At 63.3% G+C, this 56701-nt stretch carries 49 protein-coding genes and 3 pseudogenes (2 of these 52 only partly in view); 23 read left to right on the forward strand and 29 right to left on the reverse strand.

Annotated features, from left to right (window positions below):
* Window positions 1-484: the final stretch of an MFS transporter gene (locus tag AB4Y34_RS00510; protein WP_368714899.1), read on the forward strand. The gene continues 1007 nt to the left of window position 1, outside the view; the window shows 484 of its 1491 coding nt (coding positions 1008-1491); its start codon lies beyond the left edge, outside the window; the stop codon is at window positions 482-484.
* A gap of 345 nt (window positions 485-829) precedes the next feature.
* Here AB4Y34_RS00510 and AB4Y34_RS00515 read toward each other — a convergent pair whose 3' ends face one another.
* The 5 genes and pseudogenes from AB4Y34_RS00515 to AB4Y34_RS00535 all read right to left on the reverse strand — a co-directional run bounded on the left by AB4Y34_RS00515 (window position 830) and on the right by AB4Y34_RS00535 (window position 6234).
* Complete coding sequence (locus AB4Y34_RS00515; RefSeq protein WP_176106485.1) at window positions 830-1201, reverse strand: BON domain-containing protein; 372 nt, start codon at window positions 1199-1201, stop codon at window positions 830-832.
* A gap of 407 nt (window positions 1202-1608) precedes the next feature.
* Complete coding sequence (locus AB4Y34_RS00520; protein ID WP_368714900.1) at window positions 1609-3978, reverse strand: DNA polymerase II; 2370 nt, start codon at window positions 3976-3978, stop codon at window positions 1609-1611.
* Between the two features lie 154 nt (window positions 3979-4132).
* The gene (locus AB4Y34_RS00525) at window positions 4133-5143 is read right to left on the reverse strand and encodes a DUF2891 domain-containing protein (RefSeq protein WP_368714901.1); all 1011 of its coding nucleotides are present in this window, start codon (window positions 5141-5143) and stop codon (window positions 4133-4135) included.
* A gap of 10 nt (window positions 5144-5153) precedes the next feature.
* A pseudogene (locus tag AB4Y34_RS00530) lies at window positions 5154-5300 on the reverse strand (DUF979 domain-containing protein); the annotation flags it as partial.
* Between the two features lie 16 nt (window positions 5301-5316).
* Entirely contained in the window at window positions 5317-6234 is a 918-nt protein-coding gene (locus AB4Y34_RS00535; protein WP_368714902.1) for a LysR family transcriptional regulator, read from the reverse strand.
* 104 nt (window positions 6235-6338) lie between these two features.
* On the opposite strand from AB4Y34_RS00535, the gene mdlC reads away from it, so the two are divergent.
* The 4 genes and pseudogenes from mdlC to AB4Y34_RS00555 all read left to right on the forward strand — a co-directional run bounded on the left by mdlC (window position 6339) and on the right by AB4Y34_RS00555 (window position 9783).
* Window positions 6339-7982: a benzoylformate decarboxylase gene (gene mdlC / locus AB4Y34_RS00540; RefSeq protein WP_368714903.1), complete on the forward strand. Its 1644-nt coding sequence runs from the start codon at window positions 6339-6341 to the stop codon at window positions 7980-7982.
* A 37-nt stretch (window positions 7983-8019) separates the two neighbouring features.
* Window positions 8020-8202, forward strand: coding sequence for a hypothetical protein (locus tag AB4Y34_RS00545; RefSeq protein WP_368714904.1), 183 nt, complete (start codon window positions 8020-8022; stop codon window positions 8200-8202).
* Window positions 8145-8306: pseudogene (locus AB4Y34_RS00550) on the forward strand (aldehyde dehydrogenase family protein); the annotation flags it as partial. The gene AB4Y34_RS00545 and the pseudogene AB4Y34_RS00550, both read left to right, overlap by 58 nt.
* 58 nt (window positions 8307-8364) lie before the next feature.
* Window positions 8365-9783, forward strand: a complete 1419-nt coding sequence (locus AB4Y34_RS00555; RefSeq protein ID WP_368714905.1) for an MFS transporter — start codon at window positions 8365-8367, stop codon at window positions 9781-9783.
* A 47-nt stretch (window positions 9784-9830) separates the two neighbouring features.
* Here the strand turns inward: AB4Y34_RS00555 and AB4Y34_RS00560 are convergent, their stop codons facing one another.
* The 8 genes from AB4Y34_RS00560 to AB4Y34_RS00595 all read right to left on the reverse strand — a co-directional run bounded on the left by AB4Y34_RS00560 (window position 9831) and on the right by AB4Y34_RS00595 (window position 17578).
* Entirely contained in the window at window positions 9831-10562 is a 732-nt protein-coding gene (locus tag AB4Y34_RS00560) for a DUF2278 family protein (protein WP_368714906.1), read from the reverse strand.
* A 111-nt stretch (window positions 10563-10673) separates the two neighbouring features.
* Window positions 10674-11408, reverse strand: a complete 735-nt coding sequence (locus tag AB4Y34_RS00565) for an alpha/beta fold hydrolase (protein WP_368714907.1) — start codon at window positions 11406-11408, stop codon at window positions 10674-10676.
* A gap of 81 nt (window positions 11409-11489) precedes the next feature.
* Window positions 11490-12947: an aspartate aminotransferase family protein gene (locus AB4Y34_RS00570; RefSeq protein WP_368714908.1), complete on the reverse strand. Its 1458-nt coding sequence runs from the start codon at window positions 12945-12947 to the stop codon at window positions 11490-11492.
* 49 nt (window positions 12948-12996) lie between these two features.
* Entirely contained in the window at window positions 12997-14331 is a 1335-nt protein-coding gene (locus AB4Y34_RS00575; RefSeq protein ID WP_184225066.1) for a glutamine synthetase family protein, read from the reverse strand.
* Window positions 14324-15133, reverse strand: coding sequence for a gamma-glutamyl-gamma-aminobutyrate hydrolase family protein (locus tag AB4Y34_RS00580; RefSeq protein WP_368714909.1), 810 nt, complete (start codon window positions 15131-15133; stop codon window positions 14324-14326). Before AB4Y34_RS00580 ends, AB4Y34_RS00575 begins: the two co-directional genes overlap by 8 nt.
* Window positions 15134-15401: 268 nt before the next feature.
* A complete protein-coding gene (locus tag AB4Y34_RS00585; RefSeq protein WP_233853204.1) occupies window positions 15402-15623 on the reverse strand; it encodes a hypothetical protein in 222 nt (73 codons plus the stop codon).
* Window positions 15624-15870: 247 nt separating this feature from the next.
* Window positions 15871-16890 carry a rhodanese-like domain-containing protein gene (locus AB4Y34_RS00590; protein WP_368714910.1) on the reverse strand — a complete coding sequence of 340 codons (1020 nt, stop codon included), beginning with the start codon at window positions 16888-16890 and terminating at the stop codon, window positions 15871-15873.
* 271 nt (window positions 16891-17161) lie between these two features.
* Complete coding sequence (locus tag AB4Y34_RS00595) at window positions 17162-17578, reverse strand: cupin domain-containing protein (protein WP_368714911.1); 417 nt, start codon at window positions 17576-17578, stop codon at window positions 17162-17164.
* A gap of 164 nt (window positions 17579-17742) precedes the next feature.
* Here AB4Y34_RS00595 and AB4Y34_RS00600 point away from each other — a divergent pair, with 164 nt between their 5' ends.
* Window positions 17743-18348 (forward strand): peroxidase-related enzyme, encoded by a 606-nt coding sequence (locus AB4Y34_RS00600; RefSeq protein WP_176379411.1) that lies wholly within the window; start codon window positions 17743-17745, stop codon window positions 18346-18348.
* A gap of 42 nt (window positions 18349-18390) precedes the next feature.
* On the opposite strand, the gene AB4Y34_RS00605 is transcribed toward AB4Y34_RS00600, so the two are convergent.
* Window positions 18391-19566 (reverse strand): MFS transporter, encoded by a 1176-nt coding sequence (locus AB4Y34_RS00605; protein WP_368715158.1) that lies wholly within the window; start codon window positions 19564-19566, stop codon window positions 18391-18393.
* A gap of 186 nt (window positions 19567-19752) precedes the next feature.
* The gene (locus AB4Y34_RS00610; RefSeq protein ID WP_368714912.1) at window positions 19753-20700 is read right to left on the reverse strand and encodes a LysR substrate-binding domain-containing protein; all 948 of its coding nucleotides are present in this window, start codon (window positions 20698-20700) and stop codon (window positions 19753-19755) included.
* A 290-nt stretch (window positions 20701-20990) separates the two neighbouring features.
* Here AB4Y34_RS00610 and AB4Y34_RS00615 point away from each other — a divergent pair, with 290 nt between their 5' ends.
* Window positions 20991-21704: a DUF899 domain-containing protein gene (locus AB4Y34_RS00615; protein ID WP_368714913.1), complete on the forward strand. Its 714-nt coding sequence runs from the start codon at window positions 20991-20993 to the stop codon at window positions 21702-21704.
* A 27-nt stretch (window positions 21705-21731) separates the two neighbouring features.
* Here AB4Y34_RS00615 and AB4Y34_RS00620 read toward each other — a convergent pair whose 3' ends face one another.
* Window positions 21732-23705: a putative bifunctional diguanylate cyclase/phosphodiesterase gene (locus tag AB4Y34_RS00620; protein ID WP_368714914.1), complete on the reverse strand. Its 1974-nt coding sequence runs from the start codon at window positions 23703-23705 to the stop codon at window positions 21732-21734.
* Window positions 23706-23920: 215 nt separating this feature from the next.
* Complete coding sequence (locus tag AB4Y34_RS00625; protein ID WP_176379416.1) at window positions 23921-24316, reverse strand: hypothetical protein; 396 nt, start codon at window positions 24314-24316, stop codon at window positions 23921-23923.
* Window positions 24317-24666: 350 nt separating this feature from the next.
* On the opposite strand from AB4Y34_RS00625, the gene AB4Y34_RS00630 reads away from it, so the two are divergent.
* The gene (locus AB4Y34_RS00630) at window positions 24667-24945 is read left to right on the forward strand and encodes an HU family DNA-binding protein (RefSeq protein ID WP_167039836.1); all 279 of its coding nucleotides are present in this window, start codon (window positions 24667-24669) and stop codon (window positions 24943-24945) included.
* Between the two features lie 245 nt (window positions 24946-25190).
* Here AB4Y34_RS00630 and AB4Y34_RS00635 read toward each other — a convergent pair whose 3' ends face one another.
* From AB4Y34_RS00635 to AB4Y34_RS00645, 3 genes are all read right to left on the reverse strand, one after another.
* Complete coding sequence (locus AB4Y34_RS00635; RefSeq protein ID WP_368714915.1) at window positions 25191-26309, reverse strand: 3-deoxy-7-phosphoheptulonate synthase; 1119 nt, start codon at window positions 26307-26309, stop codon at window positions 25191-25193.
* Between the two features lie 236 nt (window positions 26310-26545).
* The gene (locus AB4Y34_RS00640; RefSeq protein WP_176379417.1) at window positions 26546-27340 is read right to left on the reverse strand and encodes a DUF72 domain-containing protein; all 795 of its coding nucleotides are present in this window, start codon (window positions 27338-27340) and stop codon (window positions 26546-26548) included.
* Between the two features lie 168 nt (window positions 27341-27508).
* Window positions 27509-28246, reverse strand: coding sequence for a TetR/AcrR family transcriptional regulator (locus tag AB4Y34_RS00645; RefSeq protein WP_176365916.1), 738 nt, complete (start codon window positions 28244-28246; stop codon window positions 27509-27511).
* A gap of 247 nt (window positions 28247-28493) precedes the next feature.
* Between AB4Y34_RS00645 and AB4Y34_RS00650 the strand changes: the two genes are divergently transcribed.
* The 4 genes from AB4Y34_RS00650 to AB4Y34_RS00665 are packed head-to-tail and all read left to right on the forward strand — an operon-like array spanning window position 28494 to window position 34291.
* Window positions 28494-29675 (forward strand): isovaleryl-CoA dehydrogenase, encoded by a 1182-nt coding sequence (locus tag AB4Y34_RS00650; protein ID WP_176365915.1) that lies wholly within the window; start codon window positions 28494-28496, stop codon window positions 29673-29675.
* 34 nt (window positions 29676-29709) lie between these two features.
* Window positions 29710-31317, forward strand: coding sequence for a carboxyl transferase domain-containing protein (locus AB4Y34_RS00655; protein ID WP_176379420.1), 1608 nt, complete (start codon window positions 29710-29712; stop codon window positions 31315-31317).
* 49 nt (window positions 31318-31366) lie between these two features.
* Window positions 31367-32155, forward strand: coding sequence for an enoyl-CoA hydratase/isomerase family protein (locus AB4Y34_RS00660; protein ID WP_368714916.1), 789 nt, complete (start codon window positions 31367-31369; stop codon window positions 32153-32155).
* Between the two features lie 51 nt (window positions 32156-32206).
* Complete coding sequence (locus tag AB4Y34_RS00665) at window positions 32207-34291, forward strand: biotin carboxylase N-terminal domain-containing protein (RefSeq protein WP_368714917.1); 2085 nt, start codon at window positions 32207-32209, stop codon at window positions 34289-34291.
* A 32-nt stretch (window positions 34292-34323) separates the two neighbouring features.
* Here the strand turns inward: AB4Y34_RS00665 and AB4Y34_RS00670 are convergent, their stop codons facing one another.
* From AB4Y34_RS00670 to AB4Y34_RS00680, 3 genes are all read right to left on the reverse strand, one after another.
* Window positions 34324-35115, reverse strand: coding sequence for a phosphate/phosphite/phosphonate ABC transporter substrate-binding protein (locus AB4Y34_RS00670; RefSeq protein ID WP_368714918.1), 792 nt, complete (start codon window positions 35113-35115; stop codon window positions 34324-34326).
* 20 nt (window positions 35116-35135) lie between these two features.
* Window positions 35136-35414: a DUF1488 family protein gene (locus AB4Y34_RS00675; protein ID WP_018434317.1), complete on the reverse strand. Its 279-nt coding sequence runs from the start codon at window positions 35412-35414 to the stop codon at window positions 35136-35138.
* A gap of 413 nt (window positions 35415-35827) precedes the next feature.
* Window positions 35828-37120 carry a cation:proton antiporter gene (locus AB4Y34_RS00680; RefSeq protein WP_368714919.1) on the reverse strand — a complete coding sequence of 431 codons (1293 nt, stop codon included), beginning with the start codon at window positions 37118-37120 and terminating at the stop codon, window positions 35828-35830.
* 689 nt (window positions 37121-37809) lie between these two features.
* Between AB4Y34_RS00680 and AB4Y34_RS00685 the strand changes: the two genes are divergently transcribed.
* On the forward strand, window positions 37810-38106 hold the full coding sequence (locus AB4Y34_RS00685) for a hypothetical protein (RefSeq protein ID WP_176379425.1): 297 nt from the start codon (window positions 37810-37812) through the stop codon (window positions 38104-38106).
* Between the two features lie 351 nt (window positions 38107-38457).
* Here the strand turns inward: AB4Y34_RS00685 and tssE are convergent, their stop codons facing one another.
* The 3 genes and pseudogenes from tssE to tssD all read right to left on the reverse strand — a co-directional run.
* Window positions 38458-38883, reverse strand: coding sequence for a type VI secretion system baseplate subunit TssE (gene tssE / locus AB4Y34_RS00690; protein WP_368714920.1), 426 nt, complete (start codon window positions 38881-38883; stop codon window positions 38458-38460).
* 14 nt (window positions 38884-38897) lie between these two features.
* Window positions 38898-41609: a type VI secretion system ATPase TssH gene (gene tssH, locus AB4Y34_RS00695; protein WP_368714921.1), complete on the reverse strand. Its 2712-nt coding sequence runs from the start codon at window positions 41607-41609 to the stop codon at window positions 38898-38900.
* A gap of 125 nt (window positions 41610-41734) precedes the next feature.
* Window positions 41735-41971, reverse strand: a pseudogene (gene tssD, locus AB4Y34_RS00700) (type VI secretion system tube protein TssD); the annotation flags it as partial.
* Window positions 41972-42394: 423 nt separating this feature from the next.
* Between tssD and AB4Y34_RS00705 the strand changes: the two are divergent.
* Complete coding sequence (locus tag AB4Y34_RS00705; protein WP_368714922.1) at window positions 42395-43138, forward strand: hypothetical protein; 744 nt, start codon at window positions 42395-42397, stop codon at window positions 43136-43138.
* Window positions 43139-43271: 133 nt separating this feature from the next.
* Here AB4Y34_RS00705 and AB4Y34_RS00710 read toward each other — a convergent pair whose 3' ends face one another.
* Together AB4Y34_RS00710 and AB4Y34_RS00715 are read right to left on the reverse strand one after the other, a co-directional pair.
* Complete coding sequence (locus tag AB4Y34_RS00710; protein WP_368714923.1) at window positions 43272-44855, reverse strand: tyrosine-type recombinase/integrase; 1584 nt, start codon at window positions 44853-44855, stop codon at window positions 43272-43274.
* Window positions 44852-45793 (reverse strand): DNA-binding protein, encoded by a 942-nt coding sequence (locus AB4Y34_RS00715; RefSeq protein WP_368714924.1) that lies wholly within the window; start codon window positions 45791-45793, stop codon window positions 44852-44854. Before AB4Y34_RS00715 ends, AB4Y34_RS00710 begins: the two co-directional genes overlap by 4 nt.
* A 533-nt stretch (window positions 45794-46326) precedes the next feature.
* On the opposite strand from AB4Y34_RS00715, the gene AB4Y34_RS00720 reads away from it, so the two are divergent.
* The 7 genes from AB4Y34_RS00720 (at window position 46327) to AB4Y34_RS00750 (ending at window position 49986) form a co-directional block, all read left to right on the forward strand.
* Window positions 46327-47184, forward strand: coding sequence for a hypothetical protein (locus tag AB4Y34_RS00720; RefSeq protein WP_368714925.1), 858 nt, complete (start codon window positions 46327-46329; stop codon window positions 47182-47184).
* 32 nt (window positions 47185-47216) lie between these two features.
* Window positions 47217-47669: a VOC family protein gene (locus AB4Y34_RS00725; protein WP_368714926.1), complete on the forward strand. Its 453-nt coding sequence runs from the start codon at window positions 47217-47219 to the stop codon at window positions 47667-47669.
* A gap of 147 nt (window positions 47670-47816) precedes the next feature.
* Window positions 47817-48044: a hypothetical protein gene (locus AB4Y34_RS00730; protein WP_368714927.1), complete on the forward strand. Its 228-nt coding sequence runs from the start codon at window positions 47817-47819 to the stop codon at window positions 48042-48044.
* A 15-nt stretch (window positions 48045-48059) separates the two neighbouring features.
* Window positions 48060-48200 carry a tyrosine-type recombinase/integrase gene (locus AB4Y34_RS00735; protein ID WP_368715159.1) on the forward strand — a complete coding sequence of 47 codons (141 nt, stop codon included), beginning with the start codon at window positions 48060-48062 and terminating at the stop codon, window positions 48198-48200.
* Between the two features lie 145 nt (window positions 48201-48345).
* Entirely contained in the window at window positions 48346-48705 is a 360-nt protein-coding gene (locus tag AB4Y34_RS00740) for a response regulator (protein ID WP_368714928.1), read from the forward strand.
* A gap of 174 nt (window positions 48706-48879) precedes the next feature.
* Window positions 48880-49125, forward strand: coding sequence for a hypothetical protein (locus tag AB4Y34_RS00745; protein ID WP_368714929.1), 246 nt, complete (start codon window positions 48880-48882; stop codon window positions 49123-49125).
* 192 nt (window positions 49126-49317) lie between these two features.
* Window positions 49318-49986 carry a response regulator transcription factor gene (locus AB4Y34_RS00750; RefSeq protein ID WP_368714930.1) on the forward strand — a complete coding sequence of 223 codons (669 nt, stop codon included), beginning with the start codon at window positions 49318-49320 and terminating at the stop codon, window positions 49984-49986.
* 178 nt (window positions 49987-50164) lie between these two features.
* Here the strand turns inward: AB4Y34_RS00750 and AB4Y34_RS00755 are convergent, their stop codons facing one another.
* Complete coding sequence (locus tag AB4Y34_RS00755; protein WP_368714931.1) at window positions 50165-50692, reverse strand: winged helix-turn-helix transcriptional regulator; 528 nt, start codon at window positions 50690-50692, stop codon at window positions 50165-50167.
* Window positions 50693-51027: 335 nt separating this feature from the next.
* Here AB4Y34_RS00755 and AB4Y34_RS00760 point away from each other — a divergent pair, with 335 nt between their 5' ends.
* Entirely contained in the window at window positions 51028-51207 is a 180-nt protein-coding gene (locus tag AB4Y34_RS00760) for a hypothetical protein (protein ID WP_368714932.1), read from the forward strand.
* Between the two features lie 340 nt (window positions 51208-51547).
* Window positions 51548-56701, forward strand: the 5' portion of a protein-coding gene (locus tag AB4Y34_RS00765; protein ID WP_368714933.1) for an AAA family ATPase. The gene runs 333 nt beyond the window's last position; the window shows 5154 of its 5487 coding nt (coding positions 1-5154); its start codon is at window positions 51548-51550; its stop codon lies off the right edge, out of view.

Consider the following 56701-nt stretch of genomic DNA (forward strand, 5'->3'; position numbering starts at 1 on the left):
CAAGCAGGGCATCACGATCACCACGAGCCTGATGTATTCGAGCGTGATCGCGTTGGCTGCGCCGATCGGTCCGATCATCGGGATCTTTATCGGCGATCGCTTCGAGCGCAAGACGGTGATCGTCGTGATGGCCGGCGTCAATATCGTGTGCGGGTTGTGGTTCAGTCAGGCATCGGGTGCGGTGCTGCTGGTGAGCTTGGGGGTGTGCCTGACACTGGCCGGCAACATCATTTCGTACAGTTATCACGCGTATCAGACGGAACTGTTTCCGACCAGCATCCGGGCGCGCGCGGTCGGCTTCGTCTACTCGTGGAGCCGTTTTTCCGCGATTTTCACGGCCTTTCTGATCGCGGCCGTGTTGCGCTACTTCGGGACGACCGGCGTGTTCGTGTTCATCGCGGGTGCGATGTTGATCGTGATGCTGGCGATCGGTTTGATGGGACCGCGTACAAAAGGGCTCGAGCTGGAAAAAATCTCGAGATAGAGGGGCAAGAACATCTCTCAGCACAGGGTCGCTCAGCGGCATAGCCGAGCGACCGCACCGGATACTTCCGTTTTCAGACGACGCTCTTTCCGCCGGTAACTGCGACGCAATGAAGGCTTCGCCTGCCAAAGACAAGGCTTGTTGCGTCGCAACACAGTAAAGTCCGGGCGCGATGCTGCCGATTGGGTTGACGGGGGCTGAAAGGGCTCGAAATCGAGCAGATATCGACATGGCGACGGCCGGCTTTTGAGCCGGCCCACCGCCATGTGCCGCGTGGGCTTATACGGTCGATGGAATGCGCAGTCAGAAAGTCGATCTTCCTGCAAGGTGCGGTCCAGGGCCGCTTCAGGTCCCGACTGGACGGATCGACAGCGCGTTCCTGACCGAAGTTACGCCGGGCACCCCTTTCGCCACCTCGGTTGCCCGGTCGCTCTGGGCCTGGAGCGGTACGCTGCCCTGCAGCGTGACAGCACCATCGCGGGCGCGAACCGTAATATTGGCCGTCGAGATGCTCCTGTCTTTCACCAGCGCATTTCGAACCTGACGTTGTAGCGCCCGGTTCGCTGCTTTCATCGACTTGTAATGCGATCGGGCTTCAGGCGTCGTGGTCGGTGCAGACTCAGGGGCGTTAGCGTTGCTCGCCTGCGCATAGGCGTGAATCGAACCCGAAATCAGAAGGGCGGTACTGACCAGTCTGACGGCTTGGATTGCTTTCATGCATCTTCTCCTGTCGTTGCAGATCGTTGGGCTACAGACTCAGGTATATCGCACAGCGTCCCCGCAATGTTTCCGGGGCGGATCAAATGGCACTATAGGACAATAAAGGGTTAGGTCAAGAGACAATGCAAATCCAGTCAATTGCACGGACAAGCGACGATTTGGAATACTTCGAATTATGATGGCGCAATTCCGCTGATAGGATTACAGATCAAAACCAAGGATTAGTTTTTTTCCGCCTTTAATCATGGATCACCTATGCCTGATTGAAATATTTAGCCATCCCGGATGTGTCGGCACGGTTACAACTCCGGCATAAAAGCGCCCTTCGATGAAGAGGCTCAGCCTCCGTCCGTGGTGAAGTAGGCAATTCGTCCATGGTCGCGGCCGCACGCTCGCCGCCACGATCAGAACAACTGTTTCTGGCCCGACATCAGCGTCGTGAAATCGTCGCGCAGCAACGGCAGAATCGCGTCGGCGACCGGCTGTAATTGCCGCGTCACATAGTGCTCGTAGTCGATCGCCGAGCGCAGCGTTTCGAGCGGCTCGGGGCCGGCCACCGTAATCACGTAGCTGATCCAGCCGCCGTTCTGATATTGCAGCGGACGTCCCTGCTGGCGATTGAACTCATCGGCGACGCGTGCCGCGCGCACATGAGGCGGCACGTTGCGCTCGTAGGCGTCGATCGGTCTGCGCAGCTGCTTGCGATAAACCAGCTGATCGTCGAGCCGGCCCGCGAGCGTATCGCGCACGTAGTCGCGCACGTAATCCTGATACGGCTGCTGCTTGAAGATGCGCCGATACAGTTCCTGCTGAAACTGTTGCGCAAGCGGCGTCCAATCGGTGCGCACGGTTTCGAGACCTTTGTAGACCACGTCCTCGCGCCCGTCAGGCAATACCGTAAGGCCTGCGTAGCGTTTCTTGCTGCCTTCCTCGGCACCTCGCACCGTCGGCATGAAAAAGCGCCGGTAGTGCCGCTCGAATTGCAGTTCCAACGCACTGTCGATACCGAAGCGCGCCTGCAGCTTCTGCCGCCACGCCGCGTTGATATGTTCGACGAGCGCGCGGCCGATGTGCGCGGCGTCTTCCTCGTCGTGCGCGTGCCTGAGCCAGACGAAGGTCGAGTCGGTGTCGCCATAAATCACTTCGTAGCCTTGCGCCTCGATCAGCTCGCGCGTCGTATGCATGATCTCGTGGCCGCGCATCGTGATCGACGACGCCAGCCGCGGATCGAAGAAGCGGCAGCCGGTCGAGCCGAGCACGCCGTAGAACGCGTTCATGATGATCTTCAGCGCCTGCGAGAGCGGCTTGTTGTGCTCGCGCTTGGCCGCTTCGCGTGCCTGCCAGACCTGCGCGACGATCGACGGCAGGCAGTGACGCGTGCGTGAGAAGCGCGCGCCGAGAAAGCCCGGCACCGAGTGCGCGTCGTCGGGATGCAGCATGCCTTCGACGAGGCCGAGCGGGTCGATCAGAAACGTGCGAATGATCGACGGGTACAGGCTCTTGTAGTCGAGCACGAGCACCGAGTCGTAGAGGCCGGGCCGCGAGTCCATCACGAAGCCGCCGGGGCTTGCCGCGCCGGCCACGTCGCCGAGATTCGGCGCGACATAGCCCTGCCGATGCATGCGCGGCATGTACAGATGCGTGAATGCCGCGACCGAGCCGCCGCTGCGATCGGCGGGCAGGCCGGTCACGGTTGCGCGTTCGAGCAGGAATGGCAGCAGCTCGGTCTTCGCGAAGATGCGCGTGACGAGCTCGCAGTCCTTCAGGTTGTAGCGCGCGAGCGCGGGCTTGTCTTCGTCGAAGCGGCGCTGGATTTCGTCCATGCGCTGATAAGGATTGTCGATCGCCTTGCCTTCGCCCAGCACCGAACGCGACACATATTCGAGGCTGAACGATGGAAAGCTCCACGTCGCCGACCGCAATGCCTCGATACCGTCGATGACCCAACGGCCCGCCACGCCCGCGAAAAAGTGATTCCGCGTGACACCGTGTTGGCGCCATTCCATCACCGCGCCACCGCGGCCGATGCGCAGCGGCACGCGATACTGCTCGGCATGCTGTTGCAGCACCTTCAGATCGAACTGCACCAGGTTCCAGCCGATGATCGCATCGGGATCGTGCCGCTCCATCCACTCGATCAGTCTTTCGAGCAGTTGCGCGCGGGTTTCGCAGTACTCGAGCTTGAAGTCGAGGGCGTCGGCGGCGTTGCCATTCGGCGGCCCAAGCATATACACCTGCCGCTCGCCGCAGCCTTCGAGCGCGATCGAATAGAGCTCGGCATGCGCGCTCGTTTCGATGTCGAGCGATACGAGCTTCAACGGCGGACGATATCCGTTGGCCGGTTTGAGCTCGCCATCGAGCCAGGGGCCCTGGTTCTGCGGCACGCCGCTGTACCACACCGGCGCGGTGATGAAGCGCTCCATCATGTAGCGCTCGGGCGGCTGGACATCGGCCTCGTAGACATCGACGCCGCCTTCTCGGAGGCGCTTTTCGAAGCCCTTCAATTGCCGGTATTGCGCACAGTAAAGCCCGCTGACCGGCCGATGCTGGAAGTCGTGCAATTCGAGCGGACGCAGATCGAGCGGCGCGTCGCGGCGCAGGATCGTTTCGGCGCGTTCGCGATGTTCGGCCGGAATGAAGGCAACGGACGGCTGAGGGCGCAGACGGATGTGGCACGGCCCGCTGTCCGTCGCCAGCCAGAACTCGATTTCCGTGCCGGCGGGCGTGTCCCGCCAATGCCGGGTCAAAATGAAACCCTGCTCGAACTCAGTCAAACTTCCACCTTTTAAGCGGCGCAATCGCCTTGCGAGATTTTACCGCCGCGGGCAACGACTTTGAGCGGGCAAAGAAAAGGGCGCTTCGCATTGAAGCGCCCCAAGCAGTACGGCTTTATTTTTTTAAAAGCCGGTTCAGTTCGGTTCCGGTCGCTCAGGCTTCGAGCGCGAGTGTCGCGAACGTCGCGAGCCAGTGCTCGCCCATATAGTCGCCCGCCACATGCGGCAGCGCGCAGCGCAGATGACGCTCGGCCGCATCGAACAACAGGGTGCGCCGCACGTCGCCGGCGGGCAGCGCACGCGCGAGCGCACGCTGGCACCACGCGCGGCTCAGATTGAGGCCGTCCAGATGCGCAATCTTGCCGTCGCTGCGATCGGTGACGGTGACCGGTTCGAACAGCGTCGCCGGCTTTTTCGCGCCGAGGTCCGGCAGGAATCGTCCGAACCAGTCGGCGAACTGCGCGGACGGCAACACGCGCCGCATCAACTCCGCTTCCATCAGCGACGGCGACAGGAACTCGTCGCCGGCCGGCTCCCACGCTTGACAAGCGACGTCATCCAGATACCAGCGCTCCGCGGTGCTGACGATCAGCGCCTCGAGCGATTCGCGCGAGGTATGCCGCGCGAAATCGAGTGTCAGTGCGAGTGCGAACGCCATGTTGAAGTGCGTGCCGACGCGCAGCGGATAGGTCGCTTTCGGCAGGAACTCCTCGAAACGTTCGACGAACGTCGCGGTGAGCGGCGCGAACGTCTTCGACCAGCGCGCGGCTTCGGAGATTTTCATCGACTGCAACTGCGTGCTGAGCGCGAGCAGCCATGCCCAGCCATACGGCCGCTCGAAGCCGCGGTTGTGCGGCAGGTCCAGATACGCGAGTTCGCCGGCGACGTTCGCCTCGGTGAAATGCTCGTCGACCACCGCGGCGATGCGCGCGGCCTCAGGCAGATCGGGGAAGCGTTCGAGCAGATGCAGGATCAACCAGTAGCCGTGCACACAGGAATGCCAGTCGTAGCTGCCGTAGAAGATCGGATGCAGGGCGCGCGGACCCTGCACGTCGTGCGGCCCTGCGAGCGAGTGCGTGAGCTTGTTCGGGTATTCGCGCGTGAGGTGAGCGAGCGCGACATTGGCGAATTTCGACGCGAATTCGCGGGTGAGCTGGATGGTCATCGGCGGCTCCTCAGAAGCGCAATACGAACAGGTACAACAGTATGGTGTTGACGATCGGCAATAGTAAAGCGGTCGGCCATTGCGGCTTGATCACGCCGATCGCGCCGATCGCGCCGAGAATCGCCGGGTTGCCGTTGAACTGATGCACGATCGGCGGCGCGTGCCGGAAGCGCTCAGCCCGTGTTGATTCCCTCCGACGTCAACTGCCGCAACTGCTCCAGCAGCTTGACCGCCGGACTCGGCAGGATGCCCTGGCGCCGCCGGAACGCGGTCAACGTGCGCCGCCCGACCACGCCCGGTACGCCTAGCGTATCGAACACGCCGGCCTTGCTTTCGGTCACGTACATCGTCGATGCCATCCAGCTCAGAAAGCCCGAACGCGCGACCAGACTCTTCAGCGCCGTGACCGAGCGCGTTTCGACGACGACGTTCGGCAGACCCAGCCCGCGCACGGCAAACACGCTCTGCATGTGCTCGAACGGCCCGGTGCCGCGCGGCGGAATCGCCCAGCGCTCGCCCAGCGTGTCGGCGAGCTTGAGGTCGGGCTTACCCCGCAGCGGATGATCGAGCGCGGCGACCACGTAGCTCGCGTCTTCCCAGCGGCAATCGGCGATCGCGGTGATCTCGTCGGTGTCGGGCACGGCCATGCTGAGCGCGAGATCGATCTGACGTTTGACCAGCGCATCCGCGAGCCGGTCCCACACTCCTTCGATGATCTCCACGCGCAGGTTCGGCCACTTCGTCAACACGCCGCTGACCGCGAGCGGCAACAACAGGCTCGCGATGCTGCCCACCGCGCCGACCCGGATCGTGCCGCGTGCGAGGCCGCGCATCGCGTCGATTTCCTCGCGCGCCTGTTCGGCTTCGCGTTGCAACAGGATCGCGTGCGGCAGCAGTGCTTCGCCGACCGCGGTCAGATGCATGCCGCGCGAGTGCCGCTCGAACAGCGGCGCGCCGACCTGTTCCTCGAGACGGCGGATGGTCCGACTAAGCGCCGGCTGAGTGATATGCAGCGCTTCGGCCGCGCGTCCAAGGCTGCCGCTCTCGACGATCACCGCGAACGCCTGCAGTTGTTGAAGGTTGTAGGTCATGCCAAAAGGTAATGCCTTTTAGCGAATTAGGCAATTTTCGGTTACCCCGGCGGCCGTGATAATGGCCTGTCGATCTTTCGCGCTCATCACACAGGAGGCCTCGCATGACAGGCAGCGCGCCGCAGCACAAGCCAGCACACACGAAAGAGCAGGGCACCCAATGGACCGTACGCGACGCGGTCATCGACTTTGCGCGCCGCGTCGGCATGACGTCGATCTTCGCGAACCCCGGCTCGACCGAGTTGCCGATGTTCCGCGATTTCCCCGCGGATTTCCGCTACGTGCTCGGTCTTCAGGAAGCGGTCGTGGTCGGCATGGCCGACGGCTACGCGCAGGCAACCGGCAACGCGGCGCTCGTGAACCTGCATTCGGCGGCGGGCGTCGGCAACGCGATGGGCAATATCTTCACCGCGTTTCGCAACCGCACGCCGCTCGTCGTCACCGCGGGTCAGCAGGCCCGCTCGATCCTGCCGTTCGACCCGTTCCTTGCCGCGACCCAGGCGACTGAATTGCCAAAGCCCTACGTGAAATGGAGCATCGAGCCGGCCCGCGCGCAGGACGTGCCGCTCGCGATCGCGCGTGCGTACGCGATCGCGATGCAGGAGCCGCGCGGCCCGGTGTTCGTATCGATCCCCGCCGACGACTGGGATCAGCCGGCCGAACGGGTGGCCGATCGCGAGGTCGCGCACATCATGCGTCCCGATCCGGCGATGCTGGAGCGTATCGGCGCGGTGCTAGACGCGTGCGCACGGCCCGCATTCGTGGTGGGCGGCGCGGTCGATCGCGCGAATGCGGCGACAGACGTGGTACGGCTCGCGGAGCGGCACGCCGCGCGCGTCTACGTCGCGCCGATGACCGGGCGTTGCAGCTTCCCCGAAACGCATCGGCTGTTCGCGGGCTTTTTGCCGGCGATGCGCGAGCGCATCGTCGAACTGCTCGGCGCGCACGACGCGATCTTCGTGATCGGCGCGCCCGCGTTCACGTATCACGTCGAAGGCAGTGGTCCGCATGTGCCGCCGGGCGCGCGGCTGTGTCAGTTGATCGACGATCCAGGCGTCGCGGCATGGACGCCGCAAGGCATCGTAGCGGTCGGCAATATGCGGCTCGGTGTGCAGGACCTGCTCGCGCGCGCCGCGCCCAAAGCGCGCGAATTGCCTGCGCCGCGCGCCGCGGCGCCGCGTGCGCTGCCGCCGGCGCAAGGCGAGCGGATGTCGGTCGCATTCGCGCTGCAGACACTCGCCGAAGTGCGCGATCCCGATGGCATCGTCGTCGAGGAAGCGCCGAGTTCGCGGCCCGTCATGCAGACCTATCTGCCGATCCCGCGCCCCGGCACTTTCATGACGATGGACAGCGGCGGCCTCGGCTACGGCATGCCGGCTGCCGTCGGCGTCGCGCTGGCGCGGCCTGGGCAGTGCGTGATCGCGCTGATCGGCGACGGTTCGAGCATGTACTCGATCCAGGCGATCTGGAGCGCGGTGCAGATGCAGTTGCCGATCACGTACGTGATCCTGAACAACACCCGCTACGCGGCGCTGCAGGATTTCGCGCCGGTGTTCGGCTTCGCGCCGAACGAGACCGTGCAGGGCACGGATCTGCCGGGACTCGACTTCGTGACGATCGCGGCGGGCATGGGTTGCCCGGGCGTGCGCGTCAGCGAGGCGGCTGAACTTGCCGGCGTGTTGCGCCGCGCGTTGACCGAAGCTGACGGGAAAAGCGGTCCCACGCTCGTCGAGGCGATCGTCGCGTAACGGCATTTCCGATTTACGAAAAGAAGGGAGTCCTACGATGAAAAACGTATCGATGCTGATCTGCGGCGAACAGGTACAGGCGCGCAACGGCGCGAGCTTCGAGCGCGGTAATCCGCTCGACGGCGAAGTCGCGTCGCGCGCGCCGGCCGCGACCGTTGAAGATGCCATCGCCGCGGTCCGACCGTGCACGACGAAGCGCAGATGCCGTTCGGCGGCGTGAAGGCGAGTGGCTTCGGCCGCTTCGGCGGCAAGGCGGGGATCGCGGAATTCACCGATCTGCGCTGGGTCACGCTGCAAACCACGCCGCGTCACTATCCGTTCTAATTGCCGACACCAAAAAATCGAACAACGCGCGCGCAGCGCAAACAACGGAGACATGTCGATGAACTACGTTCCTCCCGCTTCGGCCGCGCCCTCGACCTCGTCCGCGCGCGACGACGCGGCGCTCGCCGGCATTGCGCGCGGCGGCAACACGGTCGACATCGGTCATGCGCTCGACGACGGCCCCTATACGTTGCTGCAGAAAATCGCGGTGGTGCTCGCGGCGCTGTCGATCGTCGTCGATGGTTTCGACAGCCAGCTAATCGGCTTTGCGATTCCGATGCTGATCAAGGAGTGGGGCATCACACGCAATGCGTTTGCGCCGGTGGTCGCGTCGGGGCTGATCGGCATGGGCATCGGCAGTGCGTTCGCGGGGCTGTTCGCCGATCGCTTCGGCCGCCGCTGGGCCGTGATCGGCAGCGTGTTCGTGTTCGGTCTCGCGACCTGCGCGATCAGTCTGGCGCCGAACGTCGCGGCCATCGCGGCGCTGCGTTTTATCGCGGGGCTCGGCATCGGCGGCGCGCTACCGACGTCGACCACGCTGACCGCCGAGTTCACGCCCGCGCGTTTTCGTACCTTCGCGGTCACGGCGACCATTCTGTGCGTGCCGCTCGGTGGCATGGTCGCGGGACTGTTCGCTGGGCAGGTGCTGCCGGTTTATGGCTGGCGCGGTCTGTTCGTCGCGGGCGGGGTGCTGCCGCTCGTGCTCGGCATCGTGCTCGTCGCCGCGCTGCCGGAATCGCCGCGCTTTCTGGCGCGCCGTCCGCATCGCTGGCCAGAACTCGCGAAGCTGCTGCGGCGCATGGCCCGCGACGTGTCGGCCGATGCGAGCTTTACCGACGTGCGCGAACAAAGCGCCGAGAAACACGTCGGCTTCACCGCGCTGTTTCGCGATGGCCGTTCGCGTGACACCGTCGCGATCTGGGGCGCGTTCTTCATGTGCCTGCTCGCGGTGTACGCGGCATTCAGCTGGCTGCCGTCGATGCTGACGAGCGAGGGTTTGAGCGTGTCGCTCGCGGGCTATGGCCTGAGCGCGTACAACCTTGGCGGCGTAATCGGCGCGGTGCTGTGCGCGCTGGCGATCGGGCGCTACGGCTCGCGCTGGCCGCTGCTGCTGTGCTGTGCGGGCGGCGTCGCGAGCGCATGGATGCTGCTCGGTGTCAGCGCGACGCGGCATACGGCGTTGATGATCGTCGGTCTCGGCTTGCACGGGCTGTTCGTCAATGCGGTGCAATCGACGATGTACGCGTTGTGCGCCTACGTCTATCCGACCGGCGTGCGGGCAACGGGCACCGCATCGGCACTCGCGGTCGGCCGCGTCGGCGCGATTCTGAGCGCGTTCGCGGGCGCCGCGGTGATCACGGCCGGCGGCGCATCGGGCTATCTGCTGATGCTCGGTATCGCGATGGTCGTCGTGCTGATCGCGCTCGCGGTGGTGCGGCGGCATATTCCGCGGCGAGGCGCCGCGACCGTGCGCTGATCGATGCGAAAGGCCGTCGCGATGCCCCGGCTTACGTAGCGAGGCTATCAACCTCGTTGAATATAAACAGGCAATGCCACCGCATTCGCGGCCGGATCGCCGGCTGCATCGGTCGGCAAATATTGCGTCTGGAACGCGGTAAACATCGCGGCAAATCCATCGGCGCGCTGCACGATCACCGCGCCGTCCTGGAACGCGCCGTTTTCGTTGTAATGCGGACCGCGCGGATTGCCCTGATTCATGTGGGTTTCGTGAAGACCGTCCTTCTTCGGCAGAAACAGAAAGCCGAACCCGTAGACGACGATGCCTGCGGTCGTCGGGGTCCAGAAATCGCGGTTTTGCAACTGACCGCTGCCGTTGTCGTAGGGCAGGCTTTGCGACGGCTTGCTTTCGTCGATGGTCAGGATTTCGTCGATGATGTCGTTGACGTCGGCGCGATTGCCGTTTTGGTCCTCGTAGGGGACCGGCCGCATGCGGTGAATGTCGAGCAGGCTGCTGTCCTGGAAGTAGTCGAGCCGGGGAAACCCGCTGGTGTAGAGGCCGAGGTTCAGGGCCTGCAGTTTCGTGGTGAGCGGATCGGCGAAGTTCAGATCGGCATAGAAGTACACGTCGTCGTTACCGCTTGCGCCCGGTTGCGTCGATGCCGAATTGACGACGATATTGAATGGCGTGTTGTCGTTGCCAGTAACCGTAATCACATAGTGCGGACTGCCCACATACGAATCTTTGAAAGGCGCCGCGCGCAGCAGATTTCCCTTGAACATGCAGTATTCGTTCATGAATGAATGACCTTGTCGAAGTTGACGAACGGAAAGCGACTCGCACCCAGGCATACGTGTTAGTCGTCGATAAACAGAACGGTGCGGACGGCGCGGCGAACGCCAAACAGATCAACGAGCCGTTTCGAACCCGGCTGCCCAGCGAGCCCATTCGACCAGCACGTCGGTCACATCGTCGGGCCGCTCCATCGTGCACATATGACCGCTTCGTTCGATCACGCGAAGCTTCGAGCCGCGAATCTGCGCGTGCATTTCCTCGTGACGCGCCAACGGACTCCATTTGTCATCGCGTCCGCACACGATCATCGTCGGGCAGGCGATGTCGCGAAGCAGCGCCGTCGCATCGGGACGATCCAGTAATGCGCGGATCTGCGCAGCGAATTTATCTGGCGTGCTTCGCTCGATCATGTCGAGCACCGCCTCGTAGACGGCGGAATCGTGGCGATCAGCGTTGACCATGCCGGGCGCCCACTCGTTGCCCATCGCGCGCATGCCTTTCGCGCGCGCGAGTTCGAGTAGTCGCAGCCGCTGCGAGCGCTCGCTTTCGCCGGCCTCTCCGCCGGCACGCGGCGTGCAACCGGTGTCGAGCAACGCGAGCCCGGCGACGCGTTGCGGTGCGCGCCGGAACACTTCGAGCGCGACCCGTCCCCCCATCGAATGACCCGCGACCAGCAGGCGGTCTCCCGAAACCGACTCGAGCACGAGTTCGGCCATCGCGCCGAGCGAGTCGCGCATGCCGTAGTCGGGCACGAAGCAGTCGCCGATCGCGCCAAGCGCGCCGCGCTGATCGGCCCACACTGCGCCGTCGCAGAGCAGTCCAGGGAGCAAAACGATTTGGTGGGTCATGGGTGGGTCCTGTGATGCGTTGAAAGGATAAAAGAAATGACGCTCTGTACGACGTCATCGTCGAATGGTCATTTATCCGCCTTACCATAGCATGCCCATCTGCCGCGCGGTCGCATCGATCGCCGCTTTTGCCTTCGAGACGATTTCGTCGATTTCCGGCCGGCTGATCACGAGCGGCGGCGACAGCAACATCCGGTCGCCGCTCGCGCGCATGATCAGATTGCCGTTGAAGCAGAAGTCGCGGCACAGCGCGCCGACATCGCCGCCGTTCGCAAAGCGCTTGCGCGCGAGCGGCTCCTCGGCGAGTTGCACACCCGCCACGAGGCCCGCGCCGCTGATCTCGCCAACGACAGGATGAGCGGCGAACGTCTCACGCAGTCTCTTCTGAAAGTACGGACCGGTATCCGCTTTGACGCGCTCGACGATCTTCTCGTCGCGCAGCAGTTTCAGATTGGCAAGCGCGACGGCCGCCGCGACCGGATGCCCAGAGTAGGTGAGGCCATGATTGAAGTCGCCATTGTCGATCAGTGCGCGGGCGACGCGATCATGCAGGCCGACCGCTCCCATCGGCACGTAACCGCTGGTGAGTCCCTTCGCGAGCGTGATCAGGTCCGGCTCGAAGCCGAAGTGCTGATGCGCGAACCATTCGCCGGTTCGGCCGAAGCCGCCGATCACTTCGTCCGCGACGAGCAGCACGTCGTACTTGCGGCAAATACGCTCGATTTCCGGCCAGTAAGTGTCGGCCGGAAAGATCACGCCGCCGGCTCCCTGGAAAGGCTCACCGATAAACGCGGCGACATTGTCCGCACCGAGTTCGAGAATTTTCGCTTCGAGCTGCCGCGCGCGAGCCAGCGCGAATTCTTCCGGCGTCTGACCGCTCGCCGCTTCGCCGAAGAAGTAGGGTTGATCGATATGCACGATGTTCTCGACTTTCGACGGCATCTGTTCATGCATATAAGCCATGCCGCCGAGCGTGCCGCCCGCGATCGTCGACCCGTGATAAGCGTTCTTGCGCGCGATGACGAACTTCTTCGCGCTCTGGCGTTGCGTCGCCCAGTATTGATGAACGATGCGCAGCACGGTGTCGTTGCCCTCTGAGCCGCTGTTGCAGTAGAAGAAGTGATTGAACGGCGCGGGCGTCAGCTCGGCGAGCAGGGCCGACAGTTCGATCACCGGCGGATGCGTCGTCTTGAAGAAGGTGTTGTAGTACGGCAGTTCTTGCATCTGCCGGAAGGCGGCGTCGGCGAGTTCATGGCGTCCGTAGCCGACGTTCACGCACCACAGTCCAGCCATGCCGTCGATGATCTTGTTGCCGTCCGAGTCCCACAGGTACACGCCTTGCGCCTTCACGATCACGCGCGAACCCGCGCGATTGAGCGAGCCCATATCCGAGAACGGGTGGATGTGATGCGCGGCATCGAGCGCGCGGTATTCGGCGGTGCTGCGCGACGGGGCTTGCGAGGTCGGCGCGTCTATCGTTGCGCCAAGCTCGGGCGTCTCCTTCTCCGCATACATCAGATCGTCAGTCTTATAGCTCATACTGCCTCCGTCTTTTCAAAGTTCTCATTGACCGATTGATCCCCGGCACTCACACGTGCAGCAGCAAATGCCGGCGCTCCCACGAACTGATCACGCGGAAAAACGCTTCGTATTCGGTCTCTTTCAGCGCGAGATACGCGCGGACGAACTGTTCGCCGAGTACGTCGGCAATTGGCTCGCACGCACTCATCAACGTCAGGCCTTCTTCGAGATTGCGCGGTAATTGGTAGGGCAATGCATAGCCGTCGCTCGCCAGCGGTTCGGTTGGGGCGAGCCGCTGCGTGATGCCGAGATAGCCGGCGGCCAAGGTCGCGGCAATCGCCAGATATGGATTGCAATCGACACCCGGAATGCGGTTCTCGATGCGGCGCGCGACCGGCGTCGAATGTGGAATGCGAAAGCCCACCGTGCGATTGTCGTAACCCCACGCGACGTTGATCGGCGCGGCCATGAAACGCGACAGGCGCCGATACGAGTTGATGTATGGCGCGAAGATCGGCATTAGCGCCGGCGTGTATTTCTGCAAGCCGGCGATATAGCCGGTGAAAAGCGATGTCGGTTCGCCATCCGCGGCGGTAAACAGGTTGCGGCCGGTTTCCATATCGACGAGGCTCTGATGCATGTGCATCGCCGAGCCCGGCTCGCCTTCCATCGGCTTCGCCATGAAGGTCGCGTACATCTTGTGGCGCAAAGCCGCTTCGCGCACGGTGCGCTTGAATAGAAACACGCTGTCCGCGAGTTTGAGCGGATCGCCATGCATGAAGTTGATTTCCATCTGCGCGGCGCCCACTTCGTGTATCAGCGTGTCGACTTCGAGTTCCTGCACGTCGCAGTACTCGTAGATGTCTTCGAACAGCGGATCGAATTCATTGACCGCTTCGATCGAATACGCCTGGCGTCCGGTTTCCGCGCGACCCGTACGTCCAACCGGCGGTTGCAGCGGCAGGTCGGGATCACGGTTCATATCGACTAAATAGAACTCGAGTTCCGGTGCGATCACCGGTTTCCAGCCGCGCGCCTTGTATAGATCGAGCACGCGGCGCAACACGCAGCGCGGCGAGATTTCGACCGGCGTGCCATCGAAATGAACGCAGTCGTGAATCACTTGGGCGGTCGGGTCGACTGCCCACGGAATCATCCGGATCGTGCTCGCGTCGGGTACGCACACCATGTCGGGATCGGTGACGCCGGTCAGCGAATCGCTTTGCGGATAATCGCCGGTCACGGTCTGAATCATCACCGCCTGCGGCAGACGCATCGATTCGCCCGATTCGAACTTGCTGCGCGGAATGATCTTGCCGCGCGCGATGCCGGCCATGTCCGGAATAATCGCTTCGATTTCGGTGACGTGATGCTTTTTCAGAAAATCGTCGATGTCATGCATGATTGTTCTCTATGTTTTGATCCGCGACCTGGGACATGCGTGCAGGGTTGCGTGTATTCATGCGCTGGCGGCACGCGTCGCCGAAGGCGCGAAATATCGCGGTCGATAACGCGTTGTCCGCGTGTCTCCATTCCGGGTGCCATTGCACGCCGAGCGCGAATGCGCGGGCGTCGCTGACGCTGATTGCTTCGATCAGGCCGTCCGCCGCGAGTGCTTCGACATCGAGGCCTGCGCCGAGTCGCGCAATACCCTGACCGTGCAATGAATTCACCCGCGCTTCGTGGGCGCCGCCCGCAACGCGCTGCAGCATGCCACCGCGCGTCAGCACGATCGAATGCGACGTGGCGTATTGCACGTCGAGCGAGTCGCCCTTGTTCTCGCGATGGTCGTTCAGTCCGCCGACCGCATGAACGCTTTGATGCAAGGTCCCGCCGAATGCCACGTTCATTTCCTGCAAGCCGCGGCAGATGGCGAGAACCGGTACGCCGGCCGCAACCGCAGCGCGGATAAGCGGCAACGTGGTTGCATCGCGCGCCGGGTCGTGCAATGTATCGGGCTCGCTCGAAGCGCCGCCGTCCCGGTGCGGCTCGACGTTCGAATAGCTGCCGGTGAATAGCAAGCCATCGACAGCAGCGAGCAAATTGTCGCTGCACTGACGTTCACCGAAAGCCGGCACCAGCATCGCAAGCGCGTGTGAGCCCTCGACGATCGCGGCGATGTACTTTTCACCGGCCACGTGCGATGGATGAGCGCCGAGCATCGTTCTATCGGCGGTGATGCCTACTATTGGTTGGTTTCGCATAATGAATAGGCGTGTCGATCCCACGCCGCACACCACGTGAACGGCGTTAAATAGCGCGCGCGACGAAATGGGAAAACGCGAAGGCGAGGCGAAGCCAAAGCGAATCCGCGCAATCACGCGCAGCGCTAATCAGATTAGAAGCGGTTCGATTGAATCCGTCGTAATGCGCGGCAATCAGTCAGCGCCGCGCGGACGCAAGCAGACAGCTCGCGAAAACGCGTGCAAACGGATGAATCGAGCAGCGAAAAGAGACTAGAGAAGAGAGGCGCTACGGCAGCAGCGAGGCGACTTCGTCTGTGCGCACCGCGATGAACGCGCGTGCGGAGAGGACGTTGCGGCGTCGAACGGAGCGACGCGACAGGACTGTGATGACGGACAGAAAGCGGCGAAACGCAAGGCTGCCGTTGCTGCCGTCGGCGCTGGCGCCGTCAGCGCAAATACAACGCGCCTGACTGCGATTCCAATTCACCAAAGGGCCTCGGACTCTCACGATGACACTCGACTGGCGTAGTTGAGGGTATTGAACGCTCTGTTTCGAATCCACAGCGGATATTGAAGAAACAGGACGCGGGTCGATCGAGAAGAAACGGTACTAAACGGTAAAGGCTTAGTTCGCAGCGCCGCTCACGCAATCTCCCAATAGCTAGGATATACGAGCTAAAAATGCCGTCAATTTATTTTTGTTTTTTGGCAAGACGGCATCAAGCGTGAGGCCGTGTGCCTAGTCTGCAATTCGTTCACTCCGCGAGACGGGCGCGCACTGTGTATTCGCCTTCGTTGCCCCTGTCTTCGAGCATGTGCGCCATCGCCGTATTGAAGTCGGGTGGCAGTGGCTCGACTGGATAGCCGCGCTTTTCCCATGCGTCGAGTCCGCCCTTAAGGGCGCGCACATGATGAATGTTCTTGCGATGCAATTGCCTGACGATGCGCTTCGCGGTCGCTTCGTTCGGACACACGCAATAGACGACGATCGGCCGCTTCAGATACTCCGGATGAATCGGATCGGGCGATTCCAGATCGAGTGGCCGTGCGCCGGCAATGCGATGCGATTCCTTTTCGCGCACGGTGTGCGGGCGCGCGTCGAGAATCAGCGGCGGTTCGTTCGACTTCATCATCGCGTCGAGCTGATCGGGCGAAATGCGTGCATGCGCGAGCCAGCGGCGAAACTGCAAACGGCGCAGCCAGCGATACAGCAGAACCGCCGCGAAGATCACCGCGAACGTATCGAAGATCGTGCCGCCGTTGCGGCGCACGAACAGCATCAATTGGACGATCTCATCGTGCAAGGCGGCGCCGCCGATGATCCAGACGCTCGCCCACAGCGTCGCACCGACCATGTCCCACAACAAGAACACGCCGATGCCGATCGCGGTCGTGCCGAGCAGCGGCGCGGAAATCAGGCCGAGACCGGGCAGGAACTTCGCGACCGTCAGAATCGGCGCGCCATAGCGCTCATAGGTATTGCGCGCGACGCGCACCGTGGTGTCCAGCGACAGCGAGAAGCGCACGAGGTAATTGAGCAGACGGCGCCCATACGCGCGTCCGGTGAAAAACCACAGCGAGTCGGCGATCAGCGTCGCACCGACCGCCGCGCAGATCATGTTGATGTACGAGGCTTCGCCCACCGCGGCCATCGTTCCCGCGAGAATCAGCATCGGCGCGGCTGGAATCGGCATGCCGAGCTGCGTGACGAGCACGCTCATGAAGACGGCCCACACGCCCGCAGACGGTGGAATAGCGACCGGGAAATGCCACACAACCGCGCTCCTGATTAAGGCAAAGAAAGGGAAAAGAATCGTCTGCGCCGAGGCCGATACGAGCCTCTGGCGATGCGAAAGACGGATTTAAGCACAGGTGGCGAGTCGGCGTTATGAAAGTGCGCCGACAAAGTGGCGCGCGAGCGACGAATGCGCATGGCGCACCACGCCATGCCGCGTGCATGCGCCGCGCGGCAAGTGGATCAACGCGGACTGAGCAGCGGGATTTGCCTCGCTTCAGGCGAGGCGGTCCAAAAAGCGGCCTGTCGCCTTACGCATCCTCGGAGGGATCATAGGGCACCACGCGCTCATGCTCGTCCGCGTGATTGCGCGCGACGATCGCGCGCGCCGCGGCGTTCGCATCGAGATTGAACGGCTGATGCGGCACGCCGGGCGGAATGAACAGGAAGTCGCCCGGCTCGGTGATGACCGACTCGCGCAGGCCCGGGCCATAGCACGTCTCGATCTTGCCTTCGAGCATATAGATCGCGGTTTCGTAGTCGGCGTGATAGTGCGGCTGCGCATGGCCGCCGGGCGGGACCACGACCATATACATCGACAGTCCGGTGGCACCCGCGGTGCCCGCCGAAATGCCGACGAAATAGGGCAACCGCTGCATCGTCGCCATTTCCCGTTCCGGGCGCACCTTGATCACAGGGGCCCGCGCGTCGTGCCTGACGTTTGACATGGTCGCTCCTTTCGTCGCCGCCGTGCCGGGCGGCTTCATACATGCCGAACTGAAAGTCTAGACGATACGGGCGGCAATATCGGACCTGGTGAAGCGCGCGCGACCGCCAAAACGCGTTGCTACAATGATCGGCATACCCCCGACCAAGATCACGGAGACAGCGCATGGCCACGCTTGAGCCCATCAGCCGCTACCCGGTCCCCGAGCCGAGCGAGTGGCCCGAAGACATCAGCGCCCGCATTCTCGAAGTGCAGGACAAAGCCGGTTTCGTGCCGAACGTGTTTCTGACGCTCGCGCATCGGCCCGATGAATTTCGCGCGTTCTTCGCTTATCACGATGCGTTGATGCTGAAAGAGGGCGGTCTCACCAAGGGCGAGCGCGAGATGATCGTGGTCGCGACGAGCGCGGTCAACGATTGTCTTTACTGCGTGATCGCGCACGGCGCGATTCTGCGCATCTACGAGAAAGCGCCGCTGCTCGCCGATCAGCTTGCGGTCAATCATCGCAAGGCCGACATCACCGAGCGCCAGAAGGCGATGCTCGATTTCGCGCTGAAGGTGTGCCGCGCGTCCGGCATGGTCGACGAAGAAGACTTCCAGACGCTGCGCGGCCACGGCTTCACCGATGAAGACATCTGGGACATCGCGGCAATCACCGCGTTTTTCGGCCTATCGAACCGGATGGCGAACGTGATCTCGATGCGTCCGAACGACGAGTTCTATCTGATGGGGCGCGTGCCGAAAGCCGCCGCGGATGCGCCGAAGAAATAGCCGCGACTGGCATTGCTTCAGCGTCTCTACCGGCATTGCACATCACGCCGGCGCGGGACGCGGCGCATGCCGCGCGGGCGTCGTCACCGCCGTGTCGTCGATCGGGAAATGCAGCAGCGCCGCGAGCAGTCCCGCCGCGACCGTCGCTACCCAGATCAGCGAGTACGAACCCGTCAGATCGAACACGAGGCCACCGAGCCACGCGCCGAGAAACGAGCCGATCTGATGGCTCAGAAAGCACACGCCGAACAGGCTGCCGAGGTGACGCGTGCCGAACACCTTGGCGACGAGCCCGCTCGTCAGCGGTACGGTACCGAGCCACGTCAGGCCCATCACGGCCGCGAAAATCACCACGGACACCGCGCTTTTCGGCAGCGCGAAGAACGTGGCGATCGTCGCGCTGCGAATCAGATAAAGCCAGCCGAGCACATGATGCTGGCGGAACCGGCCGCCGAGCCAGCCGCATGCCCAACTGCCCGCCATATTGAACAGGCCGATCAGCGCAAGCGCGGTGGCGCCCAGCCCGATCGGCATATGACACAGCGTCAGATACGCGGGCAGATGCGTCGCGATGAACGCGAGCTGGAAGCCGCAGGTGAAGAAGCCGAGCGTCAGCAGGCGGTAGCCGCGATGGCGCGTCGCTTGTGACAGAACTTCGCGCAGCGGAGTCGCGGGCGCATCGTCGAACCGGGCCTGGCTCGCCGCATGCATCCGCGCGCGACGGTCGAGCACGATGCCGAGCGGCGCGATCAGCAGCATCACGAACGCGAGCACGAACAGCGAGGTCGCGATGCCCGCGTGCAGCCGGATGCCTTGCACGAGCGGCACCATCAGCACCTGTCCGGCGGAGCCGCCGGCGCTGACGAGGCCCATCGCGACGCTGCGCTTCTCCGGCGACGCCATGCGGCCGACCGCCGGCAACACCACGCCGAAGGTCGTGCAGCTGACGCCGATGCCGACCAGCAGCCCCATGCCGATCACCAGCAGCGCGCCGCTCGGCGCGACCGCCGACAGCGCGAGGCCGGCCGCGAACGTCGAAGCGCCGAACGCGACGACCGGCGCCGAGCCATAGCGATCCGCAGCCGCGCCCGCGAACGGCTGCGCGAAGCCCCACACGAGGTTGTGCAGCGCGATCGCGAAGGCGATCAACGTGACCGGCAGACCGCGGTCGAACGAGAACGGGCCGATGAACAGGCCGAAAGTCTGGCGGATGCCCATCGCGGCGCTCAGGATCAGTGCCGCGGCGACGATCACGATCGCGTAGTGACGGTCGTCGCCGGAGCGACGGCGGGGGTGAGTTGCGTGGTGCGGGTGGTCGACATGGCGGCTTCTCCTTGGCCACCATCGTCGCAGCCCGCCGCGTGGCCGGCAAAGGAAAAGATTTCGACGACAGGTGAGCGCCGCTCACCTATGCGCTGCCAGATCGCCGTCCGCGGCCGCGTCGGCATGCGCGTCGAAGGCCGCCGCCTCGTCGACGAGCCAGCGCCTGAAATCGGCGAGCTCGGGCCGCCGGATCGCGCTGTCCGCATTCTCCGCGCTGACCAGCCAGTAGGCGGTGGCGGATGCGATGGTGGGCGCGCAAGCCTCGACCAGCGCGCCGCTCGCCAGATCGCCATCGACCAGCGGCTTGCGGCCGAGCGCGACGCCGAGGCCCATGCTGGCCGCTTCGAAGGCGAGCTGGATCGTGTCGACGTGCAAGCCGGCGTCCATATCGATGCCGCCGGTGCCGGTTGCATCGAGCCACGCCTGCCAGTCTTCACTCGCGGCGTTCACGTGAATCAGCGTCGCGCGTCGCAGGCTCGGGACGCCGTGCTCGTCGCGCAGCGTCGCCACATAGGCGGGGCTGCACACCGGCACGAAACGCTCGCCGAACAGGCGCGTCCATGCGGTGCCGGCGACCGGCGCGCGGCTCATGCGGATCGCGAAATCGAAGCCGTCGACCGGGAAACCGACCTGGCGACGCGATGTATCCACGCTCACGTTGACATTCGGCCAGCGCGCGCGAAAACCCGCGAGGCGCGGCAGCAGCCAACGCGACGCGAAGGTCGGCGCGCAGCTGAGCGTGATCGACCGATCCGCGCGGTGATTGGGCAGACGCTGCGTGCCGATCGCGATCAGCGAAAACGCCTCGGAGACGTACGACAGATAATCCGCGCCAACCGCCGTCAGCGAGATGCCGCGCGGCTCGCGCACGAACAGCTCGACGCCGAGCGCTTCCTCGAGCCCGACGATGCCATGACTGATCGCGCTCGGCGTGACGTTCAGCTCGGCGGCGGCGAGCTTGAAACTTTGATGCCTGCCGGCCGCTTCGAAAAAACGGAGCGCTGGCAGGGGTGGCAGACGAAGCGGCATGTGCATTCCCCAGGGCGGCCGCGTCGCGCGGGGCGCGCGTGCCGCGTGGTGTTGGCGGGTGTAATGGGCGTGCTGTTTGGCGCAAGCATACCTTGCGGTGGCGCCTCGCGAGTGTGTTGTCGAACCGTCGGCAAAAGCGGCTGCAGAAAGGCTGCCGCTTAAAAATCATTGGCGGCCCTGTCGATTTTTCGCGGTCTCATCCGTCGTCGCTTGTAGGAAGGGCGGCAAAGCACAGGTAGCCGCCCGTCTTCCGTCCGTTTTTCGCACGACTTCTCACAAGGAGATGGCTGATGAACGACGCAAACACATCGATGCATACGCTAAAACCGGCCCGCGAACTGGCCGACCTGCCTCAACGCTTTCCCGGCGAGAGCGCCGAATATCGACGCGCGCGCAACGCGTTGCTCGCCGAGGAGATCGAGCTGCGCCGCCAGATCGAGCGCGTCGCCGCGCAGCGCCGCGCGCTGCCGGCGGGCGGCATCGTGCCGCAGGATTACCGCTTCGACGGCGAAGCCGGCCCGGTCACGCTAGCGCAGATGTTCGGCGCGCACGACACACTGGTGACCTACAACTGGATGTTCGGACCGCAACGCGCGCGGCCGTGCCCGATGTGCACGTCGCTGCTGAGTGCGTGGGACGGCGAAATGCCCGATATCCTGCAGCGCGTCGCGTTCGTGGTGATCGGCCGCTCGCCGATCGACAGGCTCGTCGCGTTCAAGCAGGAGCGTGGCTGGCGGCATCTGCGGCTCTATTCGTCGGGCGGCAATACGTTCAATCGCGATTACGCAGCCGAAGATCCCGCCGGCGACGACGTTCCGGCGCTCAACGTATTCACGCGCACGGGCGGTGTCGTGCGGCACTTCTGGGCCGAGGAGATGGGGCCATCGACGTCGGACCCCGGGCAGGACCCGCGCGGCGCGCCCGATCTAATGCCGCTATGGACGATCCTCGACATGACCCCCGGCGGCCGCGGCACCGACTGGTATCCGAAGCTGGCGTACTGAGCGGCACGGCCGCAAAGCGATCGAGCGCTACGAATGCGTCTCCGCCGCATGGCTTTGCGCGAGCGCGGTCCATAGGAACGTGCCGACCGCGCTTGCCCGCATCGGCAGGCTGAACAGATAGCCTTGCACCGCGCGCGCGCCGAGCGCCTTCACGACCTGGGCCTGCAATGGCGTTTCGAGTCCTTCCACCACGCATTCGAGTCCGAGGTTGCGGCACAGGTCGATCACGGATTTGATGATCTTCTTCGACGCGCTGTTGGTATCGACGTCGGAGACGAAGCTGCGATCGATCTTGATCGCGTCGAATGGCAAGCGGTGCACGTAGCTGAGGCTCGAATAGCCGGTGCCGAAATCGTCGAGCGACATCCGGCAGCCGGCCTGCTTCAGCATCGTCATCGCACTGTGCGCCTGCTCGAAATCGCGCGTCAACGCGGTTTCGGTGATTTCGAACGTCACGCGATGCGGCGACACACCGCTTGCGGCGACGATGTCGATCAGGCGGCGGGCGCGTGCCGAGGTCGAGATATCGATCGCGGACAGGTTGAACGACAGATACAGATCGGCGGGCCAGTGTGCGACTTCGGCGAGCGCCTGGCGCAGCAGCACATCGGTGATGCCGAGAATCAGCTCGGTACGCTCTGCGATCCGAATGAATTCCTCCGGCCTGACCATGCCGAGCCGCGCGTTGTGCCATCGCCCGAGCGCTTCGAGGCCGATCGGCCGGTGGGTGAGCAGATCGTAGATCGGCTGGAATTCGAGGAACAGTTCCGCTTCGAGATCCGCGTGGCGCAACTCCTGGGTGACGAGGCTTAGCCGCCGCATCTGCGTTTCGTGTTCGGTCGAGAAAATCACCGGCATGCCGCGGCGGTTTTCCTTGCCGACATAGAGGGCGGCGTCGGCGCGTTCGAACACTTGCGCGACCGTCGAGCCCGCGTCGGGAAACGCGGCCCAGCCGATCGTGCCCGACAGCTCCGCGACATTGTCGGCGACCTGGTAAGGCCGACTGAGCGCGTCGCAGATCCGCTGCCCCAACTGAACCAGCGCTTCGTTCGACATCTTGTGACGCACGAGCACGCCGAATTCGTCGCCGCCCAGACGCGCGAACATCAGCCCCGTCTCGCTGATCGACACGAGCCGCGTGCCGACTTCCTGCAGCACGAGATCGCCGCTCGCGTGACCATATATGTCGTTGACCTGCTTGAAGCCGTCCAGATCGATGAGCCCGACGTTGAAGCCGCCGCCGGTTTCGAGCGCCTGCTCGAGTATTGCGCTCAGCGCCGCGAAATAGCTGCGCCGGTTCGGCAGGCCGGTCAGGCTGTCGATGTTGGCGAGCCGGTAGTTGTCGTCGCTGAGCCGTTGGGTGTTTTGATGGCTTGCCTGTAGTTCGCGTTGCGCTTGCACGGCGTCCGCAAACGTGCGGCAGTAAAGCTGGATGACCACCGCGAGCGCGACGCCGACCAGCGTCATGTCGACGGCCATCGCGAAGAACACCGGCGAGCCGCTGGACACGAGGAATCCGGAGAAACTAAGGAGGACGATGCAAAGCAGCAGAAGCGCGGCCTTGCGCAGGTGGATCAGGCAGAACATGCTGCCGACCAGCGTCGTCGCCATGTAGAACGCGACCTGCGCCTGCTGATACGCGCCGCCGTACGGGAACAGCAGCAGCGACCAGCCGCTGAACGCGACGCCGAACAGGCCGACGATCCACGTCACGCCGCGCAGTTCGCGGACTACCTGGGCGTCCGTCATCGTCCGGTTGCGTTTGCGCCACCAGCGCACGCAGCGAAGCACACACAGCGCGGCGAGCGCGCCGGGCATATACATCGACAGCCAGGCCGGCGCGCTGTCCAGATGCGTCGCCGCGACCGCCGCCGTGTTGACGAGCAGGATGAAGTAGAGAAGCGGTACCTGGCGGCTGAACGCATGCAACCGTGCACGCATCAGCGCACGGTCACCGTCGGCGACCGACAGTACCTTCTTCAATCTTGCGAGCCAAACCATCACCGTCCTTTTAACGTTTGCGCGCTAAACGCAGCTGTTTATATCGGCGCAAAGCTGATTAACTTGAGAGTTCCGGGAGGTAAATAGAATCGCAGCCACGGGTCCGTGAACCCGACGGCATGCTTACGAATCGGCGTGCGGTAAGTAGTACCTGGCGGCGGTGCAAGCAGACGTTTGTGCCGCATGCCGATGGCGGGACTCTCGACGAAAGCTGGCTATCGCGCATGCTCGAAGTTGGGGCACGACAGCACCCGCTGCGGCTGCATCGCAGTGCCGGGCTGGCCGGCCGGAGCAGGGGCGCCTCGCGGCGCTGACGAGACGAGCCGGACCGCGTCGGCGCCCGCGTTCGCGAGCACGTATTTTTCCGGGCTGTCGTCCGGCTGCCAGTACGCGCGAAACACGTCGCCGTCGCTGAACACGAGCAGCTTGCCGTGCACCGTTGTTCCGCCGCCGACGAAGTCGACCGGTTCACCGTCGCGTAGCGAAAAGCCCTGCACGGCACTGGAATTGGTTGCGCCGACGAGGGTCGCGCACGGGTTGTCGCTGGCCGCCGCAGCCACCGATGACAACGCGCAGAGCAGCGCGCATGTTGCAAAGTGGCGAATTCTCACTTTTTTATGTCTTGCAGAAAGTTTTCTTGTGATGTGTTCCGCAAATAGCGCGCCCGCGCTTCACGAAAAGGGCTATCGTCATCGGGAAGGCCGCGCGGGCTCGCATAACGCGACCTAAGGTACTGAAATTGCAACGGATTGTGATACGCGGCAAACGCTCATGAGATGGCGCGCGCACATAAGCCCGCGATTCTTATGGCAGTTTGCGACGGAAAAACGTCAAACCGGCGCTCCGGCCTTGATACAAGCCTTACACCAAGGGTTTGCGCGAAGGTGCGCCTATGCGTTAGTGTGTCGGTCCCGGCGCCTCAGAGTGGCGCCGGTTCCATGATTACCATACGGGAAGTGCTATGAACAAACAGGAACTGATTGATGCAGTCGCCGCAGCGACGGGCGAAAGCAAAGCGGCAACCGGCCAGACCATCGACGCGATCGTCGAGGCAGTGACCAAGGCCGTGGTGGGCGGCGATACGGTGCAACTGGTCGGTTTCGGTTCGTTCTCGACCGGCGCGCGCGCAGCACGAGTGGGCCGCAATCCGTCGACGGGCGAAGAAATCCAGATCGCCGCGGCCAAGACGGTGAAGTTCACCGCGGGCAAGGCGTTCAAGGAAGCCGTCAACGCGTCGTAAGCAACGAGCTTCACGCCGGAGCATTCGCGGTGCGCTTTGCAGCTTCCTGTGAGGCGCACGCGTGAATGATGCGATAGGCGTGAGGTTCTCGCGCTGCCCAACCCAGCCAGGCGGTTTGCCCTGGCAACTGGCGCGGCGCGTGTGCCTGGCTCCTTGGCCAGGCGTTCTCGTCCTCGATCGGCCCCGAGCGGGTCGCGAGTGGAGCCGTCGCCGAACCGCGCTCGCGCGGTCCGTGTGTTACGCTGTCAGCCGGCGCGGCGCTTGCGGGTTGCCTCGGCGAGCGTGGCGAGCACCGGCTCGGTCTGCGCCCAGCTCACGCAGGCATCCGTGATCGACACGCCGTAGCGCAACGGCACACCGGCCTTCAGATCCTGACGGCCTTCTTCCAGATGACTTTCGAGCATCACACCGATGATGCGGCCTTCGCGCGCCGACAGTTGCCGCGCGATATCGTCCGCGACCTCGATTTGCCGCAGATGCGACTTGTTCGAATTCGCATGCGAGCAGTCGATCATCACGTGCTCGCGCAGACCCGCTGAACGCAGCGCTTCACAGGTCGCCTGCACCGACGCGCTGTCGTAGTTCGGTCCTTTCTTGCCGCCGCGCAGGATCACGTGCGCGTCGTCGTTGCCGCGCGTTTCGAAGATCGCGGCCATGCCCATTTTCGTCATGCCCATGAACGCGTGGCTCGCACGCGCCGCGACGATCGCGTCGGCGGCGATCTGCACGCCGCCGTCGGTGCCGTTCTTGAAACCGATCGGGCAGCTCAGTCCCGACGCGAGCTGACGATGACTCTGGCTCTCGGTCGTACGCGCGCCGATCGCACCCCACGCGATCAGATCGGCGATGTATTGCGGGCTCAGCAGATCGAGGAATTCGGTCGCGGTGGCGAGACCCAGACCGTTGATGTCGAGCAGCAACTGCCGCGCGCGACGCAGCCCTTCGTTGATGCGGAAGCTGCCGTCCAGACGCGGATCGTTGATATAGCCTTTCCAGCCCACCGTCGTGCGCGGCTTCTCGAAGTACACGCGCATCACGATCAGCAGATCATCGCGGTAGTGATCGGCGGCGGCCTTCAGCTTGCGCGCGTATTCGATCGCCTGGTCGTGGTCGTGAATCGAACAGGGCCCGACGATCATCACGAGCCGGTCGTCGCGGCCGTGCAGAATGTCGGCGATTTCGACGCGAGTCTTCTCGACCAGCGTCTGCACCGCGGGCGGCACCGGCAGTTCGTCCTGCAGCAGCGCCGGCGAAATCAGCGGACGGACCGCGCCGATGCGCACGTCGTCGATGCGCGTGGTGTCCTGGGTGGCGTCGGCCGAACCGACTTCCTGATCGTGCAGGGGATTGTCGAGGGCGCTCAAGATGTTCTCCGCAATCGGTTGATGAGGCGGTCTTGCCGCCTGACTATGCGAGCGCCGCCGCGACGAGGGCGCGGGCGCTGCGTGGGTTTGACGTGGACCGTGCGGGCTGGCTGGCTGCGGGCCTCGGGCGAGGTTCGACGCAGGTGTTGCGTCGGGCTTGACGCGACGCCGCCGCGACCGCGCACGGATGCGCTGGCGCGATTATGACACTCGTGCCGGCCTGGTGGCAGGCGGATTCAGAGCTTCTTGATCAACGCCATCGCGGCGGCCGGATTGCGCTCCTTGAAGCCGCTGATCACATACAGATAGACGTCGCGCTTCGCTGTTGTCGCGGGCGGCTCGGCGCAGGTTTCCAGATCGTCCGGTGTGGTGCCCGCGGCGAGTTGGCGCACGCGTTCGGCCCATGCGTCGAGTTCTTTCGTCGAATAACCTTTGGCTTGCTTCTCGCTCGTGCCCATGATGCGCGCGTACACGAACGGCGCGGTGATATCGGCGATCTGCGGATACTCGCTGTCGGCCGCGAGCACGACCGCGACCTTGTACTTGCGCGCCAGCGCGATGAACTCCGGTGTCCTGAACGAATCGTGACGAACCTCGACCGCATGCCGCAGCTTCTGTCCTTCGATGCTCGCGGGCAGCAGCTTCAGAAAGGACTCGAAATCGTCCGCATCGAATTTCTTGGTCGGCGCGAACTGCCAGTTGATCGGTCCGAGCTTCTGTTTGAGCAACAGCACGCCGCTGGCGAAGAAGCGCTCGATCGTGTCGCCCGCATCGGCCAACACCTTGCGATTGGTCGCGTAACGCGGCGCCTTCAGAGAGAAGACGAAATCGTCCGGGGTTTCCTGAAACCACTTTTCGTAGCTGGCCGGTTTCTGCAAACCATAGAACGTGCCGTTGATTTCGATCGAGGTCAGATGCCGGCTCGCATATTCGAGTTCGCGGCTTTGCGTGAGGTCTTCCGGATAAAACGGCCCGCGCCACGGCGCGTACGTCCAGCCGCCGATGCCGATGCGAATGCGTGCGGTGGACACGGACTTTGACGGCGCTTCGGTTGATTTTCTCGTTGGCGCTTTCTTTGCGGCTGTCGGCCTGTCGCCGCGTTCTTCGCCAGACTTCTCGCTTTGCTTGCTGCTTTCCTTCGCGCTTTTCGCTGCGGGCACTTGGGCTCTCCTTCGGGCTGCGGCGGGAAAGCTCGTAGATTAGCCGCTTTTTTCGCGGCGCGCGGCGCTGGCTTCGTCAAAGCGCCGGCTCGCCGCCGCCACTTCCACGCGAAAACGCTGCAATGCACTGAGCGCAAGATCGGGGGGAGTCAGCGCGGCCCACAGCACGTCGATCAGCTGATCGGCGGTGGCCTCGATATCGATCTGCCGGTTCGCGAGCGTCGCGTCCCACAGCACGTGCTCCATCGGACCGAACACCATCGAGCGCAACAGGCGCAGCGGCATGTCGGCGCGAATCTCGCCGCTTTGCTGGCCTTGCGCGAGCACGCGCATCAACGGCGCGGTGTAGCGGCGCTGCAACTCGGTCAGCGCTTCGCTGAGTTCGTGATGCCGCGCGCGACCTTCGGACAGCACGAGTGCGCACAGGTCGGTGCCGTTCACGAGCATCAGCCGCAGATGCATTCGCACGATGAACGCGAACTGCTGCCGCACGTCGCCGTCGCGCGGCAGGCCCGCTTCGATCGCGTCGATGATCTCGTCGTACCAATCGCCGATGACCCGGGCGCACAGCTCCCGCTTGCCGCGAAAGTAGCTGAACACCGTCGCCTCGGAAATGCCGAGGCGCTGCGCGATTTCCGCGGTCGTCGCGCGCTCGTAGCCCTTTTCGGAAAACACGTCGCGCCCCGCCTGAAGGATCTCCTTCACGCGCTGCTGCGACTTGCGTCCGGCCGGCTGGCGACGCGAGACAGGTAATCCAGTCTTCTCGGCAACCGTCATATGAGTCGGATTCAGATTTTGAAGCAGGTTGGGGGTAAAACTGGCGTTTGAGCGCCTCGCATTTGCCCGATGACCGCGATGCTATCACCGAATCGGGTGTCTGGAGCGGCTTTGCGAATTTTCTGAGTAACACTCAAAAATACCTATTGACGCTTACGTCAATCTGGCGTGAAATGCGCGATGACATGCTCTCGCGTGCCGCTTCGCGTTCCGTCAGCGGCCGCCCACGAACTCAGGAGACACCGCAATGCCCAATCTGCCCGGTTTGCAGTTCCCGCTCGGCGAAGAGATCGAAATGCTGCGCGACAGCATTGCGTCGTTCGCCGCCAAAGAAATCGCGCCGCGCGCCGGAGAAATCGATCGCACCGATCAGTTTCCGATGGACTTGTGGCGCAAGTTCGGCGACCTCGGCGTGCTCGGCATGACGGTTTCCGAAGAGTACGGCGGCGCGAACATGGGCTACACCGCGCACATGGTCGCGATGGAGGAAATCTCGCGTGCGTCGGCCTCGGTCGGCCTGTCGTACGGCGCGCATTCGAATCTGTGCGTGAACCAGATTCATCGCAACGGCACCGAAGCGCAGAAGCGTAAGTATCTGCCGAAGCTCGTATCCGGCGAGCACGTCGGCGCGCTCGCGATGAGCGAGCCGAACGCAGGCTCGGACGTGGTCAGCATGAAGCTGCGCGCCGAGAAGAAGGGTGATCGCTACGTGCTGAACGGCACCAAGATGTGGATCACCAACGGCCCCGACTGCGACACGCTGGTCGTCTATGCGAAGACCGATCCCGAAGCGAATTCGCGCGGCATTACCGCGTTCATCGTCGAGAAGGGCATGAAGGGTTTCTCGGTCGCGCAGAAGCTCGACAAGCTCGGCATGCGCGGCTCGCACACCGGCGAGCTGGTGTTCCAGGACGTCGAAGTGCCGGAGGAAAACATCCTCGGCCAGCTCAATGGCGGCGTGAAGGTGCTGATGAGCGGTCTCGACTACGAACGCGCGGTGCTCGCGGGCGGCCCGACCGGCATCATGGTCGCGGTAATGGACGCGGTGGTGCCGTATATCCACGACCGCAAGCAGTTCGGCCAGTCGATCGGCGAGTTCCAGCTGATCCAGGGCAAGGTCGCCGATCTGTACACGACCTTGCAGGCATGCCGTGCGTATCTATACGCGGTGGGCCGCCAACTCGACACGCTCGGTAACGACCACGTGCGCCAGGTCCGCAAGGACTGCGCGGGCGTGATCCTGTACACGGCGGAGAAAGCCACGTGGATGGCCGGCGAGGCGATCCAGATTCTCGGCGGCAATGGTTATATCAACGAGTATCCGGTCGGGCGCCTGTGGCGCGATGCGAAACTCTATGAAATCGGCGCGGGCACCAGCGAGATCCGTCGCATGCTGATCGGCCGGGAGCTGTTCGCCGAAACGCTGTAATGCAAAACGAACGGCCCTCTGGAGAAGCCACGTCATGCCGATCATCGAATCAAAACTGAATCCCCGCTCGGACGACTTCCGTGCGAACGCGGCGGCGCTCGAAGCGCTGGTCGCCGATCTGCGCGCGAAGATCGAGCAGCTCGCGCAGGGCGGCGGCCAGGCCGCGCGCGACAAGCACACTGGCCGCGGCAAGCTGCTGCCGCGCGACCGGATCGCATACCTGCTCGATCCGGGCACGCCGTTTCTCGAACTGTCGCAACTGGCCGCGTACGGCATGTACAACGACGACGCGCCGGGCGCGGGCGTGATCACCGGCATCGGCCGCATCGCGGGGCAGGAGTGCATGATCGTCTGCAACGACGCGACCGTGAAGGGCGGCACCTACTATCCGGTCACGGTCAAGAAGCACGTGCGCGCGCAGGAAATCGCCAGCGAGAACCGCTTGCCGTGCGTGTACCTCGTCGACTCGGGCGGCGCGAATCTGCCGAATCAGGACGACGTGTTTCCCGATCGCGATCACTTCGGCCGCATCTTCTACAACCAGGCGAATCTGTCGGCGGCGGGCATTCCGCAGATCGCGGTCGTGATGGGCTCGTGCACCGCGGGCGGCGCGTATGTGCCGGCGATGAGCGACGAGTCGATCATCGTGAAGAACCAGGGGACGATCTTTCTCGGCGGACCGCCGCTCGTCAAAGCCGCGACCGGCGAAGTGGTCAGCGCCGAAGATCTCGGCGGTGGCGACGTGCATACGCGTCTGTCGGGCGTCGTCGATCATCTCGCGCAGAACGATGCGCATGCGCTCGGGATCGCGCGCAGCATCGTCGGCAATCTGAACCGCGTGAAACCGACGCCGCTCGCGTTGCAGGAGCCGAAGCCGCCGCGTTACGACACGCACAGCATCTACGGCGTGATTCCGGTCGACACGCGCAAGCCGTTCGATATCCGCGAGGTGATCGCGCGCATCGTCGACGATTCCGCATTCGACGAATTCAAGGCGCGCTACGGCACGACGCTCGTGACGGGCTTCGCGCATATCTGGGGGCATCCGGTCGGCATCGTCGCGAACAACGGCATTCTGTTTTCGGAGTCGGCGCTAAAGGGCACGCACTTCATCGAGCTGTGCTGCCAGCGCAAGATTCCGCTCGTGTTCCTGCAGAACATCACCGGCTTCATGGTCGGCCGCAAGTACGAAAACGAAGGCATCGCGCGAAACGGCGCGAAGATGGTGACGGCCGTCGCGACCGCTAAGGTGCCGAAGTTCACGGTGATCATCGGCGGCTCCTTCGGCGCGGGCAACTATGGCATGTGCGGCCGCGCGTATTCGCCGCGCTTTCTGTGGATGTGGCCGAACGCCCGCATTTCGGTTATGGGCGGCGAGCAGGCGGCGTCGGTGCTCGCCACGGTCAAGCGCGACGGCATCGAAGCGAAGGGCGGCAGTTGGAGCGCGGAGGAAGAAGAGGCGTTCAAGCAGCCGATCCGCGAGCAATACGAGCATCAGGGCCATCCGTACTATGCGAGCGCGCGGCTGTGGGACGACGGCGTGATCGACCCGGCGCAGACCCGCGACGTGCTCGGCCTCGGCCTGTCGGCGGCGATGAATGCGCCGATCGAAGACACGCGCTTCGGCGTGTTCAGAATGTGATGGCGCGCGGCGCCGCGCTGCGAGAAAGCCAGCCAAAGGAGTGCTACGCATGCAATACGAAACGCTGAAGGTCGAGGTTGCCGGCCAGATCGCGACGGTCACGCTCAATCGTCCGGACGTGCGCAACGCGTTCAACGAAACGATGATCGCCGAGCTGACCGCCGCATTTACCGCGCTCGACACCCGCGACGACGTGCGCGCGGTCGTGCTCGCCGCGAACGGCAAGGCGTTCTGCGCGGGCGCCGACCTGAACTGGATGAAGAAAATGTCCGGCTACTCGGACGACGAGAACCGCGCCGATGCGATGCGTCTCGCGGGCATGCTGTCGGCGGTATATCGCTGCAACAAGCCGGTGATCGCGCGCGTGAATGGCGACGCGTATGCGGGCGGCATGGGCCTGATAGCCGCATGCGACATCGTCGTCGCGGTGGACAGCGCGCACTTCTGCCTGTCCGAAGCGCGGCTCGGGCTGATTCCCGCGACGATCGCGCCGTATGTGATTCGCGCGCTCGGCGAGCAGGCGTCGCGGCGCTACTTCGTCACCGCCGAAGCGTTCGACTGCGCGACCGCGTTGCGGCTGGGTCTCGTCAGCGAAGCCGTCTCCAATGCCGAGCAGCTCGACGCAACGGTCGCGCAGCTCGCGCAGACGCTGTGCGCGAACGGCCCGCAAGCGGTGCGCGCCTGCAAGCGGCTCGTGCAGGACATCGCAGGTCGCGAATTGAGCGACGCGCTGATCGAAGACACGGCAGTGCGGATTGCGAAGACGCGAGCCGGCGCCGAAGGCCGCGAGGGCGTCGCGTCATTCTTCGAAAAGCGCGCGCCGGGCTGGCGCAACTGACAGGCCCCGCTAACAACAACGCCCCGTACCGCCTATTTCATCGAGACACTCATGTTCAACAAGATCCTGATCGCCAACCGGGGTGAGATTGCGTGCCGCGTCGCGGCGACCTGCAAGCGGCTCGGCATCGCGAGCGTGGCCGTCTATTCGGACGCCGATGCCAACGCGAAACACGTCGCCGTCTGCGACGAAGCGGTGCATGTCGGCGGCTCGACGGCGGCGCAAAGCTATCTGCGCATCGAACGCATCATCGAAGCCGCGCGCGCGACCGGCGCGCAGGCCATACACCCGGGCTACGGCTTCCTTTCCGAAAACGAAGACTTCGCGCATGCGTGCGAGGAAGCCGGCATCGTCTTTATCGGACCGCCGGTCGAAGCGATTGCCGCGATGGGCTCGAAGGCCGCCGCGAAGGCGCTGATGCACGCGGCCGCGGTGCCGCTCGTGCCCGGCTATCACGGCGATGACCAGCAGCCGCAGTTGTTGCAGCGCGAGGCCGACGCGATCGGTTACCCGGTGTTGCTGAAAGCGAGCGCGGGCGGCGGCGGCAAGGGCATGCGCGTGGTCGAGCGCAGCGCCGACTTCGCGGCCGCGCTGCTGTCGTGCAAGCGCGAGGCGGCCAGCAGCTTCGGCAACGATCGCGTGCTGATCGAGAAGTATCTGACGCGGCCGCGGCACGTCGAAGTCCAGGTGTTCGCCGATCGGCACGGCGGCGCCGTTTATTTGTTCGATCGCGACTGCTCGGTGCAGCGGCGGCATCAGAAAGTGCTCGAGGAAGCGCCCGCGCCGGGGCTGTCGGCCGAGGTCAAACGCGCGATGGGCGAAGCGGCCGTGGCCGCCGCGCGCGCGGTCAATTACGTCGGCGCGGGTACGGTCGAGTTCATCATGACGCCGACCGGCGAGTTCTATTTCATGGAGATGAACACGCGGCTGCAAGTCGAGCATCCGGTCACCGAGATGGTGACGGGGCAGGACCTCGTCGAATGGCAACTGCGCGTTGCCGCGGGCGAGGCACTGCCGCTCACGCAGCAGCAGTTGAAGCTCGACGGCCACGCGATCGAGGCGCGCATCTACGCCGAGCATCCGGCCCGCGGTTTCCTGCCGTCCACCGGCATGCTCAAGCATCTGCGCATGCCCGAAGGCGTCGAGTTCGCGATCGACGCGGCCGGCTTAGGCGCGGCCGGACTCGGCGAGCCGGGACGCAAGGCGCCGGTGCGCATCGACAGCGGCGTGCGCGAGGGCGACACGATCACGCCGTTCTACGATCCGATGATCGCCAAGCTGATCGTTCACGGTGCGACGCGCGAGGAGGCGTTGGCGCGGCTCGCACGCGCGCTGCATGCGTGCGAGGTCGTTGGGCCGCATACGAACGTCGAGTTTCTGCGGCGCATCGTCGCGAGCGAGCCGTTCGCGAGCGGTGACCTCGACACCGGTTTGATCGAGCGTCATCACGATGCGCTGTTCGCGCCGGCACAGAAGCCGTTCAAGGAAGCGCTCGCGCTCGCGTGCGCCGCGTTGCTGACGCGCGAGGGCGGCACCGCGCACGGCGCATCGCCGTGGGACGCGCTGTCGCACTGGCGGCTCAATAGCGGTTACACGCAAACGCTCGGCTGGCGCGTGATCGACGACCGCGCCAACGACGACAGCCCCGAGTCGTTCACGGTCGTTTTCGCGCGCAACGGGGACCCGCAAGCGCTCGTGCAAACCCTCGAACACGACGGCGTGCGCGAGGACTTCAGCTGGTCGGTCGGCGCGGGCGCCCACGAATTCCGCGCGACGATCGGCGATGCGCGCGTGACGGGGCGCGTATTTGTCGACGGCGACAGGTTCCACGTGTTCTGCCACGGCGAGACGCTCGCATTCGAATGGCAGAACCTGCTCGCGCATGCTGCGGATGCCGAGCACGGCGAAGGCCGTCTGACCGCGCCGATGCCGGGCAAGGTGATCGCGGTGCTGGTCGGACCGGGCGCGGTGGTCGAGAAGGGCGCGCCGCTGATCGTGATGGAAGCGATGAAGATGGAGCATACGATCGGCGCGCCGGCGGCCGGCACCGTCGCCGAGGTGCTGTATGCGGTTGGTGATCAGGTCACCGACGGCGCGCAGCTGCTGGTGCTGGACGTGCAGCAGGCGGGTGGATGAGCGCGCCGAGTGGAAGATGAGGACGGCGTGAATCAGGCGAGCCGCGCGTACCCCGCGGCGCGCGCCTCGCTTTCGAGCTCGCCGATGCGCGCGTAGTCGGTCAGCGGCAGCGCCGAAAAACCTCTCAAACGCAGGCGTTTCGCTCGCTCGGGGCGGATGCTCAGCGTCTCGTTCAATGCGTCGCGCAGCTCGGCGATCGTGGCCGGCGGCACATTGGCCGCGGCGATCAGCGGCAAGCCCGGCGACGCGGCGGTCATGCCGATCGCGCGCACGCGCCGCGCCAGTTCGGGCAGCACATCGCCAACGAAGGCGAAGGTCACGCAGTCGATCGCGGCGACGTCCGCGCGATTGTCCGCGACCGCGCGCAGCGAGCCAAGATGCGAGCCCGTACGCAGCACGGAGCCGAAGAACATGCCGGCGCGAGCGAGCGGCGCGACCGCGTGGCGAAACGCGTTCATGCCGCTGTTCGAATCGTCCTGGTTGTAGGCGGCGCGTGCGCCGCGGCACGAGGCGAGTGAGTCGAAGCGCGCGTCGGCGCGCGTGACCAGTACGCTCGAGTAATGCGCGCCGTCGCAGCCCGGCGCATCGAAGCAGGGTGTCGCGACCAATTGCACCTGCGCGTGAAGCCCGTGCATCAGCGGATAACCGCAGGTCTGCGAGATCAGCAGGTTCGGGCGCCGCCAGAAGCCGTGCAATTCCTCGTCCGGTTCGACGATGCGGCACGCGGGCTTGACCCGGTGCAGCACGTCGTCGAGCCACACGCGCCATTCGAGGTCGAGCGCGGGCGTCACGTTGTACATCGGCAGGGCAGCGATCCAGCTCATGAAGGGCGTTTCTCGCACGCCTAATGTCTGACCAATTTGAAATCGTCCAGACCGAGCCGCACCGGCTCGCTCGGCGTGTACTGCCAGCGCTGCGCGGCGACCGAGAGGATCTCGTCCTGCGCATCCTCGAACGCGACCAGCAGGTCCTCCTTGCGACGGCTCTCGGCGCCGCAGAACTCGACCAGCGCGTCGGCGCTGACTTCAAAAACCTGTGCGCGATCGTCGCAGCACACCCGGAACGCGACCGTCGCGCATTCCGTCACACAGGGCCGAAACCCCTCATCGACATAGACCGACATGGCGAACTCCTTCCAACGCCTGAATCGACAGGATGACAAACCGCGCCTGCCAGGTATGTGGGAGAACCGGCATTGACGGCCAAATGCCCGGCGCCGCGGCAGGCGCGACGGTCCGGAAACTGGCGGAAAGTAAGCCAGAAACTGGCGGCGGACTCGTTCAAGCCCGAGCCAGGGCCGCGGCGCGAACCGTGGCCGGAGGGAAGACCGCGGCGATTCGCTCGCCATCGGTCCTGCCTCGTGGTGGGCCGCCGCGAGTCGGAATCACGGCGGGCACTGCTCAGAAGACGCTTAAATCGGGCGCTCCAACCCAACGTTGAAATCGGCGCGCGAACTGCTCGCGCCGGTCTCGGACTGTCTTTGGGATTTTCCCACCAACCTCGCGGTGTAGATCCGCGTAGGTATCCACTTTACGATTAGCGCGCGTTTTGTGCAGGCGATGAGTCGGGCGCGGCCCGCCGGGTTACGTGAGTTCCCGAGAAATTGAGCCGGCGGATCAGCGGACCCAAGGTCGTCGCTTGAATCAGCAGGCTGAACACGACGACCAGATACGTGACGCCGATGAACATTTCGCGTCCGTGAAACTCGGGCAGCGACAGCGCGAGCGCAATCGAGATGCCGCCGCGCAGTCCGCCCCACGTCAGCACGACAGCCGAATGCGGACTGAGCCGCCGAAACTTCTGCAGCGCGAGCAACGGAATCGCGACGCTGGCGCCGCGCGCGAACAGCACGACCGGAATCGCCGCGAGCCCAAGCCAAACGATCTCGAAGCGCAGCGACAGCGCAATGATTTCGAGTCCGATCAGCCCGAACAGCACGAGATTGAGCAACTCGTCGAGCAGGTCCCAGAAGTTGAACAGATGCTCGCGCGTCTTCTCCGACATCGATGTCGACGCGCCGTGATTGCCGATCACGAGCCCCATGATCACGACCGCCAGAGGCGCCGACACGTGAAGTGCTTCGGCGAGACTATAGCCGCCGGTCGCGAGCGCGAGCGTGATCAGGATCTCGACTGGATAGCTGTCGATGCCTCGCAGCAGCAGCGACGCGCCGAAGCCGAGCGCCGCGCCGAGCACGAGCGCGCCGGCGACTTCGCGCAGCAGATCGAACGCGATCGCGCCCGCGGAAAACTCGTTCGCGCCGGTCGCGAGTCCGACTAGCGTGACGAACGCGACCACGGCCGTGCCGTCGTTGAACAGCGATTCGCCGGTGATCTTGGTTTCGAGGCTCTCGGGCGCCGCCGCCCGCTTGAGCACGCTGAGCACCGCGATCGGATCGGTCGGCGAGATCAGCGCGCCAAACGCGAGGCACCACAGCAGGCTGACCGGCTGGCCGAGCCATTGCGCCGCGTAGTAAAAGCCGAAGCCGACCACCGCGATCGAAATCAATACGCCGATCGTCGCGAGCATCAGCACTGCGCGCCGCTGCGTGCGCATCTTCGACAGATCGACGTGCAGTGCGCCGGCGAACAGCAGCAGGCTTAGCAGACCGTGAAACACGATGTCGGGGAAATCGATCTGCACGACGATCTTGCGCGCGGCGATCGCCATCGCCGGATAGTAGAAGCCGAGCGCCGAAATGCCGACGCAGACGACGAGCCCGACTGCGGTGATGCCGAGGGTGTCGGGTAACCTGATGAACCGATAGTTGAGGACGCCGAACAGCGCGACGATGGCCAACAGCGCGCCGGCAATCTGGAAGACGCTCATCGTGCATGCTCCCACGTTGCGCGGCGGCGCGAACGCGTGATCATCGTGGCAGCGAGGTAACTTGCGCGAAGAGGCATAAAACCGGCAGGCAGAGAAAGCCGCCACGATTGCGATATTGAACCAGCGAGATGTTTCACCAGCAATTCCTTATTCAGGCTCATTCAATCCGATAAACGATCTACGGTTTGCAATGACACGATCGTTGCCGCTGGCGATAGAGCGACGTACCGCTACAGACGCCTTATTCAAACTCGACGGACGATGCGAGCAGACGCAAAGTACTTAATCGGACCACAAGCGGATGACGGCGAACCTGTTGGAGCCAGGCTCGCCAGAAGGTGCCGCGATGGGCAATGATAGTGTTCGGACCACTGAAGCGCCGGGCGAGTTCCGGTCTTTATTTTGGGATATAGCTTTTTTATTTCGAGATCTTCCGCACGGCTTGATTCGTCACGATCTATTCAATTTGATCTGAATTGGCATTATCAATTTGTAGTTCGCTTTGCCGTCCGATGACACCCACTATTGGCCATGTGAGACGCCGGAATTGGCATGCCGAAAACAGAGAAAGCCCTAACCGGAAATCGCCGAAGATCTGACAATTTTTGACAATTACGAGTCGAGAATGATGCAGCATCGATACATGGCGAAATGCTGTTGTGTAGAAATGGCTGAAGACGGAGAAGATTATGGAGCAAACCTATCGTTATCGTGGATTCGACATCACGGTCAACGCGTTGCATGCGACACATACGTGCTCACCTGTCGGCGGTGTCACTGCGCGGCGCGCGTACGTGGCGAACGTCACGTTGAAGACGCGGCTGATCGGCGGCGAGTGGTCGACTGCTTTCCGCGTCGGTCCGCCAGCCGGTCGTTCGGCGACCGATTTGCGAGAAGTACTGGCGGCTGGATTCGCGGCCGCCACTCGGGTCGTCGACGACGTGGTGAGCGTGATGGGCGATGGCCTCGCGCGCAAGGCGGCCTAAGGTCGTGGCGAGCGTAGAAATAACCACGCGTATCCCAGCGGTGCATAGGGTCCCAGACAGGGCGTGCCCGTCTCCTCAGCGTCCTGTTGTTTTAATCCCGCTCCCCTGTGCGGGAATTTTTTTTGCCCGATTGAAATCGCGGGCGCTCGATAACGCACTGTCACATCGGCACGACAACAGAAAACACAAGAAAAAAGCCTCGAACGCGAAGCGCGATCGAGGCTGCCGAAGGACAGACTCAATGTCTGTCCGGGAAGGTCGATCGGACCCGTGATCGACCTTCCCCACTATAGCGAGTTGTCGGTCGAGCACTTGTGAACAAATGTCTCAGTCGGATGCGCGTAGCATTGATTACCTGCGCTCCTGCATCAGGCGTCGTACATGCAACCGCCCGGGCGGCTCGAAATATGTGCCGAAGCGCACGAGCCCGGCCCTCTGCAAATGACACGTCATTTCGAAACTGACCTGCACGCCCGGATCATCGTCCTCGAGGATGTCGATGTCGATAGCGCGAATACGTGGTTCGTATTTCAACAGTGTCGCTTCCATCTGCTGCTTCAGCGCGTGCGCCGACGACGGCAATGCCTTGTAGATGTTCGTCATGTCCGGCAGACCGTAGTCGGGCAGGTGCTTCAACGCGCCCGCGCGCGTGTTCAGAATGCGCTGCACGTTCTGTTGCACGCTCAGGCATTCGAGCGTGCGGTCGTCGTAGGCGCCGAGCGGCTCGCCGCCGATCTGGCCGAGCAGCATTTCGTAGAGGGACGGTCCCGCCGGCATCGGGTGGCGCACCGTCAACCGTGCGCTGAATGTTCAGCGACGGCTTCGTCGCGATCGACAATTTCGATCGTCAGATTGCCTTCGGGGGAACTGGTCAGCAAGATCCTGGAGGGCGCTATTCCGCATGCCATGCGCGCGAGCAGTTCGCGCGACACCGTCGGCAGAATGCGCTGATTCAGGAACGCATCGATATTGCGCGCGCCCGATTCGCGCGTGAGACACAGCTCGGCGATCGCATCGATCAGCGCTTCGTCGCAGTTCAGTTCGACGCCGTGCTGGCGGTGTAGACGCTGCGCGATTTTAGCGAGCTTCAGACGCACGATCGAGGCCAGCGCGCTCGCATCGAGAGGGCGATACACGAGCGTCTGGAAGCGCGCGAGCAGCGCCGGTTGAAAGTGGCCGACGAGTTGCGGATGAATCGCGTCGAGCAGCTCGTGGTGCGAGACGCCGGGATTTTCCGCGGTCGTTTCATCGATTTGCGCGCTGCCGAGATTGGACGTCATCAGGACCACGCAGTTGCGAAAGTCGATCTCGCGGCCTTCGCCGTCGCGCATCATGCCGCGATCGAACACCTGATAAAACATATCGAGCACGTCGCCGTGCGCTTTTTCGACTTCGTCCAGCAGCACGACGCAATACGGACGCTGCCGCACCGCCTCGGTCAGAATGCCGCCGCGTCCATAGCCGACGTAGCCGGGCGGCGAGCCCTTCAATTGCGAGACCGTGTGCGACTCCTGATACTCGGACATATTGATCGTCATCAGCGCGGCTTCGCCGCCGAACAGCAGGTCGGCGAGCGCGAGCGCAGTTTCGGTCTTGCCGACGCCCGATGGTCCAGCAAGCAGAAACACGCCGAGCGGCGCATGTTCATTCTTGAGCCCCGCCTTGGCGGTGCGCAGGCTTTCGGACAGGGCGGCGAGCGCATCGTGCTGCGCGACGACGCGTGTCGCGAGCTGCGTTTCCAGCGTCAGCAGCCTTTGCAGTTCGTCTTCGACGAGGCTGCCAACCGGCACGCCGGTCCACTCGGCGACGACGCGTGCGATCGCCCGGGCGTCGACGTCCGCGAAGATCAACGGGGCCTTGCCTTGGGCGGTCCTGAGTGCGCGACGTGCTTGCGCGAACGCGGTGGGATCGCGCGTGACAGCGTCGCTGTCGCGTTGGCGGTGCAGCGCCTGGACGAGTTCGAGTTCCTGTTCGTAACGTGTTTGCAGCGCCGCGAGTTCGGTCTTCGCGTTCGCGAGCGCGGCGTCCAGCGCGCCGCGGCGTGCTTCGCCGTCGTCGATGCCGGCGCGCTCGTCGTCTGCGAGCGTCGCGTGTTCGAGCGCCAGCGCGGCGACCACGGCACGCGCGCGTTGCCACTCGGCCGGCGGTGCGTCGAGGCCCATGCGCACGCGTGCGGCGGCGGTGTCGATCAGATCGACGGCCTTGTCCGGCAACCGCCGTGCGGGTATGTAGCGACGCGACAGCTTGACCGCGGCGACCAGTGCTTCGTCGCGAATGTGCACTTGATGGAACTGGGCGTAGCGGGCCTTCAGGCCGCGTAGCATCAGGCAGGCCGCGTCGTCGTCGGGTTCGTCGACTTTGATGATCTGGAAGCGGCGTTCCAGTGCGGCGTCGCGCTCGAAGAATTGCTTGTATTCGGACCACGTGGTCGCCGCGATCATGCGCAATTCGCCGCGCGCGAGCGCGGGCTTCAGCAGGTTCGCGGCGTCGGCGCCGCCCGCGGCGTTGCCGGTGCCGATCAGCGTGTGAGCTTCGTCGATGAACAGCAGGATCGGCACGGGCGAAACCTGCGCCTCGTCGATCACGTTCTTCAGGCGTTGCTCGAATTCGCCTTTCACGCCGGCGCCCGCTTGCAGCAAGCCGAGATCGAGCGTGAGGATGCGCACGTCGCGGATCACGTTCGGCACGCTTCCTTCGACGACTCGCAACGCGAGCCCTTCGACGAGCGCGGTCTTGCCCACACCCGGCTCGCCGACGAGGATCGGATTGTTCTTGCGACGGCGCGCGAGCACGTCGACCATCTGCTGGATCTCGCGGTCGCGCCCGAATACCGGATCGATGTCGCCGCGGCGCGCCTTGTCGGTCAGGTCGAGCGCGAAGCGGGCGAGGGCGTCGGCGCTGGCGGGCGTGGTCTCCTTTGTGCGAGAGACGACGTTCGGCGCCGAGGCGGTCGCCGAAGGTTGCGGCCGTTCGGGTTGCCGTTCGTCATCTTCGCTTTCGATTTCACTTTCGCACGACCGATGCGCAATTCGCGGCAGCAGCCGCTCGATCTGCGCGCTGCTGATGGCAAGCAATGGCCACGCATGCTGTGCGCGCAGTATATGGGGCGCATCGACGATCGCCTGCAACAGATTCCCGGAGCGGATTCGCGCGTCTTCGCCCTCCGACGATGCGTGAAGCCATGCATCCGCAAGCAGTGCCGCTAGCTGCGGCGACAGCGCGGGCTTGCCGCGCAGATTGCGCGGCAAGCGATCGATTGCACTGAGCAGCGCGTCCCACAGCGCGTCGATATTGATCGTGTAATGCCGCAGGACAGCGGGGATGTCGCCGTCGCCAGCTTCGATCAGCTTCAGCAGCCAGTGCTCGACCGTGATCTCGTCGGCCTGCCGCGTCTGGCAAAGGCTCGCGGCCGCTTCGAGCGCCTGCGCGCAGTGTGGGTTCAGTCGGCGCAGCAGTTGAGTGGTGTCCCAAAACGCGCTTCTTCGGTCGTCGCACAAGGTCATGTCGGCAGTCCGGTCAAGGATGCAGGCGGCAAGTGCGCTGTGCACTCGCCGATGAAAAAGGACCAGCCCGGCACGCGAACCGGTAACGGCGCGTCGACGCGCTGGTTTCGCGAATCACGCGCAAATCAGGAACGCTCGTTCCAGGTATCCTTGTGGATGATGTTGCCGTCCTTGTACGACCACGTGATCGTCTCGTAGCGCAGCTCGACGTCTTCGAGGTGGTTGTGCTTCTCGTAGTCGGGGTTCTTGATGTCGAACATCCTGGGCTTGACTGCGACGATCTTCACGTTGTCGAGCTTCGTGTTGAAGTATTCCTTTTCCTTGCCGGCGTCGTCGATCTTGTACCACTTGATCTCGACCGACCATTAACTTCCTAAAGTTGTGGAAATTTCCCGCGCCAATAAGACTTGTTTTGCGGGGTTTCTTCTTTCTTGCCTAAAAAATCTGAGTCATGGAAATTTATGACTAAATTCTTGCGGTCCCGCGAGTTCGAATTCGCTGACCCCAGAACATACTTGTTCTGTGGTGGCATTGCGGTAGGCTCGGGGCAATGCCTGCCTTCATACGCTAGTCATTCACTCATTACAGGTTAGTTCATCACTTCGGAATGCTGCGCTCGATAAACGCCCTCAACTACACAGGCTCAATGCGTCCAACTGCGGCCGCCGTTTGCACCAATTTGCGGTCGAGCCAAAACGGTGCGGTTCGGAGGTCGCCGAGCCTGATCGACCGCCAGCCTCAATTCATGCACAAACCGAGTCAAAGGGCTGGAGATCGATTGGGCAATGTGGACGGCAACCACACGGCCCAAGGCCGACTACATCTCGTTGCAATTTACAGGTAGCCGAGTAGCATTCAAGGATTCAAAACCAAGTTTCTTTCTCTTCGCGGCCACGCCTTTGACGACACTGGGGAGGCGCAAAATGCAGGAGCTTTCGAATCAAGAGATTGCAATAAACCCTCTCATTGCCGGCTCTCCGAGCGATAAAGCAAGGTTGGAGGTGCTTTACGTGCGACATCCGGAAATTGACGCAGTAATAAACCAAGTTCGTGGTTGCCTCAAGGAAGGCAACAGGCTGGCGGATGTTCGTGCCATTGGCCTGACGGGTTGCGGTAAGTCCGGGATGCGCCGGCATGCGTCCGTCAACAGTAGTACGAAGGCGGCCGCAGAGTCGCACGGGCCGGTGGCAGCGAAAACAGCCGAGAAGATGGATCGTCATAGCGAACCCACTATTGTGGAGTATCTGGCCCCATACATCGAACCGGATGAGTATTTTGGAAGTTTCGTCGAAAGGCTCCGCACGGTTTACTGGAGCCGGAAGTGTGCATTGACGGAGCATTTTCGTTTTCCGGAAGGCGAATATCTTGGTATGGATGTCGGGCGGTACCTTCCCGCGATCCAGCAACGATGTGGGGTATCGGACGACGCACGTAGATCTGCGCTCGCGTTGTGTCGCCAGTGGGCTGATCTTGATCAGTATCAGGCTCTTCAGGCGCATTTCGACGCGTGCGATGCGCAGTTGCGCTAGCCGATGATGCGAATGGGGATCGTGCTAGCCTGATGAGCGATCCGTCTTATATAAATTGAGACGAGCTTCGGCCGGTCTTGGCAAGACTTGCCTGGACGAACAGGCAAAAGTGTGCGACTTCTATAGGCGCAATTTACTGATCGGTGGTCGGAAAACTCCCCTCCACGAACGCCCGCGTCTGCCTCAGGTCCGTGCGCGCATAGGCGGCCGTCGTCTGCACCGACGCATGACCGAGCAGCGTCTGCGCCACCGGCAACGGCACCGCGTGATCCACCACTAGGGCGCGTGCATAGCCGTGCCGTAACCAGTGCGTGGAGGCCGCGCGCAGCAGCGCGAGCGTCGCCAGGTCGCCCGGTGCCACTTTGTCTTCAGCAGCGAGCAGGACGGCCTTGACCTCGTCGTACAGGCCACTGTGACCGAGCGCGTCACGCTTCTCGCTGTGGATCAGGGCGACCCGTTCGAAGGGTGACGGGCAGACCGGCAGGGCGCGCGCGAGCCGGTAGGCGCGCAGTGCCGGTACGCAGAGCGAGGGCAGCGGAACCGACCGGCGCTTTCCGCCTTTGCCCTGCACGTGCAGGGTCCACTGGTCCAGCGGGTCAGCCTCGAGCCGGGGCAGGCCGTCCGCTTCCGACCACACCAGTTCCGCCAGCCGCACGCCGGCGTAGCGGTACAACGACCAGATCGCGCGGCGACGCGCCCAGACCAGCGCCGGCATCGTGTCAGGTGCAGCGCCGCTGACGACCATGTCGCACAGCGCCAGCACGCTGGCCGGCATGATCCGCGACGGCGTCCAGCTGTCACGGGTGGCCGTCCCGCCGGACAGTTCGGCGGCGGGATTGGCGATCACATAGCCGGTCCGTGACCAGTAGCGGAACAGGCTGGAGACGACGGCGATCGCGCGCGCACGGGTGGTGGCCTGCAGACCGGCTGGGCGGTTGTGCGTCGGATTCCGAGTCTCGCCCGCGGCCGGCGTGCTGCGCCGGGTGCGTTCGAGCGCCGTGCGGTACGTGAGCAGGTTCTCGCGGGTCAGGTCGGACAGCGGCCCCAACTGATGGCGGTCGCACCACCGGATAAGGCGGCGCAGTTCCGCGAGGTACGCACGCAGCGTATGCGGTGAGCGGCTGGCGCGCTCGCGCAGGAACAGGGCGACCGCCTGGGCGTCGTCCGCCACCCCCAGCGTATTGGTGACCGGCGACGGATTGGCGAACCGGCCCGCACGCGCCAGCCATGCACGGCCCGCGGCATCGGGCGCGAGCGCCGCGAGCCAGACTGCCGGACTGGGCGTCGGGCCGGGCGTGCCCAGACCGGCGAGGGCCGTGGGGCTCGCATCTGCGGCACTGGCCGGCATTGCAGTTTCCGAATCCTCCGGCGCGAACCGGAACCGCTGGTGCTGCTTCAGCAGCCTTAGCAGCACGGTGTCAGGCGCCGGTGCGCCATCGGCGGCTGCGACCCGGAGCCGCCCGCGCTCCCAGTACTCGACCGCCGCATCGTGATCGAGCAGAAGCGCGAACACGAGGCGATGGTCACGTTTCGCGTCGGCCAGTGACGGACATCCGCGTTTGAGCAGCGGCAGCGTCCAGCGCGTGTACACCGGGTGGCCCAGGGCGTCGGCGACATAGGCGAGCGCCGCGTCAGTGCTGTCAGGCAGATGCTGCGGGGGCGCGCTGGCCAGGTCGAGCCAGCCGGAAAAGCCGGGCGGGCCGGGTGGGGAGTTCATTTCGGGCGGCGCCGTCTGGTGGTCGTCGGCGTCGGCGACGTGCTGGCCGGCTTCCGGTGGGGTGATGACGCGGCAGCGTGGGCACGGCGGTCGAGGGTGGCCAGCAGCGCACGCTGTTCCGCGACCAGCGTGGTCAGCGCCGCGACTTCCGCGGCCGCGCGCAGGCGCGCGTCGCGTTCCGCCGCGAGGTCGGCGAGCAGCCGATCCCGAAGTCCTTCGAGCGCCGACACCCGCTCGTGTTTTTCGGCAACCTGTTCCGTCAGCCGTTCACGCTCGATCTGCAGCGCGTGCCGCTGGTGTTCGGTTTCCTGCAGCAGCTGTCGGGACAGTCCTTCATAGCGGGCGTGCACGGCGGCGATCGCACTCGCATGATCGCTACGCGCAGTTTCAATGGCGGCATTGGTCGAGGCCAGCGTTTCCTGCAATGCCAGCGCGGTCGCCTCCGAAGCCTTCATCTGTTCCGACGTCGCGCGCCACTCCGCCCTGACAGTGGCCAGTTCGCTATCGCGCCGGGAGATCTGGTCGCGCAATGCGGCGAGTTCGACGCGCAGCAGTTCAACCCGCAGGCTGGCGTCACGGGTGGCCGCCGCTGCTGCCTCCTTGGCCTCGGCCGCGTCGTTCTTCAGCGCGACCACCTCGGTGAGCTGCACCGTCACGGCGGCCTGCCAGAGCGCGCGCATCTGCTCGGCGATCGGATCGGGCAAGCCGGGAATCGCGACGCCGGTCAGACCCGCGCGGACCACCTCGGCCTCGATGCCGTTGAGCATGCGCGACAGCGTGGTGGGGTCGCCCGCGCCCAGGCGTGCGCGCAGTTTGCGCACCGACACGACCTGGCGGAAGCGGGCGCCGGAGGGCGGCTCGGGATCGCCCGCCTCGGCGAGCATGGCGAGGACGGTGGCACGGATGTCGTCACGGGTGGCGGCAGCGGGACGCGGCATGGCGGTCTCCAGCGCGCCACTCAGACAGGTGTAACTGGGCAGCGGAAGCGGCGCAGGCGGGTCATTCCAGTCTAGATGACAGACAGATCTTACGCCAGACAACCGTTTTTGTAATGGAAACGGGAAACGTGGCGGTGATAACTGCCCTTATCACCGGAAAACGCTATGGCGGCCGGCGCACGCAGCCGCGTATCTGCGGCGATAAAACTGCACCTTCCTCCTTCCTGATTGAGAGGGATCGAGAACAGCTTCGGCTGATCGGAGCGCGTTCAGTCCGGGCAGTCACTGCTCTCTCGGCAGTCGCACTCGAGCACTCCCAACCTTGAAGGAGCGGACCCAAACAATCCCCCCTTGCATTCGCAGGACTTCGGCGAGACCAGGCTGCTATGAACGGCGGACCAAGGTTTGCGACCGACGGTTACCCTGAACGAGGTTGAACGCGTAAAGTCGGCCACGAGCTGTTCACCAGTGCCCCGGGGAAACTTGCCGCTGGATTAAAACCTGACGTATGAGCGAGGCCCACAATTCGGCCAATGCGGTCATTGGGCACATCGCCGGCTAAGGGCTGCTTTGGGTTGCTCTGCAGTCGTTGGACCACCGGTTACTTCGAATGGCGGCTTTTCGCCTGCGCGAGGACTGCAGTCGTTAAGGGTTACCTGTTCTTTGCGTCAGCGGTACTCGTGGCAGCGCTGGTGGCGCTTGCGCTGATTCGCGATCGGGCTACTCAGGCGAATGCCTCGGATGCGCAAGCGGGCGAGACGCTTGCGAGCGCTGTCGTCGAGCGTTCGTTCTGGCTGTTGGGCTACGCCGTCTTCGCATTGAGCGTCGCTTCACTGGGATTCGTGTCGCAGTTCCAGTCGCTCGTGATCGAAAGGGGACTCGGGGGCCAGGCCGCGCCGCTGCTTTTGTCGGCGCTCGCCGGATCGGTGTTCGTCAGCCGGCTCGCGATAGGCTGGGCGCTGGACAGGTATTGCCCTGAACGCGTCGCCGCGAGCGCGCTGCTTCTCGCCGCGCTCGGCATGCTGGCATGGATCTGCGGCGGGCGAGGCACGGGGTGGGCCATATCGGCGGTCCTGCTGATCGGGCTCAGCATCGGCGCCGAGCTCGACTTCCTGTCCTTTTTCTGCTCGCGGCTCTTCGGTCTGAGGCACTACGGTGCCGTGTACGGCGGGCTCGCGGCCTTCTTCTATACCGGCATCGCTGCGGGTGGCGTCGTGTACGGCGCAATCCATGACCGCACGGGCACCTATGCCATGGCCTCCGCGATGTCCGTGACTCTATTCATCGTCGCCGCTGTGCTATTTCTGACACTGGGTCCCGCCATGCGCGGCGCGAAGAGGGGCGGGCACACCGTGACAGACGATGCGCCTGCGCTTGCCGCTAGACGTTAGCTTGGATCGATTTCACCAACACCAGGAAAATCATGAGCCGTCCGACCATCGCCGGAATCCATCACCTCAAGTTCAATGTGTCGAATTTCGATCGCAGCCTCGATTTCTATGCGCGCGCGCTCGGCGCCAAACGCCTGCCCGAGTTCGATCATCGACGTCGAGACGGAGAACTGTTCGCCTACATCCTCAACATCGAGCACCTCGGTACCTATCTGGAGTTGCGCGCATCACCCGAGCGCGCTGCCCGCGAGGCCGGGCTCGATCTCGTGACATTCTCGGTGCAAACTCATCGCGATCTGCTCGCATGGCACGATCATCTGGAGGGGAACGGAATCCGTCATTCGCCGGTCTTCACGGGCGGCTCGGTTGGCTGCTGGCCGCGGAGGATCCGGATGGCAGGCATCTGCGGTTCTATACGCTTGAAACACACCCGGTTACGAGCGATTTTTCGTCTGATCCATACTGGCTGGGCGACTGAGATCTGATGCCTCTGGACTGCGCATCGATTCGCCGGTCGGAGCAATCTTCTCGGCCGCAACTCTCGGAAGCCGGTCGCGCGCTTCGCGTCTCAATTCCTGAGTGGGACCTGATCCCGGCAAGTCGTCCTGCATTCCGGGCGTGCGATCTGGCAGGTGCACCTGACTGAAGTCCAGCGGCGCTCATCCAGCACGCTGGTGGTGGCCACCGCGGCGCTGCGCTTTCTGCACCACGTCACGCTCAAACGCGAGTGGTCGGTCGAAGAACTCACGATCGCCCGGACGCCGCGCAAACTCCCGGTCATCCTCAGTCAGGACGAGATCACCCGGTTTCTTGAAGCGATCCGTAGCGTCAAGCATCGCACCGTACTGATCGCGGCCTAGGCGGCCGGCCTGCGCATTTCGGAAGCCACCCGGCTGAAGCTCGGCGATATCGACAGCCAGCGGATGAGGCTGCGTGTCGAGCAGGGCAAGGGTCGCGCCGACCGCTACGTGATGCTCTCGCTACGACTACTGGAGGTCCTGCGCAGCTACCAGTAGGGCAATCTGATGACCTGCCCCAAGGCTCGGGCCGTCACTATACCTCGGGATAGTGTTTCCCGGCACGGGCACAAGGTAGCCTGCGATATATAACGCCACGCCTATCAAACCCTTGACTTAGATGTGAACGTTTGCGAGAAAATTCGTGCATGCCAAAAACGTTTGTGTAATCGATGATGAAATCTCAATCCGGCTATCGACGACGGCGCTGGTACGTTCGCTTGGTCACAATGCGTATGCCTTTGACTCCGCCGAAACCTTCCTGGCCTCCGATATCCAGCAGAGAGCTGACTGCATTGTGTGTGATCTACAGATGCGCGGGCTGTCAGGCACCGCACTGCTCACGCAGTTGCGCATAACAGGGGCGCGTACGCCCTTCATTTTCGTATCCGGCAATCTCTCGGAGCATGACCGCTTGTTTGCGGCCCGGCATGCCGTGGCCCTCCTCGAGAAACCGATAGATCCTAAAGAACTCGTTGCGCTGGTCTGCCAAACTTTGAGATAGCTTCACGGCTGATTTTCAATTTACATAATATCTGCGACTTGTTGATTTTGGTCGATGCATATATACAAGGTATAGACGGACGTTGCCTCCGGTTCGATGGAATTAGAAGGCTTCGTCAAATACAATGAGTAAATCCGATTCAGGTTGGCCTTCGGCGGAGCAAAAAATCGACTCATGAAGCGAATTATTTCGGCTTTGCCACTCATCCTGACAGTCTCCGGCGCAATCTCGGCCACCACAGCTTGGGCCGATCATGTGCTTGAACGCGCGAAGGTGATCGACATTATTCTGGTCATTACTTCGATCACCTTTACCAATCTGGCGATCCGCTTCGACGACACAGCCCTCGATTTTCCCAAGATCGGTGGATACTGGTGCCGCTTCCTATCCTGCCGGTCACGGCAGCCTGGCGCATCTTGACCGAAAACATGACGCTTTTCGTCGTGCAATCGCGCCTGGATTACATTCCGACTACTGGATGATTGGTGTACCATCGACTGGCCGTGGAGCTGGCACGTTTCAAGCGTTCTCGCAGGACCGCATTAATCCTTGCGTAATGTCTCGCGCCGGCGTTCCGCGATATTCAAAGAATGCGTCTGTGGAGTTTGTGCAATGGCAACCGGTCCGGCAACGTTGGAACGCGTCTCGACCGTCTATATCGTCGACGATGACGAGAGTATTCGAAGCGCGCTTTCACATCTGCTGCCCTCTGTCGGCCTCAGTGTGCAGTCATTCGCTAGCACAGCGGAGTTCCGCGCGGCCCCATTGGCCGATGCCCCATGCTGTCTTTTGCTGGATATACGGCTGCGGGGAGAGAATGGCCTCGCATTTCAACAGCAAGTTACCGATCGACCGGATATTCCTATTGTTTTCATGACCGGCTTTGCTGATGTTGATATCTGCAAACGGGCAATGAAAGGAGGCGCCGTCGATTTTCTGGTGAAACCATTTTCCGACCAGGATGTCATCGATGCGGTGAATGGCGCTCTTCTCATTGATCAAAGGCGGCGTGAGCGGATCCAGAACCAGACGGTGCTTACCAGTGCATATGAGCAATTGACGCGTCGCGAACGCGAGGTACTTGCATTCGTCGTAAGTGGAGCACTGAACAAGCAGATCGCGGCGTGGCTGGGAGTCAGCGTGATAACTGTGAAGTTGCATCGCGCGGCCGCCATGAAAAAGATGAGTGCGTCCTCCCTTGCCGATCTTGTAAGGAAAACAGAGGCGCTTGGCATCCAGGCTCCCGTCGCGCCAAAGATCCCATCGACAAATAGTCGTTAGTGAATTGGAGAGCTTTAATCTGGGCCGCATTGGGACGGATGACAACCGTCCCAATTCAACCCTAACCGGTCCCTCGGCGCAGCATCCTGCCATTGAACGCTCCCGACGTGAAAATAATTGGCGGCGATATTACTCGCCGCGCTACTTCCGGAACACCATCCCCTGACGCGCACCATGTCTATGCGTTGGACGCCGGGGGCAGAGAAGGAGCCGGTTCGTTATCGGATTTAGTTAGTCTCCATCGAACCAAGTCATCTGCACCCGGTCCAGCTACGACCCGGACATCCGTTAATGCCAACTCCGCGCCGGTATCCTCGTCCACGAGCGCGACCTTCGCGGCCTTTCCAGAATTGCGATTGACGAGCCTCACAGGCGGTCCAGCCAGACCGCCAAGATTCCACTTGTCACCAACTTGCACCATTGCCTGCATGACGAGCGCGAGATCTTTCCCTTGTGGGGTCAGCCGATACTCGTAGCGGTTAGGTCCGGTCTGGTATAGCGTCCGCTCGATCAGTCCATTTTGTTCCAGATGTTTGAGGCGACCGGACAGCGTCGCATTCGTAATGTTTGAGGATCGACGCAAGTCGTCATAGCGACTCAAACCGAAAAACAGATCTCGCAAAATCAGCGCGCCCCAACGATCGCCTAGCGCGCCGAGCACACTTGCGATCGAACATGTCATTCCTTCAAAGCCCTTGGCTCGCAACGAATATTCCTTTTTTTTTCCCTCTGTCGCGTCTGATCTCGCAATTGACCGACCAAATGCTGTGAGCTGACAAAGTTCTTTGCTAACTCCAATTACTGAATCTTATGATAAGAGTTAGTTTCCGTCAACGTCAGTCAAGGAGATAGAGGTTGGACAATTTGCAAAGTAGTGCCCTCATCACCGGTGCCTCGTCCGGCATTGGTGGCAACTACGCTGATCGTCGCGCGTCGACGCGACCGACTTGAAGAACTGGCCAATCGTTTGCGCCCTATACGCCACTTTGGAAAATTGATCGCCCTGAAACCACGTTCTCCCATGATGGATTACATTGGGAAATGCACGTGGACGAGACACCATTTAGTCTCCGTACTATTCAAGGCCTCCGCCCGCCAGTACCAAGGACGCCGGAAGGCGAGAAATGGCGCTCGAAAATAGGCCATCTGCTTGTGAAAAATGGAATGTCCCGCACCCGCGACGGAGTCCCGGCCTCTGTTACTCGCGCTACCGGTCCGTAGGCCGCGCGCTTCGAGCCCTCCGACTGTGTGTGGTACGCCGGAGGCATTACCGGTATGTGGGGAAGATCGCCGCGTCGCCTTCGCGGGCCGGGTGTAGACCGACGCGTCACTGAACCCATGCTTCATGCGCAGTTGCTTGACCGGCATACTGGTCTCGGCTTTCTTGAGAAAGTCGATGATATGCTCTTCCGCAAGCGCTTCTTCGTGTTCGTCTTCTTCTCCGAAATCGAATTTTACTAGACTCCGGTTGGCTCTGTTTATATTGGGCGAGTCACCAGATCGCCAATGGCGTCGCTGAAGATAAGTGTATGCTTGCGGAACAGATTTCCTTGCGATTGCGATGCATAAAAAAACAAATATTCTGTGGGACGATGGCGAGCGTGTCTTTTGGAGAGAACAGTCCTCGGCGCAGACGGACGAGAATATGCTGTTCGCGCGTCTTGCCGCCGAACAGCCCCTGCCCGCCAGTCTCGATCGCCTTGCCCATGAGTTCGGGCTGAGAGACGAGCTTGACAGTGCGTGGGCAGTGCGCCCGTTGAGGCTGGTGCGTGAGGGCGGTCAGGCCTTGCTGGCGCTCGAGGACCCGGGCGGCGTGCCGCTTGCGCGCCTGCTCGGCAGACCCCTGAACATCGGGTACTTCCTCGAGCTCGCTACTGGCATCGCGGCTGCGCTCGGCAAGCTTCACCAGCGTGGCCTGGTCCACAAGGATCTGAAGCCCGCGCATCTCTTTGTGCATTGCTCCGATGGACAGGCGCGGCTCGCCGGGTTCGGTCTTGCCTCACGCCTGCCGCGCGAGCGGCGGGCGCCCGAGCCGCCCGAAACCATCGCCGGAACGCTCGCCTACATGGCGCCCGAGCAGACCGGCCGCATGAACCGCTCGATCGATTCGCGCAGCGATCTATACGCGCTCGGCGTCACGTTCTACCAGATGCTGACGGGCGTTTTGCCGTTTAACGCCACGGACGCGATGGAATGGGTGCACTGCCATATCGCCAGAACGCCGTTGCCACCCAATGCGCGAGTGGCGACCGTCCCCGTGATGATCTCCCGCATCGTCATGAAGCTGCTCGCCAAGACCGCCGAGGAGCGTTACCAGACTGCCATGGGTGTCGAGCATGATCTGCGGCGTTGTCTCGCGGACTGGCTGCGACAGCACCGCATCGACGACTTCCCGTTGGACGAGCACAGCACGCCTGATCGGCTGATGATCCCCGAGAAGCTCTACGGGCGTGAGCGCGAAGTCCAGACGCTGGTCAACGTGTTCAACCGTATTCTCGAGAACGGCGTGCCCGAACTGGTGCTTGTCTCCGGTTATTCGGGCATCGGTAAATCGTCGGTCGTCAATGAGTTGCATAAGATCCTCGTGCCGCCCCGCGGTTTGTTCGCCGCCGGCAAGTTCGACCAGTACAAACGCGACATTCCCTATGCCACGCTAATCCAGGCATTTCAGAGCCTGGTGCGCATGCTGCTGGGCAAGTCCGACGCGGAGCTGGCAAACTGGCGTGCAGCATTGCTCGAGGCGCTCTCGCCCAATGCGGCGCTCATGAGCGACCTGATCCCCGAACTGGAGCTCATCATCGGTGAGCAGCCCCCCGTCCCGGAGCTCGAGCCACAACAGGCGAAACAGCGCTTCCTGCAAGTGTTCCGGCGCTTCATCGGCGTATTCGCGCAGGCCGACCATCCGCTGGCACTGTTCCTCGACGACCTGCAGTGGCTCGATGCCGCGACGCTGGACCTGCTCGCGGATCTGTTGACCCATCCGGATCTGCGCTACCTGATGGTCATTGGCGCCTATCGCGACAACGAGGTCGACGCAGCCCATCCGCTGACAGCCCGGCTTGAAGCGATCCGCAGCGCGGGCGCGAAGATCGCGGAAATCCGGCTCACGCCGCTTACCCGTGAGGACATCGGAACTCTGATTGCGGACGCGCTGCACTGTGCGCCCGAATCGATCGGGCCACTGGCGCGCGTCGTGACCGATCGGACCGGTGGCAATCCGTTCTTTGTGATCCAGTTCCTGCACGCGCTGGCCGAAGGCAATCTTCTGGCATTCGATCATGATGGGCGGCAGTGGCGCTGGGATACCGAACGCATCCAGGCCAGCGGCTACACCGACAACGTCGTGGACCTGATGGCCGGCAAGCTGACGCGCCTGCCACCCGCGACGCAACGCGCGCTGCAGCAGCTTGCCTGCCTCGGGAACACCGCGGACTTCGCGACCCTGTCGGCCGTGCTCGGCATGCCGGAGGCGGGGATTCACGCCGTGGTCTGGGAGGCGGTTCGCCAGGAACTCGTCGTGCGGCTGGAGGGTGCCTACGCGTTCGTTCATGACCGGATTCACGAAGCTGCCTATTCACTGATTCCGGAATCATCGCGCGCCGAGGCTCATCTGCGGATCGGCCGGCTGCTCGTCGCGCAGACACCTGCAGAAAAGCGCGAGGAAGCAATCTTCGAAATCGTCGGGCAGCTCAATCGCGGCGCCGTGCTGATCACCGAACGGGATGAACGCGAGCAACTGGCCGAACTCAATCTGCTCGCTGGCCGGCGAGCCAAGGCGTCGACGGCCTACACGTCGGCGCTAGTCTATTTCGCCACCGGCGCCGGGTTGCTGGGTGACGATTGCTGGCAGCGGCGGCATGACCTCTCCTTCGCGCTGGAACTGAACCGGGCCGAATGTGAGTTCCTGACGGGGCAACTGCCGGTCGCCGAAGCGCGGCTGGCAGGGCTATCGAAGCGTGTCACTACCACACCCGAACGCGCCCAGGTGGCAAGCTGGCAGATGGATGTCTACGTCGTTCTCGACCAGAACGACAACGCAATAGCGGTAGGCCTCGCCTTCCTTCGTCATGTGGGCATCGAGTGGTCGCCGCATCCGGATGAGGCGACGGTGCGAAGCGAATACGAGCGTATTGGGTCGTTGCTCGGCGAGCGGACCATCGAGGAACTCGACGATCTGCCGGCAATGGAGGACGCGAATGTCGTCGCGACCGTCGAAGTCCTGGTGAAGCTGTTCCCGTCTGCCTTCCTCACGGATGACAAGCTAGTTTGCCTCGCGATTTGCAAGGCGGTCAGTCTCAGCCTCGAGCACGGCAACGCCGATGCTTCATGCGTGGCCTACTCACATTTACCCAGGGTCGCCGGACGGCTTTTTGGCGACTACCACGCCGGATTTCAATTCGGCCAGCTCGGCTGCAAACTCGTCGAACGGCGTGGCCTCTTACGTTTTCAAGCCCGCACCCACCACGCCGCCTCGAGTGTCACATACTGGGCGCGACCCGTGCGCACAGGCGCTGACGAACTCCGCAGCGTTTTGGACATGGCGAACCGGGCCGGCGACCTGACGTACGGCGCGTACGCAGGCAATTGCCTCATCTCGAATCTGCTTTTCATCGGTGAACCCCTTGCTGAAGTGCAACGAGAAGCCGAGTCTCGGCTCGCATATGCCAGGAACGTGCGATTCAGCGTGGTCGTTCAGTTTATCGAAGACCAGCTCGCGCTGATCCGGACGCTCCGCGGCTTGAGCCCGGAATTCGGCTACCTTGCTGACGGGCGGGTCAATGAAGCTCGGGCCGAACAGCACTACCTGTCAAGCCCGTCCCTGTCGTTCCCCGCCTGCTGGTACTGGATCCGGAAACTCCAGGCGCGCTATTTCGCTGGCGACTATGAGGCGGCCATGGCTGCTGCGTCAAAGGCGCAAGAGTTCCTGTGGAAAACGTACTCGTTCGTCGAGGAGGCTGAATATCAATTCTATGCGGCGCTTGCCAGAGCCCGGTGCGACTCCATCCCGAGCGGCGAGCTTCGGCAGCACCTGGAAGCACTGACTGTCCACCACAACCAGCTGCGCATCTGGGCAGAGCTCTGCGCGGAGAACTTCGCGAGCCATTGCGCGCTGGTCGGCGCCGAGATTGCCCGCATCGAGGGCCGCGTAGCCGACGCCGACATGCTCTACGACCAGGCCATCGATTGCGCCAGGGAAAGCGGTTTCGCGCATGTCGAGGCACTAGCCAGCGAACTCGCCTCACGCTTTTACGCAGCCCGCGGTCGTGGAAGGATTGCGCGCAAGTATATGTATGACGCCCGGTATGGCTATCTGCGTTGGGGCGCCCATGGCAAGGTGCGGCAACTCGAGGAACAGTATCCGTACCTGCGAACCGAAGAGACGGCGCCCGGGCCGACGAACACGATGGCAGCGCCCATCGAGCACCTCGAGCTGGCGACCGTGATCAAGGTGTCGCAGGCAGCATCAGGCGAAATCCATCTGGACAAGCTGATCGAAATGGTGATGCGCACGGCAATCGAACAGGCGGGCGCCGAACGGGGTCTGCTGATCCTGTCGGAGGCGGGCGAGCACCGAATTGCAGCGCAAGCCGCCACCGCCAGCGACGCGGTCCACGTGCAGTTGTCCGACCTCCCGGTCAATGCGACGATGTTGCCGGAGCCGATCCTCAACCAGGTCTTGCGTACGCGCGAAAACGTCGTTCTCAACGATGCTGCAGCCGATCCCATGACTGCCTCGGATCCCTATATCCGTGAGCATCGCGCGCGCTCCGTTCTGTGCCTGCCCCTGATGAATGGCGCGAAACTCATGGGTGCGCTCTACCTCGAGAACAATCTCACGGCCCGCGTGTTCAGCCCCGCCCGCATCGCCGTGCTGAAGCTGGTCGCCTCCCAGGCAGCGATTTCGCTCGAAAATGCCCGTTTGTATCGCCACGTCGCGCAACGCGAAGCCAAGATTCGACGCCTGGTCGACGCCAATCTCATTGGGATTGTCATCTGGGGCATGGACGGATGCCTTATCGACGCCAACGATTCATTCCTTCACATGCTTCAGTACGAGCGCGAGGATTTGAAGGCAGGGCTTCGCTGGTACGACATGACGCCCCCCGAATGGCAAGCGCGCGTCCCGCGCGAGTTCGAAGAACTCGCGGCGACCGGCATCATGCAAACCTGTGAAAAGGAATTCTTCCGGAAAGACGGCGTCCGCGTACCCGTCCTGATTGGCGGCGCGGCATTCGAAGAACAGCCGAACCAGGGAGTGGCTTACATTCTCGATCTGACCGAGCAGAAGCGGGCAGAAAAGAAAATCCGCGAGAGCGAAGCGCGCTATCGCGACGTGCAGAACGAGCTGGCGCACGCAAACCGCGTCGCGACCATGGGGCAGCTGGCGGCCTCGATTGCCCATGAAGTCAAACAGCCCATCGCGGGTATGATGATTAACGCCACGACGGCGTTGAGATGGCTGAACCGCGAGCCTGCTAGCATCAGCGACGTCAGTGGTGCGCTCGACCGTATCGTGAAGGACGCCAATCGCGCCGGCGAAGTGCTCGGCCGGATCCAGCAGTTGATCAAGAAGGCTCCTCCGAGGAAAGAGCCGGTGAACATCAACGAGGTGATCGGCGAGACCACCGAACTCGTCCAGGGGGAAGCAAGGAAGAGCGGCGCCCAGTTGGAGATGCACCTCGCGGAAGGTTTGCCGCTCGTTGAAGGCGACCGG

This window comes from Paraburkholderia sp. BR10954, from assembly GCF_040965775.1.
In the GTDB taxonomy this organism is placed as follows: Bacteria; Pseudomonadota; Gammaproteobacteria; order Burkholderiales; family Burkholderiaceae; genus Paraburkholderia; species Paraburkholderia youngii.

What these genes read in the sequence shown, in the direction of transcription:
- tssH (WP_368714921.1), bottom strand. Translation starts at nt 41,609, where the DNA reads ATGACCTTGTGCGACGACCGAAGAAGCGCGTTTTGGGACACCACTCAA.
- AB4Y34_RS00535 (WP_368714902.1), bottom strand. Translation starts at nt 6,234, where the DNA reads ATGACCTACAACCTTCAACAACTGCAGGCGTTCGCGGTGATCGTCGAG.
- AB4Y34_RS00750 (WP_368714930.1), top strand. Translation starts at nt 49,318, where the DNA reads ATGGCAACCGGTCCGGCAACGTTGGAACGCGTCTCGACCGTCTATATC.
- AB4Y34_RS00745 (WP_368714929.1), top strand. Translation starts at nt 48,880, where the DNA reads ATGAAGCGAATTATTTCGGCTTTGCCACTCATCCTGACAGTCTCCGGC.
- AB4Y34_RS00665 (WP_368714917.1), top strand. Translation starts at nt 32,207, where the DNA reads ATGTTCAACAAGATCCTGATCGCCAACCGGGGTGAGATTGCGTGCCGC.
- AB4Y34_RS00685 (WP_176379425.1), top strand. Translation starts at nt 37,810, where the DNA reads ATGGAGCAAACCTATCGTTATCGTGGATTCGACATCACGGTCAACGCG.
- AB4Y34_RS00680 (WP_368714919.1), bottom strand. Translation starts at nt 37,120, where the DNA reads ATGAGCGTCTTCCAGATTGCCGGCGCGCTGTTGGCCATCGTCGCGCTG.
- AB4Y34_RS00650 (WP_176365915.1), top strand. Translation starts at nt 28,494, where the DNA reads ATGCCCAATCTGCCCGGTTTGCAGTTCCCGCTCGGCGAAGAGATCGAA.
- AB4Y34_RS00605 (WP_368715158.1), bottom strand. Translation starts at nt 19,566, where the DNA reads ATGGGCATCCGCCAGACTTTCGGCCTGTTCATCGGCCCGTTCTCGTTC.
- AB4Y34_RS00595 (WP_368714911.1), bottom strand. Translation starts at nt 17,578, where the DNA reads ATGTCAAACGTCAGGCACGACGCGCGGGCCCCTGTGATCAAGGTGCGC.
- AB4Y34_RS00705 (WP_368714922.1), top strand. Translation starts at nt 42,395, where the DNA reads ATGTGGACGGCAACCACACGGCCCAAGGCCGACTACATCTCGTTGCAA.
- AB4Y34_RS00630 (WP_167039836.1), top strand. Translation starts at nt 24,667, where the DNA reads ATGAACAAACAGGAACTGATTGATGCAGTCGCCGCAGCGACGGGCGAA.
- AB4Y34_RS00570 (WP_368714908.1), bottom strand. Translation starts at nt 12,947, where the DNA reads ATGAGCTATAAGACTGACGATCTGATGTATGCGGAGAAGGAGACGCCC.
- AB4Y34_RS00555 (WP_368714905.1), top strand. Translation starts at nt 8,365, where the DNA reads ATGAACTACGTTCCTCCCGCTTCGGCCGCGCCCTCGACCTCGTCCGCG.
- AB4Y34_RS00660 (WP_368714916.1), top strand. Translation starts at nt 31,367, where the DNA reads ATGCAATACGAAACGCTGAAGGTCGAGGTTGCCGGCCAGATCGCGACG.
- mdlC (WP_368714903.1), top strand. Translation starts at nt 6,339, where the DNA reads ATGACAGGCAGCGCGCCGCAGCACAAGCCAGCACACACGAAAGAGCAG.
- AB4Y34_RS00715 (WP_368714924.1), bottom strand. Translation starts at nt 45,793, where the DNA reads ATGCCGCGTCCCGCTGCCGCCACCCGTGACGACATCCGTGCCACCGTC.
- AB4Y34_RS00525 (WP_368714901.1), bottom strand. Translation starts at nt 5,143, where the DNA reads ATGACCATCCAGCTCACCCGCGAATTCGCGTCGAAATTCGCCAATGTC.
- AB4Y34_RS00575 (WP_184225066.1), bottom strand. Translation starts at nt 14,331, where the DNA reads ATGCATGACATCGACGATTTTCTGAAAAAGCATCACGTCACCGAAATC.
- AB4Y34_RS00580 (WP_368714909.1), bottom strand. Translation starts at nt 15,133, where the DNA reads ATGCGAAACCAACCAATAGTAGGCATCACCGCCGATAGAACGATGCTC.
- AB4Y34_RS00710 (WP_368714923.1), bottom strand. Translation starts at nt 44,855, where the DNA reads ATGAACTCCCCACCCGGCCCGCCCGGCTTTTCCGGCTGGCTCGACCTG.
- AB4Y34_RS00620 (WP_368714914.1), bottom strand. Translation starts at nt 23,705, where the DNA reads ATGGTTTGGCTCGCAAGATTGAAGAAGGTACTGTCGGTCGCCGACGGT.
- AB4Y34_RS00675 (WP_018434317.1), bottom strand. Translation starts at nt 35,414, where the DNA reads ATGTCGGTCTATGTCGATGAGGGGTTTCGGCCCTGTGTGACGGAATGC.
- tssE (WP_368714920.1), bottom strand. Translation starts at nt 38,883, where the DNA reads ATGCCGGCGGGACCGTCCCTCTACGAAATGCTGCTCGGCCAGATCGGC.
- AB4Y34_RS00720 (WP_368714925.1), top strand. Translation starts at nt 46,327, where the DNA reads ATGCGGTCATTGGGCACATCGCCGGCTAAGGGCTGCTTTGGGTTGCTC.
- AB4Y34_RS00600 (WP_176379411.1), top strand. Translation starts at nt 17,743, where the DNA reads ATGGCCACGCTTGAGCCCATCAGCCGCTACCCGGTCCCCGAGCCGAGC.
- AB4Y34_RS00725 (WP_368714926.1), top strand. Translation starts at nt 47,217, where the DNA reads ATGAGCCGTCCGACCATCGCCGGAATCCATCACCTCAAGTTCAATGTG.
- AB4Y34_RS00565 (WP_368714907.1), bottom strand. Translation starts at nt 11,408, where the DNA reads ATGACCCACCAAATCGTTTTGCTCCCTGGACTGCTCTGCGACGGCGCA.
- AB4Y34_RS00760 (WP_368714932.1), top strand. Translation starts at nt 51,028, where the DNA reads ATGCACGTGGACGAGACACCATTTAGTCTCCGTACTATTCAAGGCCTC.
- AB4Y34_RS00615 (WP_368714913.1), top strand. Translation starts at nt 20,991, where the DNA reads ATGAACGACGCAAACACATCGATGCATACGCTAAAACCGGCCCGCGAA.
- AB4Y34_RS00645 (WP_176365916.1), bottom strand. Translation starts at nt 28,246, where the DNA reads ATGACGGTTGCCGAGAAGACTGGATTACCTGTCTCGCGTCGCCAGCCG.
- AB4Y34_RS00610 (WP_368714912.1), bottom strand. Translation starts at nt 20,700, where the DNA reads ATGCCGCTTCGTCTGCCACCCCTGCCAGCGCTCCGTTTTTTCGAAGCG.
- AB4Y34_RS00655 (WP_176379420.1), top strand. Translation starts at nt 29,710, where the DNA reads ATGCCGATCATCGAATCAAAACTGAATCCCCGCTCGGACGACTTCCGT.
- AB4Y34_RS00515 (WP_176106485.1), bottom strand. Translation starts at nt 1,201, where the DNA reads ATGAAAGCAATCCAAGCCGTCAGACTGGTCAGTACCGCCCTTCTGATT.
- AB4Y34_RS00670 (WP_368714918.1), bottom strand. Translation starts at nt 35,115, where the DNA reads ATGAGCTGGATCGCTGCCCTGCCGATGTACAACGTGACGCCCGCGCTC.
- AB4Y34_RS00560 (WP_368714906.1), bottom strand. Translation starts at nt 10,562, where the DNA reads ATGAACGAATACTGCATGTTCAAGGGAAATCTGCTGCGCGCGGCGCCT.
- AB4Y34_RS00545 (WP_368714904.1), top strand. Translation starts at nt 8,020, where the DNA reads ATGAAAAACGTATCGATGCTGATCTGCGGCGAACAGGTACAGGCGCGC.